Source organism: Janthinobacterium sp. FW305-128 (assembly GCF_020858135.1).
Taxonomy (GTDB): Bacteria; Pseudomonadota; Gammaproteobacteria; order Burkholderiales; family Burkholderiaceae_D; genus Janthinobacterium.
In genome coordinates this window covers 172,209-226,853 of record NZ_JACYMK010000003.1, presented here as the reverse complement: position 1 = coordinate 226,853, position 54,645 = coordinate 172,209, and the positions used below count along the sequence as shown (strand labels likewise).

60 protein-coding genes (2 of these 60 running past the window's edge) are annotated in these 54,645 nt (G+C 64.1%); 28 read left to right on the top strand and 32 right to left on the bottom strand.

The annotated features are described in order from the left end of the window. Positions 1-395, top strand: the end of a protein-coding gene (locus tag IGS60_RS08595; protein ID WP_230503739.1) for a hypothetical protein. The gene continues 685 nt to the left of window position 1, outside the view; 395 of the gene's 1,080 nt are visible here — the last part of the coding sequence; its start codon lies off the left edge, out of view; its stop codon occupies positions 393-395. Here IGS60_RS08595 and IGS60_RS08590 read toward each other — a convergent pair. Together IGS60_RS08590 and IGS60_RS08585 are read right to left on the bottom strand one after the other, a co-directional pair. Beyond that, positions 370-1,593: a D-amino acid dehydrogenase gene (locus tag IGS60_RS08590; RefSeq protein WP_230503737.1), complete on the bottom strand. Its 1,224-nt coding sequence runs from the start codon at positions 1,591-1,593 to the stop codon at positions 370-372. The two genes, IGS60_RS08595 and IGS60_RS08590, sit on opposite strands and share 26 nt — an antisense overlap. Next, entirely contained in the window at positions 1,590-2,042 is a 453-nt protein-coding gene (locus IGS60_RS08585) for a helix-turn-helix domain-containing protein (RefSeq protein ID WP_230503735.1), read from the bottom strand. The genes IGS60_RS08590 and IGS60_RS08585 overlap by 4 nt, the downstream gene beginning before the upstream one ends. A gap of 91 nt (positions 2,043-2,133) precedes the next feature. Here IGS60_RS08585 and IGS60_RS08580 point away from each other — a divergent pair, with 91 nt between their 5' ends. Then, entirely contained in the window at positions 2,134-3,324 is a 1,191-nt protein-coding gene (locus IGS60_RS08580; RefSeq protein WP_230503733.1) for an MFS transporter, read from the top strand. On the opposite strand, the gene IGS60_RS08575 is transcribed toward IGS60_RS08580, so the two are convergent. From IGS60_RS08575 to IGS60_RS08560, 4 genes are all read right to left on the bottom strand, one after another. Beyond that, complete coding sequence (locus IGS60_RS08575) at positions 3,321-4,019, bottom strand: Crp/Fnr family transcriptional regulator (RefSeq protein ID WP_070313712.1); 699 nt, start codon at positions 4,017-4,019, stop codon at positions 3,321-3,323. The two genes, IGS60_RS08580 and IGS60_RS08575, sit on opposite strands and share 4 nt — an antisense overlap. 166 nt (positions 4,020-4,185) lie before the next feature. Next, positions 4,186-4,833 carry a response regulator gene (locus IGS60_RS08570; RefSeq protein WP_175445255.1) on the bottom strand — a complete coding sequence of 216 codons (648 nt, stop codon included), beginning with the start codon at positions 4,831-4,833 and terminating at the stop codon, positions 4,186-4,188. A 53-nt stretch (positions 4,834-4,886) separates the two neighbouring features. Further along, positions 4,887-6,119, bottom strand: a complete 1,233-nt coding sequence (locus IGS60_RS08565; RefSeq protein WP_070221801.1) for a GAF domain-containing protein — start codon at positions 6,117-6,119, stop codon at positions 4,887-4,889. 64 nt (positions 6,120-6,183) lie between these two features. Next, complete coding sequence (locus IGS60_RS08560) at positions 6,184-6,765, bottom strand: DJ-1/PfpI family protein (RefSeq protein ID WP_070292103.1); 582 nt, start codon at positions 6,763-6,765, stop codon at positions 6,184-6,186. Between the two features lie 171 nt (positions 6,766-6,936). Between IGS60_RS08560 and IGS60_RS08555 the strand changes: the two genes are divergently transcribed. Beyond that, the gene (locus IGS60_RS08555; protein WP_230503732.1) at positions 6,937-7,371 is read left to right on the top strand and encodes a hypothetical protein; all 435 of its coding nucleotides are present in this window, start codon (positions 6,937-6,939) and stop codon (positions 7,369-7,371) included. Between the two features lie 66 nt (positions 7,372-7,437). Next, entirely contained in the window at positions 7,438-7,737 is a 300-nt protein-coding gene (locus tag IGS60_RS08550; protein WP_070221804.1) for an antibiotic biosynthesis monooxygenase, read from the top strand. Positions 7,738-7,918: 181 nt separating this feature from the next. Here IGS60_RS08550 and pncB read toward each other — a convergent pair whose 3' ends face one another. Next, positions 7,919-9,109 (bottom strand): nicotinate phosphoribosyltransferase, encoded by a 1,191-nt coding sequence (pncB, locus tag IGS60_RS08545; RefSeq protein ID WP_070221805.1) that lies wholly within the window; start codon positions 9,107-9,109, stop codon positions 7,919-7,921. Between the two features lie 79 nt (positions 9,110-9,188). Next, entirely contained in the window at positions 9,189-10,052 is an 864-nt protein-coding gene (locus IGS60_RS08540; protein ID WP_230503730.1) for a cysteine hydrolase, read from the bottom strand. 72 nt (positions 10,053-10,124) lie between these two features. Between IGS60_RS08540 and IGS60_RS08535 the strand changes: the two genes are divergently transcribed. Then, positions 10,125-10,364, top strand: coding sequence for a TIGR02450 family Trp-rich protein (locus IGS60_RS08535; protein WP_070221807.1), 240 nt, complete (start codon positions 10,125-10,127; stop codon positions 10,362-10,364). Here the strand turns inward: IGS60_RS08535 and IGS60_RS08530 are convergent. Continuing rightward, on the bottom strand, positions 10,346-10,600 hold the full coding sequence (locus IGS60_RS08530) for a hypothetical protein (protein ID WP_070221808.1): 255 nt from the start codon (positions 10,598-10,600) through the stop codon (positions 10,346-10,348). The genes IGS60_RS08535 and IGS60_RS08530 overlap by 19 nt on opposite strands. A gap of 137 nt (positions 10,601-10,737) precedes the next feature. On the opposite strand from IGS60_RS08530, the gene IGS60_RS08525 reads away from it, so the two are divergent. After that, positions 10,738-11,037 (top strand): hypothetical protein, encoded by a 300-nt coding sequence (locus tag IGS60_RS08525; protein WP_070221809.1) that lies wholly within the window; start codon positions 10,738-10,740, stop codon positions 11,035-11,037. A 17-nt stretch (positions 11,038-11,054) separates the two neighbouring features. On the opposite strand, the gene IGS60_RS08520 is transcribed toward IGS60_RS08525, so the two are convergent. Continuing rightward, positions 11,055-11,609, bottom strand: a complete 555-nt coding sequence (locus IGS60_RS08520; RefSeq protein WP_230503728.1) for a nuclear transport factor 2 family protein — start codon at positions 11,607-11,609, stop codon at positions 11,055-11,057. 114 nt (positions 11,610-11,723) lie between these two features. Continuing rightward, positions 11,724-12,329 carry an FMN-dependent NADH-azoreductase gene (locus IGS60_RS08515; RefSeq protein WP_230503726.1) on the bottom strand — a complete coding sequence of 202 codons (606 nt, stop codon included), beginning with the start codon at positions 12,327-12,329 and terminating at the stop codon, positions 11,724-11,726. A gap of 134 nt (positions 12,330-12,463) precedes the next feature. On the opposite strand from IGS60_RS08515, the gene IGS60_RS08510 reads away from it, so the two are divergent. Both IGS60_RS08510 and IGS60_RS08505 read left to right on the top strand, forming a co-directional pair. Further along, a complete protein-coding gene (locus tag IGS60_RS08510; protein WP_230503724.1) occupies positions 12,464-13,378 on the top strand; it encodes a LysR family transcriptional regulator in 915 nt (304 codons plus the stop codon). A gap of 143 nt (positions 13,379-13,521) precedes the next feature. Then, entirely contained in the window at positions 13,522-13,749 is a 228-nt protein-coding gene (locus tag IGS60_RS08505) for a hypothetical protein (RefSeq protein ID WP_070221813.1), read from the top strand. A 7-nt stretch (positions 13,750-13,756) separates the two neighbouring features. On the opposite strand, the gene IGS60_RS08500 is transcribed toward IGS60_RS08505, so the two are convergent. From IGS60_RS08500 to IGS60_RS08475, 6 genes are all read right to left on the bottom strand, one after another. Then, the gene (locus IGS60_RS08500) at positions 13,757-14,068 is read right to left on the bottom strand and encodes a MerR family transcriptional regulator (RefSeq protein WP_070292118.1); all 312 of its coding nucleotides are present in this window, start codon (positions 14,066-14,068) and stop codon (positions 13,757-13,759) included. A gap of 3 nt (positions 14,069-14,071) precedes the next feature. Further along, on the bottom strand, positions 14,072-14,992 hold the full coding sequence (locus IGS60_RS08495) for a DnaJ C-terminal domain-containing protein (RefSeq protein ID WP_070292121.1): 921 nt from the start codon (positions 14,990-14,992) through the stop codon (positions 14,072-14,074). Positions 14,993-15,088: 96 nt separating this feature from the next. Further along, positions 15,089-15,754: a beta/gamma crystallin-related protein gene (locus IGS60_RS08490; protein WP_070221816.1), complete on the bottom strand. Its 666-nt coding sequence runs from the start codon at positions 15,752-15,754 to the stop codon at positions 15,089-15,091. A gap of 160 nt (positions 15,755-15,914) precedes the next feature. Continuing rightward, positions 15,915-16,907 carry a beta/gamma crystallin-related protein gene (locus tag IGS60_RS08485; RefSeq protein ID WP_230503723.1) on the bottom strand — a complete coding sequence of 331 codons (993 nt, stop codon included), beginning with the start codon at positions 16,905-16,907 and terminating at the stop codon, positions 15,915-15,917. Positions 16,908-17,009: 102 nt separating this feature from the next. Then, entirely contained in the window at positions 17,010-17,882 is an 873-nt protein-coding gene (locus IGS60_RS08480; RefSeq protein ID WP_230503721.1) for a beta/gamma crystallin-related protein, read from the bottom strand. Between the two features lie 178 nt (positions 17,883-18,060). Next, positions 18,061-18,738: a beta/gamma crystallin family protein gene (locus tag IGS60_RS08475; RefSeq protein ID WP_083293754.1), complete on the bottom strand. Its 678-nt coding sequence runs from the start codon at positions 18,736-18,738 to the stop codon at positions 18,061-18,063. Between the two features lie 192 nt (positions 18,739-18,930). Between IGS60_RS08475 and IGS60_RS08470 the strand changes: the two genes are divergently transcribed. The 3 genes from IGS60_RS08470 to IGS60_RS08460 all read left to right on the top strand — a co-directional run bounded on the left by IGS60_RS08470 (position 18,931) and on the right by IGS60_RS08460 (position 23,596). Next, positions 18,931-20,322: an MATE family efflux transporter gene (locus IGS60_RS08470; protein WP_230503719.1), complete on the top strand. Its 1,392-nt coding sequence runs from the start codon at positions 18,931-18,933 to the stop codon at positions 20,320-20,322. A 33-nt stretch (positions 20,323-20,355) separates the two neighbouring features. Then, positions 20,356-21,195: a PhzF family phenazine biosynthesis protein gene (locus tag IGS60_RS08465; protein ID WP_230503717.1), complete on the top strand. Its 840-nt coding sequence runs from the start codon at positions 20,356-20,358 to the stop codon at positions 21,193-21,195. 190 nt (positions 21,196-21,385) lie between these two features. After that, positions 21,386-23,596 (top strand): S9 family peptidase, encoded by a 2,211-nt coding sequence (locus IGS60_RS08460; protein WP_230503715.1) that lies wholly within the window; start codon positions 21,386-21,388, stop codon positions 23,594-23,596. A 74-nt stretch (positions 23,597-23,670) separates the two neighbouring features. On the opposite strand, the gene IGS60_RS08455 is transcribed toward IGS60_RS08460, so the two are convergent. From IGS60_RS08455 to IGS60_RS08445, 3 genes are all read right to left on the bottom strand, one after another. Continuing rightward, positions 23,671-23,856: a CsbD family protein gene (locus IGS60_RS08455; RefSeq protein WP_034759763.1), complete on the bottom strand. Its 186-nt coding sequence runs from the start codon at positions 23,854-23,856 to the stop codon at positions 23,671-23,673. Between the two features lie 174 nt (positions 23,857-24,030). Beyond that, on the bottom strand, positions 24,031-24,666 hold the full coding sequence (locus IGS60_RS08450; RefSeq protein ID WP_070313705.1) for a bifunctional 2-polyprenyl-6-hydroxyphenol methylase/3-demethylubiquinol 3-O-methyltransferase UbiG: 636 nt from the start codon (positions 24,664-24,666) through the stop codon (positions 24,031-24,033). 67 nt (positions 24,667-24,733) lie between these two features. Then, positions 24,734-26,803: a M13 family metallopeptidase gene (locus IGS60_RS08445; RefSeq protein ID WP_230503714.1), complete on the bottom strand. Its 2,070-nt coding sequence runs from the start codon at positions 26,801-26,803 to the stop codon at positions 24,734-24,736. Between the two features lie 155 nt (positions 26,804-26,958). Here IGS60_RS08445 and IGS60_RS08440 point away from each other — a divergent pair, with 155 nt between their 5' ends. Beyond that, positions 26,959-27,786 (top strand): HDOD domain-containing protein, encoded by an 828-nt coding sequence (locus IGS60_RS08440; protein WP_070221822.1) that lies wholly within the window; start codon positions 26,959-26,961, stop codon positions 27,784-27,786. Between the two features lie 222 nt (positions 27,787-28,008). Continuing rightward, complete coding sequence (locus tag IGS60_RS08435) at positions 28,009-28,260, top strand: flagellar protein FliT (protein WP_306532587.1); 252 nt, start codon at positions 28,009-28,011, stop codon at positions 28,258-28,260. A gap of 430 nt (positions 28,261-28,690) precedes the next feature. Here the strand turns inward: IGS60_RS08435 and IGS60_RS08430 are convergent, their stop codons facing one another. Next, positions 28,691-29,809: a FimV family protein gene (locus IGS60_RS08430; protein WP_230503712.1), complete on the bottom strand. Its 1,119-nt coding sequence runs from the start codon at positions 29,807-29,809 to the stop codon at positions 28,691-28,693. 172 nt (positions 29,810-29,981) lie between these two features. On the opposite strand from IGS60_RS08430, the gene fumC reads away from it, so the two are divergent. The 3 genes from fumC to IGS60_RS08415 all read left to right on the top strand — a co-directional run bounded on the left by fumC (position 29,982) and on the right by IGS60_RS08415 (position 32,103). After that, positions 29,982-31,376, top strand: a complete 1,395-nt coding sequence (gene fumC, locus IGS60_RS08425; RefSeq protein WP_070221825.1) for a class II fumarate hydratase — start codon at positions 29,982-29,984, stop codon at positions 31,374-31,376. A 95-nt stretch (positions 31,377-31,471) separates the two neighbouring features. Beyond that, a complete protein-coding gene (locus tag IGS60_RS08420) occupies positions 31,472-31,693 on the top strand; it encodes an RNA-binding S4 domain-containing protein (protein ID WP_035825476.1) in 222 nt (73 codons plus the stop codon). Positions 31,694-31,818: 125 nt separating this feature from the next. Next, entirely contained in the window at positions 31,819-32,103 is a 285-nt protein-coding gene (locus tag IGS60_RS08415; protein ID WP_070221826.1) for a hypothetical protein, read from the top strand. Positions 32,104-32,107: 4 nt separating this feature from the next. On the opposite strand, the gene IGS60_RS08410 is transcribed toward IGS60_RS08415, so the two are convergent. The 8 genes from IGS60_RS08410 to IGS60_RS08375 form a co-directional block, all read right to left on the bottom strand. Continuing rightward, complete coding sequence (locus tag IGS60_RS08410; protein WP_230503710.1) at positions 32,108-33,733, bottom strand: DUF692 family multinuclear iron-containing protein; 1,626 nt, start codon at positions 33,731-33,733, stop codon at positions 32,108-32,110. Positions 33,734-33,750: 17 nt separating this feature from the next. After that, positions 33,751-34,053 carry a DUF2282 domain-containing protein gene (locus tag IGS60_RS08405; RefSeq protein WP_230503708.1) on the bottom strand — a complete coding sequence of 101 codons (303 nt, stop codon included), beginning with the start codon at positions 34,051-34,053 and terminating at the stop codon, positions 33,751-33,753. Positions 34,054-34,286: 233 nt separating this feature from the next. Further along, positions 34,287-34,487: a YjfB family protein gene (locus tag IGS60_RS08400; RefSeq protein ID WP_034781856.1), complete on the bottom strand. Its 201-nt coding sequence runs from the start codon at positions 34,485-34,487 to the stop codon at positions 34,287-34,289. 57 nt (positions 34,488-34,544) lie between these two features. Further along, a complete protein-coding gene (gene mobB, locus IGS60_RS08395; protein WP_230503706.1) occupies positions 34,545-35,069 on the bottom strand; it encodes a molybdopterin-guanine dinucleotide biosynthesis protein B in 525 nt (174 codons plus the stop codon). A gap of 94 nt (positions 35,070-35,163) precedes the next feature. Then, the gene (locus IGS60_RS08390) at positions 35,164-36,672 is read right to left on the bottom strand and encodes an alkaline phosphatase family protein (protein WP_230503704.1); all 1,509 of its coding nucleotides are present in this window, start codon (positions 36,670-36,672) and stop codon (positions 35,164-35,166) included. A 100-nt stretch (positions 36,673-36,772) separates the two neighbouring features. Next, positions 36,773-37,471 (bottom strand): general secretion pathway protein GspB, encoded by a 699-nt coding sequence (locus IGS60_RS08385; protein WP_230503702.1) that lies wholly within the window; start codon positions 37,469-37,471, stop codon positions 36,773-36,775. Between the two features lie 2 nt (positions 37,472-37,473). After that, the gene (locus tag IGS60_RS08380) at positions 37,474-39,105 is read right to left on the bottom strand and encodes an ExeA family protein (RefSeq protein WP_230503700.1); all 1,632 of its coding nucleotides are present in this window, start codon (positions 39,103-39,105) and stop codon (positions 37,474-37,476) included. 51 nt (positions 39,106-39,156) lie between these two features. After that, positions 39,157-39,681 carry a hypothetical protein gene (locus IGS60_RS08375; RefSeq protein ID WP_230503698.1) on the bottom strand — a complete coding sequence of 175 codons (525 nt, stop codon included), beginning with the start codon at positions 39,679-39,681 and terminating at the stop codon, positions 39,157-39,159. Between the two features lie 417 nt (positions 39,682-40,098). Between IGS60_RS08375 and IGS60_RS08370 the strand changes: the two genes are divergently transcribed. After that, the gene (locus tag IGS60_RS08370) at positions 40,099-40,377 is read left to right on the top strand and encodes a hypothetical protein (protein WP_139143662.1); all 279 of its coding nucleotides are present in this window, start codon (positions 40,099-40,101) and stop codon (positions 40,375-40,377) included. Positions 40,378-40,428: 51 nt separating this feature from the next. Here the strand turns inward: IGS60_RS08370 and IGS60_RS08365 are convergent, their stop codons facing one another. After that, positions 40,429-40,716 carry a hypothetical protein gene (locus IGS60_RS08365; protein ID WP_034759823.1) on the bottom strand — a complete coding sequence of 96 codons (288 nt, stop codon included), beginning with the start codon at positions 40,714-40,716 and terminating at the stop codon, positions 40,429-40,431. A 348-nt stretch (positions 40,717-41,064) separates the two neighbouring features. On the opposite strand from IGS60_RS08365, the gene IGS60_RS08360 reads away from it, so the two are divergent. The 11 genes from IGS60_RS08360 (at position 41,065) to IGS60_RS08310 (ending at position 53,126) form a co-directional block, all read left to right on the top strand. Beyond that, the gene (locus IGS60_RS08360) at positions 41,065-41,937 is read left to right on the top strand and encodes a BadF/BadG/BcrA/BcrD ATPase family protein (RefSeq protein WP_230503697.1); all 873 of its coding nucleotides are present in this window, start codon (positions 41,065-41,067) and stop codon (positions 41,935-41,937) included. Positions 41,938-41,939: 2 nt separating this feature from the next. Continuing rightward, a complete protein-coding gene (locus tag IGS60_RS08355; RefSeq protein WP_070221876.1) occupies positions 41,940-42,674 on the top strand; it encodes a GntR family transcriptional regulator in 735 nt (244 codons plus the stop codon). Continuing rightward, entirely contained in the window at positions 42,671-43,783 is a 1,113-nt protein-coding gene (gene nagA, locus IGS60_RS08350) for an N-acetylglucosamine-6-phosphate deacetylase (protein ID WP_230503695.1), read from the top strand. Before IGS60_RS08355 ends, nagA begins: the two co-directional genes overlap by 4 nt. Beyond that, positions 43,773-44,786: an SIS domain-containing protein gene (locus IGS60_RS08345; RefSeq protein ID WP_070221837.1), complete on the top strand. Its 1,014-nt coding sequence runs from the start codon at positions 43,773-43,775 to the stop codon at positions 44,784-44,786. Before nagA ends, IGS60_RS08345 begins: the two co-directional genes overlap by 11 nt. A gap of 88 nt (positions 44,787-44,874) precedes the next feature. Beyond that, on the top strand, positions 44,875-46,131 hold the full coding sequence (locus IGS60_RS08340) for an ABC transporter substrate-binding protein (protein ID WP_230503693.1): 1,257 nt from the start codon (positions 44,875-44,877) through the stop codon (positions 46,129-46,131). 7 nt (positions 46,132-46,138) lie between these two features. Beyond that, on the top strand, positions 46,139-47,008 hold the full coding sequence (locus IGS60_RS08335; RefSeq protein WP_230503691.1) for a carbohydrate ABC transporter permease: 870 nt from the start codon (positions 46,139-46,141) through the stop codon (positions 47,006-47,008). Between the two features lie 13 nt (positions 47,009-47,021). Then, positions 47,022-47,858 carry a carbohydrate ABC transporter permease gene (locus IGS60_RS08330; protein WP_230503689.1) on the top strand — a complete coding sequence of 279 codons (837 nt, stop codon included), beginning with the start codon at positions 47,022-47,024 and terminating at the stop codon, positions 47,856-47,858. Between the two features lie 26 nt (positions 47,859-47,884). Beyond that, positions 47,885-49,225: an MFS transporter gene (locus IGS60_RS08325; RefSeq protein WP_070313691.1), complete on the top strand. Its 1,341-nt coding sequence runs from the start codon at positions 47,885-47,887 to the stop codon at positions 49,223-49,225. Between the two features lie 14 nt (positions 49,226-49,239). After that, the gene (locus tag IGS60_RS08320) at positions 49,240-50,373 is read left to right on the top strand and encodes an ABC transporter ATP-binding protein (protein ID WP_230503687.1); all 1,134 of its coding nucleotides are present in this window, start codon (positions 49,240-49,242) and stop codon (positions 50,371-50,373) included. A 159-nt stretch (positions 50,374-50,532) separates the two neighbouring features. Continuing rightward, positions 50,533-51,849 carry a hypothetical protein gene (locus IGS60_RS08315; RefSeq protein ID WP_230503686.1) on the top strand — a complete coding sequence of 439 codons (1,317 nt, stop codon included), beginning with the start codon at positions 50,533-50,535 and terminating at the stop codon, positions 51,847-51,849. 83 nt (positions 51,850-51,932) lie between these two features. Then, the gene (locus IGS60_RS08310) at positions 51,933-53,126 is read left to right on the top strand and encodes a DUF5009 domain-containing protein (protein WP_230503684.1); all 1,194 of its coding nucleotides are present in this window, start codon (positions 51,933-51,935) and stop codon (positions 53,124-53,126) included. On the opposite strand, the gene IGS60_RS08305 is transcribed toward IGS60_RS08310, so the two are convergent. Together IGS60_RS08305 and IGS60_RS08300 are read right to left on the bottom strand one after the other, a co-directional pair. After that, positions 53,123-54,244, bottom strand: a complete 1,122-nt coding sequence (locus tag IGS60_RS08305) for an acyltransferase family protein (RefSeq protein WP_230503682.1) — start codon at positions 54,242-54,244, stop codon at positions 53,123-53,125. The genes IGS60_RS08310 and IGS60_RS08305 overlap by 4 nt on opposite strands. A gap of 64 nt (positions 54,245-54,308) precedes the next feature. Beyond that, positions 54,309-54,645: the 3' portion of a TonB-dependent receptor gene (locus IGS60_RS08300; RefSeq protein WP_230503680.1), read on the bottom strand. The gene runs 2,363 nt beyond the window's last position; the window shows 337 of its 2,700 coding nt (coding positions 2,364-2,700); the start codon falls outside the window, past its right edge; its stop codon occupies positions 54,309-54,311.

Here is a 54,645-nt window from a genome sequence, read left to right as displayed (position 1 = left end):
GGGTGACGGTCAAGTTCTACCGCTGGGCGGCCGGCTATGGCGCCAGCGGTATTTCCATCCGGTTCCGCACCTGGGACGTGAAGACGGGCCAGGAAACGGACGTGTGGAACTGGTTTGGCGCCAGCGCCAGCGATGGCGACGACAAGGCCGAACTGCCGGACCGATTGCGCCAGGCCCTGTTCAAGGGTGTGACAATCGACGCCGAATGCAAGGGCACGGATTACGACGGCCACGGCCGCTTCCACCTGTCCTTGAAGCCGGAAGGCGTATCGTTCTGGGAAGACTCGAACGGCAGCGGCTGCGAAAACGATTTTTTACTGCCCTACAGCAAGGTCGGCCCCTTCCTCACCGTCAAGGGCCGCGCCGCGCTCAGCGATCTGCTGCCGAAGAACTAGGCGCGACCGCCTCTGCCACCATCTCCGCCGTCGCGGCCGCCAGGGTCCAGCCCAGGTGGCCGTGGCCCGTGTTGTAATACACGCCCGGTGCCTTGCCTGGCCCCACTTTCGGCTGCATGGCCGGCAGCATGGGGCGCAAGCCCGCCCACGGCACGACCTTGCGCGTATTCACACCGGGAAAGCACTGCTCGACCCATTCCAATAGCGGGCGGATGCGGTCGGCGCGGATGTCGTAATTAACGCCATTGAATTCCGCCGTACCCGCCACTCTGAGCCGGTCCTCGCCCAGGCGGCTGCTGACCAGCTTGGTCGCATCGTCGAGCAGGCTGACGCACGGCGCCGCGGCGCGGCTGGCCCCGTCATCGAGCTGCACGGTAATCGAATAGCCTTTCACGGGATACACATTCACGTGGTCGCCCAGCATGGCCGCCATGGCGCGGCTGGCCGTGCCCGCGCAGATGACGACGGCGTCGAACACGGTGCTGTCCTCGCCCATGGAGACACGCACTTTGTCGTGCTCGCGCGCCAGCGCGGTGACCTGTGCACCATAGCGGCAGGCCACGCCCAGGCGCACGCAGGCGTCGGCCAGGCCGCTGGTGAATTTGTGGATGTCGCCCGTGGAATCGCTGTCCGTGTAGTAGCCGCCGTAAAAGTCACCGTGCAGGGCCGGTTCGATGGCGCGCATTTCCTGCCGCGTGACGGCGCGCCGCTCCAGCCCTGCCTGCGCCAGCAGGCGCGACACGCCGGCCGCCCGCTCGAAGCCGCGCTGGTCACGGTACACGTGCAGGATGCCGGCGCGGCGGTGATCGAACGCTATCTTCTCTTCTTCCGCCCAGGCAAACAGATGTGCGCGCGCGGCAATCGCCATGCGCGCCGTGGCGATGGTGTTGCGCTCGTAATCCGGCATGGCGGCGAGAAATTCCGCAAACCAGCTCAGCTTGTGCCAGCCGGGAGTCGGATTGAGCAGCAGCGGCGCATCGCGCCGCGTCATCCATTTCAGCGCGTTCCAGATCGTCGCCTTGTGGTTCCACACTTCCGCGTGCGAGGCCGACAATTGCCCGCCATTCGCATACGACGTTTCCATGGCGGCATAGCGGTGGCGCTCGATCAGGGTGACAGCGACGCCCCGTTTCGCCAGCGCGTACGCCGTGGTGACGCCCGTGATACCGCCGCCGATGACGGCCACCGTGCGGCTCATGGCGACCCTACCTTCTGCACGACGGTATCGCCCGCCTGCAGCACGCGGCCATCCTCGGCCAGCACGTCGATGCGGCGCACGGGCAAGCCTGAACCGCGCTGCAGCAGGGTGGAATGGGCCTCGCCAGGGTCGAACAATTGCGCCTCGCTCCACTGGCGCAAGCCGACGACGACGGGAAACAGGGCCAGGCCCTTGGGCGTGAGCACATATTCCTGGTAGGCCGTGCCGTCCGAGGCGGGCGCGACCGTAAAGATGCCCTCTTCCACCAGGGTATGCAGGCGGTCGGCCAGGATGTTCTTTGCCACGCCCAGGCTTTTCTGGAACTCCCCGAACCGGCGCATGCCGTCGAAGGCGTCGCGCACGATCAAGAGCGACCAGCGCTCGCCGATCGCGTCGAGCGCGCGCGCCACGGGACAGGGGTCAGTTTTCAGGCTCTTGCGCTTGGCCACGGAGTCTCTCCTTGATTGAGTGGTTGCATTTTAAAACTAATCACCGTAGACTCCAACTGGTTTTAATTTGCAACCACTTATAGGCAAGCCCATGCGCGACACGACCACCCCCATCACAGCAGCACTTCCTTCCCCTCTCGTCTGGCTGTTTGCTTGTGCGGCCGGCCTCAGCGTGGCCAATGTGTATTACGCCCAGCCTTTACTCGCCACCCTGGCGCACGAGTTCGGCATGACGGAAGCCGCCGGCGGCATGGTCATCACGGCCACGCAGCTCGGCTGCGCGCTGGCCCTGCTGCTGCTGGTTCCCTTGGGCGACATGCTGAACCGGCGCCGGCTGACCCTGTTCCAGCTGGGCTTGCTTGCCGTCTCGCTGGCGGCGCTGGGCTGCGCCCGTTCCACGGCAGCCTTGCTGGGCGGCATGCTGCTGGTGGGCTTGCTGGGCACGGCCATGACGCAAGGCCTGATCGCCTATGCGGCCAGCGCGGCGGCCAGCCATGAGCGGGGCAAGGTCGTCGGCATGGCGCAGGGCGGCGTGGTGATCGGCTTGCTGCTGGCGCGTACCCTGTCCGGCGTGGTGGCGGACCTGGCAGACTGGCGCGCCGTGTATTTTGTGTCGGCGGCCATCGCCTGCGCCCTGCTGATGCTGCTGTGGCGCAAGCTGCCGCCGGTGCAGCCATCCGATCACAAGCTGGCCTACGGCGCCCTGCTCGCCTCGATGGCGGACATGCTGCTGCACAACAAGGTGCTGCGCGTGCGCGGCATGCTGGCCCTGCTGATGTTTGCGGTCTTCAATATCTTCTGGAGCGCGCTCGTATTGCCCTTGACGGCGCAAGGCTATAGCCATGCGGCCATCGGCGCCTTCGGGTTAGTGGGCGTGATCGGTGCGCTGGGCGCGGCGCGTGCGGGGGCGCTGGCTGATGGCGGACGCGCGCAGTGGACGACGGGCGCGGCCCTGCTGTTGCTGCTGGCCGCATGGCTGCCGCTCAGTTTTGCCGGCGCGGCCCTGTGGCCCTGGATCGTCGGCATCATCGCGCTGGACCTGGCGGGCCAGGCCATCCACGTGACGAACCAGAGCCTGATTTTCAAGCAGGACAGCGACGCGCACAGCCGCCTGGTGGCGTGCTACATGCTGTTTTATGCGGTGGGAAGCGGACTCGGTGCGATTGCCGCCACCAGCGTGTATGCGCTGGCGGGCTGGCATGGGGTATGCGCGCTGGGCGCGGCGGTCAGCTTGCTCGCCCTGCTGTTCTGGCGGCTGACCTTGCCTGCTGAAAAAGCTTAGTTCAGCATGGCCGTGGCGGCGGAACCATGGCGGTACGTCTTCAGCGCATCGGGCTGGATCTGGATCAGCGAACCGCTGACTTTAATCAGGTGCAAGTCCGTCAGCTGGTGCAGCACGCGCGACAGGGTGGCGGGCGCCAGGTTCAAAAACGATGCCAATAAGCTCTTCTTCAGGTCCAGCTTGACTTCGTTCGAACGCTGCTGGTCCGATGCCTGCAACAGATACTCGACCACGCGCTGGGTGGCGTTCTGCACGGAGCAGCGTTCCACGTTGCGGATAAAACCCATCAGGTGATGCGACAGGCTGTTCATCATCTGACGCGCGATGCGGGGCGACTGGTCCAGCAGGCGCAGCAGCGCATGCGGCGGGATGCGCAGCAGCAGACAATGTTCGAGCGCTTCGGCGCAGAACGGGTATGGTTCATCGAGGAAAATCATGGCTTCGCCGAAGCTCTGACCCGGACGGATCAGTTCCAGGACCTTGTCCGTCCCTTCCATGGAAAACACGCTGAGCTTGACGAGGCCGAAGACCACCACGTAGGCGCCTTCCGCCACTTCGCCCTTGCGGAACAACACTTTGCCTTTTTCCACTTCGACACGCACGACATCCTGGCGCAATTGCTCTAATTGCGAAGGGGAAATATGGCGGAACAGAGCCTGGCTCGACAGCAAGCCATCGACGTTGACCTTATGCATGACACTCTCTTATTAGATTAGCGAATGACTAAGAGTGTAATGCGCTGGCACGGTCAAGGCCATACGTCAAAGGAACTAGGGTTGTCTAGGCCGGAACGCCATGCAGATCAAACAATCGCGCATTCCTTGTGGCTTTTTGGCACGGTATTTGCGCTTTGCTTGATCTTTATTTACCGAGTTCGCGCTCGACCGCATACACGGCGATCTGCACGCGGCTGCTGAGCTTAAGCTTTTTGAGGATGTTTTGCACGTGGATTTTCACCGTGCTTTCGGCCACGTCCAGCTGGCGCGCGATTTCCTTGTTGCTCAGCCCTTGCGCCAGGCAGGCCATGGCTTCGCGTTCGCGCGGCGTCAGTTTGTCGTAGTCGGCCTGGGGCGCGTTCTGCCCCGCGCGGAACTGCGACACAAGCTTGGCCGTCATGGCGTCGGCAATCACGGATTCGCCGGCGGCGGCGCGGCAGATGGCCTGCCCCAGCTGCTCGGCTTCTATATTTTTCAGCAAATAGCCACGCGCGCCCGCGCGCAGGGCCGCGCCCAGGTCGGCCGCGTTTTCCGACACGGTCAGCATCAGCACGACCATCTGCGGCATGTCCTGCAAGATCAGCTGCAGCGCCTCGACGCCCGTCACGCCGGGCATGTTCAAGTCCATCAGCACCACGTCGGGCTGCAGTTCGGCCGTCAGGCGCACGCCGTCGAGCCCGTTCGATGCCTCGCCCACCACCTGGAATTGAGGATTGCGCTGCAGCAGCAGCTTGACGCCGCTGCGCAGCAAGGTGTGGTCGTCGACCAGCAGGATTTTGATTGGTGCGTTCACTATGTTTGTTTCTTTAGCCTGATAAATAGCGGGAATAGATTCGGAATCATCTGTTACGCGGCCTGGCGCCGCGCCGCCGGCAAGGCCAGCGAGATCGTCGTGCCGCCGCCGGGCGTGCTGTCGATGGCAAATTGCGCACCGAGCCGCTCGGCCCGCTCCTGCATGATACGCAAGCCGATCTGCAATTCCGTTTTCTTGTCGCGCAGGTTGGCGGCAAAGCCTTCGCCATCGTCGCGCACCTGCAGCGCAAAATCGCGCCCGTTTTCCACGCGCAGCGCCACGTTGCTCGCCTGCGCGTGCTTGCGGATATTCGACAGCGCTTCCTGCACGATGAACAGGATCTGCAACTGCTGCTCTGGCGCCAGCGGCGCGCCATTGCCGCTCATCTCCAGGGTGCCGGCGACACCCGTCTGCAGCTCGAACTTGGCCAGCACTTCGCTGAGTTTGCTTTCGAGGTCGCTGCCATGCCAGCGCGTGCGGAAATTGACGAGCAATTCACGCACGTCCTGGTAGCTTTGTTCGACGCCCATGCGCATCAGCGGCAGCACTTCGGCCGCCTCGTCGAGCTGGCCCCGGCGCACGGAATCGTCGAGCATCTGCACTTGCAGGCTGATGAAGTTCAGGCTTTGCGCGATGCTGTCGTGCAAGCCCTCGGCCAGCAGGCTGCGTTCGCGCGCCACGGCAAATTCCTTTTCGCGCGCGATCAGGCGCTGGTTTTCGATGGCGATGCCCAGGCTCTGGCCCAGCGTCTCCAGCCAGCCCTGCTGCTGCGCCTGCACGGCTTGCGGCTGCGCAAAGTGCAGCGAAAAGCTGCCCACCACCTGGTCGCGCGCGAGGATGGGAAAGACGGCGATGGCGATAAAGCCTTCGTCCTGGCAACGGTAGCGCTGCAGCGCTTCGACCTGGCGGAAATCGCGGATCTGGATCACGCCCTGCGCCACGGCCGCGCCGCACAGGCAATCATTGTTGCGGATGCAATGTTCCTCTTCCACCATCGCGTCGGAAATGCCTTCGTGCACGATGATGTGCACGGTATCGTGCTGCGGATCGAGGATGCGCACGGTGCCGCCTTCGGCTTGCGCGAACTGCATCACGTGGCGCAGGAAGCCGCGGCACAGCGCATCAATGGCGTGCTGTCCCGCCAGCAAGGTGGAAATGTCATGCAGGGTGGCCAGCTGGCGCTCCTGCGCGGCGCTCAGGCCCGATGCGGCTTGCGCCAGGCGGCGCTGGCGCCAGCGCGACGCTGGAAGTTGTTTGCGGGAAGGTTGACTGCGCGGCGCATGCATGAAGAACTCGAATCTGAAAAGTGGTGCGCCCGGCGAACGCTGCGGCCTGCCGGGCAGGTAAAGGTTACAAACGGATCTCGGTACCGAGCAGCTTGACGAACTGCGCCAGCCACGCCGGATGGGCGGGCCAGGCGGGCGCGGTGACGAACTGGCCATCGGTGACGGCGTCCGTGACGGCGATGTCGGCATATGTGCCGCCCGCCAGTGTCACTTCCGGCGCGCAGGCGGGATAGGCGGAAATGCGCTTGCCGCGGATGACGTCGGCGGCGGCCAGCAATTGCGCGCCGTGGCAGACGGCGGCGACGGGCTTGCCCGCCTCGGCGAAATGGCGCACGGCGGCGATGACTTTGTCGTTCAGGCGCAGGTATTCGGGCGCGCGGCCGCCGGCGATCATCACGGCGTCATAGTCGGCAGGGTCGATCTCGTCGAAGCTGGCGTTCAAGGTGAACAGGTGGCCCGGCTTTTCCGTGTAGGTCTGGTCGCCCTCGAAATCGTGGATGGCCGTCTTGATCGTCTCGCCGCTCTTCTTGCCGGGACAGACGGCGTGCACGGCATGGCCGAGCATCAGCAGGGCCTGGAACGGCACCATCGTTTCATAATCTTCTGCAAAATCGCCGGTCAAAAACAGAATTTTCTTCGCTGCCATTTAGTTCTCCTATGAAAGATTGATTCCGCAAGACGTATCTTAGCGCGACTTGGTAGCCATACTGGATATTTATCAAACTTTTGCGCCTTGATCGAGGATTTTACAGGCTGAGGCAGAATTTTTTACAGGCTCGCCGGTCAAATCAGGTACACCTCCTTGAAAGGCCGGGCCATGGACAGCAGCACAAACAGCGGCGGCAGCACGCTGATACGTATCTTCGACCATTTCCCCGATGCGGAGCGCGCCCGCATCCGCTTGCTGGCCGAAGGCTTTCCTCCTCACGCCGTGCAACTGGACGCGGGCGACGACGAGGCCGGCCCCGTGCAGGGCAATTTTACGGTCGGCAACTGCGACACCATGACCAGCCGGCTGGAACGCGCGATCAACGCCCTGTTCGGCGGCGACAACCATATGTACCGGCGTAACTACGGCAAGACGGCGTTTCGCGGCATGGTGCGCCTCATTGTCGCCGTCCGCGATCCGCAGGAGCAGGAACGGGCGCACGCCATCGTGCAGGCATGCAATGGCTGCGACATCGAACAGCGCACGGCCAGCCACGCGGGCAGCCGGCGCGCCGATGCAGGCACACCGGCGCTGGCGGGCTGACGCCCTCCCCTGCACGGCGAAATTATGGCAAGATCACCGTTCCTTCATTCCACAGCGGAAATTGCCATGATTTTTGAAATTGCCCACATCCAGATCAAATCGGCCACGCATGAAGCCTTCGAAGCGGCTGTAGCGAAAGCCGTCCCCCTGTTCCAGCGCGCGCGCGGCTGCGAATCGATGCGCCTGGAGCGCTCGATCGAAAACGGCGACGCCTACCGCCTGGTGGTCGGCTGGACGACCCTGGAAGACCATACCGTGCATTTCCGCGGCAGCGACGACTTCCAGGCCTGGCGCGGCCTGGTGGGCGAATTCTTTGCCGCCCCGCCCCAGGTCGAGCACATGAACACGGTGGTGACGGGGTTTTAAGCCGGGGGTTGCACACGGCACGCCGTCTGCCCGCCCAGCTTGTCGGCGAGTTTGCCGGCGGACTTGGCCGCGAAGTTGTCCGCGCAGTTGTCCGCGCAATTGTTCGATTACGCGCGGCTTTGCCGCGCCTCGGCGGCCCCGCTAATCCGACCTACGCCACGCATAGGCGGCTGGGCGCAGCTTAGACGGCAGGATGATGGAACACCTGCCGCAGATACGCGAGGAAGGTTTCATCCTTGCACAGGGTCTTGCCCGGGGAATCCGACAATTTCGCCACGGACTGGCCATTGCAGCGCACCAGTTTCATGACGATGTTGAGCGGCGTCAAACCGACGTCGTTGGTGAGATTGGTACCGATGCCAAAGCCCGTCATGATGCGGTCGGCGAAGTGCTGGTACAGGGCAAACGCCTTGTCCAGGTCCAGGCCGTCGGAAAACACGAGGCGCTTAGTGTTGGCGTCGATGCGCAGGGCCGCATAGTGGGCCAACGCCTTCTCGCCCCACTCGACGGGGTCGCCCGAATCGTGGCGCAAGCCGTCGAACAGCTTGGCGAAATACAGGTCGAAGTCGGCCAAAAAGGCATCCATGCCGACCACGTCCGTCAGGGCGATGCCCAGGTCGCCGCGGTATTCCTGCACCCAGTCTTCCAGTGCCGCCTTTTGAAAGTCGCGCAGGCGCACGCCGAAGGACTGGAACGACTGCATGTATTCATGCGCCATGGTGCCGATCGGCACGATGCCGAGCTTTTTCGCCAGGTAGACATTCGACGTGCCCTTGAAGTATTCGGGCACTTCGCGCGCCAGCCGTTGCACCACCTCGTCATGCCAGGCACCGGAAAAACGCCGGCGCACGCCGAAATCGGAAAATTCAAACGGATGCTTGCGCCTCGGCAGCTTGCCGAATTCCTTGACGGCCGCCACTTTCAAGCCCAGGCGGTGGCGCCCTTCGCGCATGGCCGCATCGAGGTCGAAGCGGCGGAAATACAGTTCGTTGATGATGTACAGTACGAAAATCTCGAAACCCATCACGTGCACCTGCGGCCCGGCCGCATGCACGATCAGGGTGTCGCCGTCCGTGCTGACGTCGATGAATTTTCTCTGGAAGCGGAACACCGTCAAAAAATCGACGAAATCGCTCTTCATGAAACGCAAGGTGCGCAAATAGGCCAGCTCGTCGTCGGCAAACGACATCGAACACAGGTGGTCGAGCTGTTCTTCCAGCTCGCCCTTCAGTTCGGCCAGGGGAAAGGCAGTGGCGTTGCGGCAGACAAATTCGTATTCGGTATGGGTATTCGGATGACCGTGCAGCAAGGCTTGCCACATTGTAAATTTATACAGATCGGTTTCCAGCAAACTGCGCACTATCGGGGTCATGTGTGTTTTCTCCAACTTCCTGAAGCCAGAATAGTACGCCACCGCAAGCATTTCAGCAGGGTTCGCTTGCAGGAAAGCATCAATCGCCTGCGTTGGCCAGCAATTCAGGCACGACCTCGGTGGATGTGGCCAGCCGCGCGCCGCGCTCATGCATGGCGGCAAGGAAGTCGCGCTGCTGCGCGGCAAAGCCCGTGACGGGGCTCATGCAGTCCGTCAGCAAGACCAGGCGCGACAGGGCCGCCTTGCCTTGCTGCGCTTCCAGGTAATCGGCGATGTGCTCGGTGCTGGCTTTGACACAATGGCTGCCCGCTTCGCCGCAGATGTAGAGTTGCTGCGCCGGCAGCAAGGTGTCGAGGAATGCACGGTTGAGCTGGGTGGCTGCATCCTGCGCATCGGGCACTTCCGCCATGACGGCCGAGTAATGCTCGGTCCACGGATTGGAACCCTTGCTCAGCTTGGCCACCACTTGCAAGTTGGCCACTTCCCAGGCGTTGTAGGCGGTGCGCACGGCCGCGTGGATATTCTGGCCCCAGCTGCCGATCTCGCAGTGCACGGGCCACACCATCAGCTGGTAGCGTCCCGCCTGCTGCAAGGCATCGAGGTAAGCCAGCGCGCGCGGCAAGGCGCCGCTGGCGGCGGGCAAGAACAGGCGGTCGCGCACTTGCTGGGCGCTGATCTGCGTAAACGGCGGCACGGCGGCTCCATCGCCCGTGCGCCAGAAGGCGGGGTGGGCGATGTCGTAGCGGTGGTGGGCGTCAAGCGTTACGCTGATCTGCGTCAAACCGCCGCCCCCTTCACGGATCAGCTGCGCCACGCGCAGCATGTCGGCGTGGGCGCCGGGCACGGCCAGTGCAGGCGCCGCATCGGGCGGCAGCCAGGTGGCAGGCAAGTCGCAAAAATCGTTTTGCGGGTCGATGACGAGCAGGTGCAGCTGGCGTTTCATGGCGGTCCTCGTGCGTGGCAGGAAGTTGCATGATAATGGCAACATCGCCATCACGCCAATCCGGAGACCGCCATGCACCTTGTCAATCGCAATAACTTGCGTCCGAACAAGTTACTCAACAGCAAATGGACCGCCGTCACGCCCGTCAACAAGGAAAAACATTTTCTCGTCATCAAGCTGTGCGCCCCGGCCACGCCGGATGAACCGGCCACGCACGTGGAACTGGAAGCCGTGCATTCGGGCCGCGTGCACATCCTGCCCTGGCGCGCGCTGCAGGATACCGCGCAGTGGCATCAGGGGTGGAAGACATAGCGGCGCTGGCGCCGCTCGACCAGTTTGACGGCCGCCTCGCCCGCTTCCGCCATGGCATCGGCTTCCGTTGTAAACTGATGGTCGGCCGACACCCGGCGCTTTTTCACCAGGTTCACCCGGTGCATGGGGTTGGGCGAAGGGGCATAGATGGCGACGTACGCGCCCCATAGCTTGCAGCCCCGCAAGCGCTCTGCCGTGTAATTCACCTCATAAAAATCAACATACTTTATCGGCACGATGTGCGCTCCAAAAATGACATGGCCGGACAGCTTGTCTCTACGGACTGACGCGGTGAGGGTAAAACCATGCGCTCGCGATTGCTCAGGATACTCAATTCAGCTCTCTTTTTATCACGCGGCACAGGAGAAAAAGGATGAATGACTACATCATCTTCATGCATGACGACACGGAAACACCGATGGACGTCGCCACGTCCGCCTGGGAAGACTACTTCGCCATGCTCAGGGCCAGTGGCCGCTTCTGCGGTGGCAGCTCCATCGGGCCCGGCATCTGCGTGCACCGCTCAGGCCAGGCCAGAGCGGTCACGCCACACTTGTCAGGCTATCTACGTGTGCAAGCTGAAAGTATAGACGATGCAAAAAAATTGTTGATCGGAAACCCCGTACTGAACGCAGGGGGCACGGTGGAAATCCGCGCACTGCCGCGCGACTGAGGCGGCATGGCGGGCGGCTATTTTCCTGCCTCGGCGGCGGGATGCATGGACCAGACGACGCTGAGGATTTTCCAGTCGCCGTCGCGCTTGACCATCTGCCACGCTTCCGCGCCATAGTTAGACAATTTGCCGCCGACGAGGAATTCGTAGTCGAAGTTGACCCACGCCACATGGCGGTCCTGGGTGATCTTGACGTTGTAGAATTTTTCTTCCGTGCGCTGCGGTTCGCGCTTGATGAAGTTGGCGAAAGCGGCGTAGCCACCCGCCCCGACGCCGTCGAAGTGGACGTCCGTCGTGTCGCGCATGTTCTTGATGAAAGCATCGTCGGCCGGCGAGGCGAACAGGATATTCGTGTGCAGCATCAGCGACGACAGCAGCTTGACATCCTTGGCGATCAGGGCCGCCTGGAAGTCGGCGACGACTTGCTCGATGGCGCGGAGATCCTCGTGCGTGGAGGCGTGGCGGCCCACGTGGGGCGGCGCAGGCGGTGCAGCGGGCGCGGTCTGCGCCAGCGCCATGCCTGCCGAAAACAGGGAACAGCCGAACAGTATTGCGCTTGCCAACTTGTGCATGAGGGACTTTCATGGCGAACGGCTCGCCGGCCTGGCACGGGGCGTGCCGCCGGCAAGCTTATGTCAACCATGGCAGATTGGCAATCCCCCGTTGGAACTAGAGAAGAGCCAGACTCAGGCCGCCAGGGCCTCGATCGAGGCGCGGCCCTTGGCGATCGCGCTGGCGACGGCATCCTCGCCCATGGCCACGCCTTCCGCTTGCACGAACTCGATGTCGGTGATGCCGATGAAGCCCAGCGCCGTGCGCAGATAGGTGCTCAGGTAGTCATACGCGGCGCCCGGGCCTTCGCTGTAGACACCGCCGCTGGCCGTAAAAATATATGCTTTCTTGCCCGTGGCCAGGCCGACGGGGCCCGTTGCCGTGTACTGGAAAGTGCGGCCTGCGCGCGCCACGTGGTCGATCCACGCCTTCAGGGTCGATGGCACGGAAAAATTGTACATGGGCGCGGCCAGCACCAGCACGTCGGCGGCCAGCAATTCATCGACCAGGGTATCGGACAACTGCACGGCCGCTGCCGCCTGGGCGCTGCGCTGGTCGGCCGGCGTGAAGAAGGCGCCCATCACCTCTTCCGTCAGGTGCGGCACCGGTTGCGCGGACAGGTCGCGCTCGACGACACTGGCGCCTTGCGCGGCCAGTTTCGCGACGAATTCGCCGGACAATTGACGCGACAGGGAACCGCTGTTGCGCACGCTGCTATTGATGTACAAGACCTTGCTCATGAAGTGCTCCTGGGAAAACGGGTGACGGGATGGGCCGCATCGCAGCCCTTGCATACAGCATAGTTCGGGTCTACCATCGAGAAAACCATGTAAATATAAATGGTTAGCATCGAATTTTTAGATAGGAAATCATCATGAGAGAACCAGGCCAGCCTTCGCTCGACCAGTTGCGCGTGTTCGTCGCCGTCATCGATGCCGGCGGCTTCGCCCACGCGGCGCGCCAGCTGCACCGCACACAGTCGGTGATCAGCTACACCATCGCCAACCTGGAAGAACAACTGAATGTGGTGCTGCTCGACCGCGGCAAGCGCAAGCCCACGCTGACGGACGCGGGCCGCGCCCTGCTGGCCGACGCGCGCGCCGTGGCCCTGAAGGTCGACGGCATGCGCGCGCGCGCCAAGGCGCTGGCCGGCGGGCTGGAGGCGGAAGTATCGGTGGTGGTCGACGTGATGTTCCCCACCTGCGTGCTGGTGCGCGTGCTCGAGGCGTTCCAGGCACAGTTCCCTACCGTCGCCCTGCGCCTGCGCATCGAAGCCATGGGCGCCGTGGCGCAGCTGGTGATGGATGGCAGCTGCCACATCGGCCTGGGCGGCTGGATGACGGCCACGGCCAGCGTCTTCGAGCGCCTGGCCGTCGGCCACGTGCGTCTGATTCCCGTGGCTGCGCCCAGCCACGCGCTGGCGCAGCTGGCCGGCCCGATTCCTTCCGGCGTGGCGCGCGAACACGTGCAGCTGGTGCTCAGCGACCGCAGCGTGCTGACGGAGGGCCAGGATTTCGGCGTGCTGGGATTGCGCAACTGGCGCCTGGGCGACCTGGGGTCAAAACACGCGCTGCTGCGCGCCGGCCTGGGCTGGGGCAACATGCCCGAAGCGATGGTGCGCGAGGATTTGACGGAAGGACGGCTGGTGCACCTGCCGCTGGCCGTCGACAATGGCGAGAATTATCCGATTTACCTGATCCAGCGCGCCGACACGCCGCCGGGCCAGGCGGGCAAGTGGCTGACGGAGCGGTTTGCGGAGCAGCTACCGCTGCTGGTGCAGGGCTTCTAGAAGAACGCGCGGACGGGTATCATGCGGGGGCAAGCCCTAAACAACTGCTGGGGTCAGACCCTCAACACCGCCAACGCAAAGCTCAGTGCCAACGTGTCCGGGGGTCTGACCCCGATTTCAGACACAACCTTGAAGAGATTCACATGGCCGGCATCGACGACTTCGTCAACAAGCAAAAACCAGGCGCGCGCTTCGTCATCACGGCGCAGATGCTGCGCATGACGCCGCAGCAGTTCGACTCGCTGGCCCAGGAGTGGATGGAAGACGGCGGTCCCGGCTTCGACGTGGCCGGCATCCCGCACCGGGTCGTCGTCGATGGGCAGTTTTATATCGGCAGGATCACCGTGCAGCGGCACGGCGAGCCTGAGTAAATAAAAGCTACTCGACGCCCAGCACGTGCAGGCGGCGGCGCAGGCGCGCCACTTCTTCCGATAAATCGACCACCAGCGCGGCCAGGTCCGCGTTCGCGTCGAACACGGATTCGATTTCGTGCAGGCGGCGCGCGCGCACCAGGTCCAGGCTGGTGAAGCGCCAGGCCGTCAGCTGGCCAGCCGGCGGGCCGTCCTGCAGCAGCACGCCGGTCTGCACATGCTGTACCACCCAATCCGGTTCCACCGCGCAGGCGCGCGCCAGTTCTTCCAGGCTCAGGGCACGATCTTCGAGCAATTCGCCAATTACCTTGTTTGTCATGATTTATCCTCCCAGCTTCTGGCGCGGATTGAAAGCCATCTCGCGCGCCATGGTTGCATACAGTTCGCGCGCCTTGTCATCGTTCGCCGGCGGCAGCACCACTTCCAGCAGCAGATACAGGTCGCCCGGCTGGGCGGCGGGAATGCCGCGCCCCTTCAGACGCAGCTTGCGCCCCGTCTGCGAATTGGGCGGCACGGTGACGGTCACGGTGCCCGATGGCGTGGGCACGTCGATCTCGCCGCCCAGCGCCGCTTCCCACGGCGTAACGGGCACCGTCTCGAACACGTCGCGCCCTTCCACCTTGTAGCGCGCGTCGGGCCGGAAGCGGATTTCCAGGTACAAGTCGCCGGCGGGCGCGCCGCCGCTGCCGGGATTGCCCTGCCCCTTCATGCGCAGCTGCTGTCCTTCCGTGACGCCTTTCGGTATCGTCACTTCCAGGGTGCGCTCGCGCGTCACCACGTGGCCCTGCGCATCCGCTTCGGGCACGCGCATGACGATGTGGCGCTTGGCGCCCTGGTAGCTGTCCTGCAAGTCGATGGTGATGGCGGCGTGGCTGTCTTCGCCCTGCATCTGGAAACTGCCGCCGGCGCGGCGGCGCCCGCCCACGTGGGCGAACAGGTCGGCAAAGAAGTCGCTGTCGTCGGTGCCCGATGATTCGTAGCCCGAACCCCAGTCCGGCGGCGGCCGGAAGGGCTGGCCCTGCGCACCCTGGTTACGGCCCAGTTCATCGTAGGCGGCGCGCTTTTCCGCGTCGCCCAGCACGCCGTAGGCCTCGTTGAGGGCCTTGGTGCGCTTGTCGGCGTCCGGTTCCTTGCTCACGTCGGGATGGTATTTGCGTACCAGCTTGCGGTACGCCTTCTTGATCTCGGCCTCGGACGCCGTCTTTTCGACGCCCAGTTCCTTGTAGTAGTCCTTGTATTCCACCGTGCCTGCTCCCCATGGTTGAACTGCCTGATGGAAGAGTACACGAATTAGTCGCTGGGCAGCGTGTGCACGATACAACGCCGCCCGGCAGCGGGATCAGCGCACGCGGCGCACCGAGGAAATGCGGCGGTCGAGGCCACCGTGCAGGCGGCCATAGCTGCCCGGTCCCATCACCACGCAGCGGCCGCGGAAGTTGGCATCGACGCAGAATTCCCAGCGGCCGTAATTGACGACGACCGATTCGGCGCGGTCATTGAAGCCATAGCGGCTCAAATCGCGCACTTCGCGGTCCAGGCGCACGGGCCGCCCGCGCATGCCCGCGTCGGGGAACAGCAGCACGGCGCCATTCATGTCGGGACGGTGGCCGCCGCCGTGGCCGGGATAGCCGGGGTGAGGACGCTCCGGACGCGGCGGGTAAGGCCGGTGGTCGCCGCCGCCATGGCCAGGACGGCCCACTTCGCGCACGGAGGAAACGGCGTCGTTCATGCCCGGCATGCTGCCGTAGCGGCCAGGTCCGAAGGTACGGCAATTGCCACGGTAATTGGCGTCCTTGCACACTTCCCAGGTGCCCGAGCGCACGATGATGCTCGAGGTCTTGTCGTTAAAGCCCATGCGCGACAGGTCGCCCGTGTCGGAACGCAGGGTCACGGGGCGGCCGCGGAAACCGGCATCTTCGAACAGGGTGATTTCGCCCGCGGATGCGGCAAGGGGGGCGAGGAAGGTGGCGGCGCACAACAGCGCGGGCCGGAAAGATCGAACCATGACAACTCCAATACTGATGACATTTTCGCCAGTGTAGACCAGGCGGCAGGCGGCGAGTGTAACAAAGGGCAAGCAAATGTCAGCGCACTGCAGCGAATGTAAAAACCGCCTGGCGGGATCAACCCGGCAGGCGGTCTGTCAGCACGACGTCAGGACGGGATCAGCGTACGCGGCGCAGCGAGGAAATCTGGTTTTCCATGCTGTTCAGGCGGCCATATTCGCCCGGCCCGATCACTTCGCAGCGGCCATGGAAGTTCGAATCGCTGCACACTTCCCACTGGCCCTCGTTGACGACGATGGACGAGGCGCGGTCGTTGAAGTTGTAGCGCACCAGGTCTTCCGCATTGCGGTCCAGCGCCAGCGGTTCGCCGCGCATGCCCGCTTCGGGGAACAGCAGGACGGCGCCGCGCTGCTGGTATTGCGGCTGCTGGTATTGCGGATACTGGGGCTGGTCGTACTGCGGCCGCTGGTACTGATTATCGTACTGCTGCTGGCGGCGCGCCTCGCGCTCGTCAACCATGCGCGCCGACGAGACGCGCCCATCGAGGCCGCGTCCCAGGTCGTCGTGGCGGCCAGGGCCGAAGATGCGGCACACACCGTTGTAGTTCGAATCGCTGCACAGCTGCCAGTAACCGTTATAGACGACGATGCTGGTGGTGCGGTCGTTGAAACCGATATTGACGAAATCGTCCGTGTCGCGGTTCAGGCGCGCCGAGCCGCCATTCTGGCCCGCGCCCGAATACACTTCCAGGGTGCCGCCACGACCATAGCCGCCATGGCCCCGGTCGGGATCGCGTCCCGGGCGTCCCGAATTGTTGCCATCGCCGCGCCCCGACTCGCGTACCGAACTGATGGCGTCGTTCATGCCCGGCATCGAACGGTATTCGCCCGGTCCCAGGGTACGGCAATTGCCGCGAAAACCGGCATCGGTACACACATCCCACGTGCCCGAACGCACCAGGATGCTCGACACCTTGTCGTTGAACCCAAAGCGCGACAAATCGTCCGTCGTCTCGCGCAGGTTCACTGCGCGGCCACGCAGATCAACGTCTTCGAACAAGGTGATATCGCCTGCATGGGCGGCCGCATGGGCCCCCAGCGAGAGCAGCAAGGTCGCCGCGCATGCCAGCGTGTGTTTGAAAGGGCCCGTCATGATTAACTCCATTCTTCATTCTTTGGTGATGATTTGCCTGGCGGTTGCGCCAGGATGCTAGTGTAACAAATACAAGGCCATGCGGAAGGCCCGGTCATGCGTTCAGTACAGCCGGCGCAGCGAGGAAATACGCTTGTCGAGCGTCGTGTTCAGCACTTCATACTTGCCCGGCCCCATGCGCTCGCAGCTACCGTTGAACTGCGAGTCCGTGCAGACTTCCCAGGTACCCTCGTTGATGGCGAGGGATGCGGCCTGGTCGTTGAAGTTCAGGCGCACCAGGTCGCTGACGTCGCGGTTCACCTGCAGCCCTGGTCCCTTCAGGAAAGCGCGGCCATATAGCACCACCAGGCCCTCGTCATTTTGCGGACGATTCTCTTCGCGCGGATCGACCAGGCGCGCCGACGACACGCGTCCATTCAGGCTGCCCAGGTCATCGTGGCTGCCAGGCCCGAACACGCGGCAGCTGCCACGGTAGTTGGAATCGCTGCACAACTGCCAGTAGCCATATTCGACACGCGCGCTGCTGGCGCGGTCGTTGAAGCTGATGTCGACCAGGTCGTCGCGGTCCGAGTTCACGCCGGCCGACGCGCCGCGCTGGCCGCCGTCGGCGAACAACTCCAGCGCCGCGCGGCGTCCACCGCCGCTGCCGCTGCCCTGCCCGGCGCCGGTTTCCCGCACAGACGAGATTTTATCGTTCATGCCCGGCATCGAGTGGTAGTCGCCCCGTTCCAGCGTCTTGCAATCGCCCTTGAAATCGGCATGCGTGCACACTTCCCAGCTGCCCGAATCGACCTGGATGCTCGAGACAGTGTCATTGAAATTAACGCGCGACAAGTCGTCCGTCGTATCGCGCAAGACGACTACGCGCCCCTTGAAATTGTCATCGGTGTACAGGCGGATCTCGCCGGCCTGCGCCGCGAGGTGGACAAACAGCGAACTGGCACACAGCAGAGCAAAGGCGAACGGGCGATTCATGGGGCGGTCTCCGGTGGCGGCAAAAGTAAGTGATCGACATGACAACTGATGTCAGTGTAGCCATCCACAGAAAAAACGGTGTAACAAAGTATGGGAAAAGCACAATAAATTGTTACCAAAAGCAATAACAGGCCCCTGCGGGCCTGTTATTGCCACTTCGCGTACTGCCTGCCCCGCGTCAGCGCACTTCGCGCACCGACGAGATGCGGTTGCTCATGCGTTCAAGGCTCGCGTACTCGCCCGGCGCCAAGGTGCGGCAGCGGCCGCGGAAGCCCACGTCTTCGCACACTTCCCAATAGCCGGAGCGCACGCGCACGCTTTGCACCGTGTCATTGAAATCGCGCTCGCGCAAATCGGCGGAAGCGTTGCTCACGCTCAAGCTGCGGCCGGCAAAATCGTCGCGCGTATAAAAGGTCAGCTCGCCGCCCAGCGAGCGCCCGGGCAAATGGCCGCGCTCGCGGTCACGGTCACGGCGGCCGTCCCAGTCGCGTCCCCGGTCGCGCTCACCGTCACGGTCGCGGCCCCGATGGCCGTCCCAGCCGCCGCGCACTTCGCGCAGCGACGTGATCTTGTTGGCCTGGCCATCCAGTGACGGATACTCGCCCGTCTCGAGCAGGAAGCAGGCGCCGCGGAAATCGGCGTCCTCGCACGCTTCCCAGCGGCCCGAGCGCACGCGGATGCTTTGTGTCGTGTCGTTGAAACGCAGATCTTCAAGGTCGGCGACGGCGTCGCGCACGGTCTGCGAGCGGCCGTGATAATCGTCGCGCGAATACAGGGTCAGTTCGCCGGCGCCGGCCAGTTCGGCCGTCATGGCGGCGCCCAGCAACAGGGCGCAGTTCAGGGTATGTCTCAGCATGGTCTTGCTCCATAGTCAGGGTACTGCGGTTGACTATTTGGTCATTTTGCCAAATAGAGCGCGCAGTCTATCCGCGACTGGCCCACTTAGCTGTAACAAATGATTACCGTGCCGGTCCGGCCGCCGGGGCGCCCCGGCGGACAAGCACGGCGAATGCCGGTAGAATCTTGTGTTTAGTCAAGCTTGCCGCCCATGCCACACACTACCTCGTTCACCCTGCCCGCCATCCGCAATGAAGTCTCGTCGCTGTGGAAGCTGGCCTGGCCCATCCTGATCGGCCAGCTGGCCACCGTCGGCATGGGCGCGGCCGACGTGGCGATGACGGGGCATACGAATCCCGAGGAACTGGCGGCCGTGTCGCTGGGCGCGGCCATCTGGTCCATCGTGCTCGTCACCGTGAGCGGCATCATGATGGCGATCAATACCCTGGTGGCGCATGAAATCGGCGCCGCGCGCCACGACCGGGTGCCGCACATCGTGCGCCAGTCGCTGTGGAAGGCGCTGCTGGTCGGTCTGGTCGCTTGCCTGCTGACGAACATGGCGGCGCTGGTGTTCGACCACCTGATGCTGGAGCCAAACGTGGCGTCCAAGGCCAAGCTGTTCGTGCACATCATCAGCTGCGCGCTGCCGCCGTTCGCCGCCTACCGCGCGCTGTACGGCTACAGCACCAGCATCAACCAGACCAAGCCCGTGATGGTCATCGCGCTGGCCGCGCTGGCGCTGAATATTTTCGTCAACTACCTGCTGATCTACGGCCACTGGGGCATGCCGAAACTGGGCGGCGTGGGCTGCGCCGTGGCCACCACCTGCTGCGTGTGGATGATGCTGCTGGCCATGCTGGCGTGGATCCGGATCGCGCCCGCCTACCACGCCACGTATCCGTTCACGCACTGGGAATGGCCGCAACTGTCGTCGATCGGTCCCATGCTGCGCCTGGGCCTGCCCATCGGCGTCACGTATTTTGCCGAAGTGAGCGCCTTTGGCGTCATCAGCCTGCTGGTGGCGCGCTTCGGCGTGATCCAGGTGTCGGCGCACCAGATCGCCCTCAATTTCTCGTCCGTCGTCTTCATGGTGCCGCTCACCTTCGGCATCGCGCTGGTCACGCGCGTGGGCCATGCCGTGGGCGAAGCCAATCTGCGCAAGGCCCGCTTCATTTCGTGGGTGGGCGTGGCCATGTCGCTGACGGCGGCCATCGTCTCGGCCACCCTGATCACCGTCTTCCGCCACCAGATCGCGCAAGCCTACACGTCCGACCCGCAAGTGCAGGAACTGTGCGCGCAGCTGCTGCTGTTCGCCGCCCTGTTCCAGCTGTCCGACGCGACGCAGGTGGCCACTTCCTGCGCCATCCGCGGCTACAAGGTAACGCGCCAGCCGATGCTGATCCAGCTGCTGGCCTTCTGGGGCTTCTCGCTGCCGATCGGCTATGTGCTGGGCCTGGCGCCGCAAGGCTTCATCTGGTCGCCGGCCGAACCGATGGCCGCCGCCGGCTTCTGGATCGGTCTGGTCACGGGCTTGACGGTGGCCGCCGTGCTGCTGACCTGGTATCTGAACCGCCTGTCGCTGCAGCGCCTGCGCGCAGCCTGAGACAAGGAGCACCCCATGCACAAGGAGCACACCATGCCGCAACCACGCCCCTTCAGGCAAGTCGACGTCTTCAGCACCACGCCCTTCTCCGGCAATCCGCTGGCCGTGGTACTGGACGCGAATGGCCTCGACGCCGCGCAGATGCAGGCCATCGCGCGCTGGACGGGCCTGTCGGAAACCACCTTCGTGCTGGCGCCGCGCGACCCGGCCGCCGATTACCGCGTGCGGATTTTTTCGCCCGAGATGGAATTCCCGTTCGCCGGCCACCCGACGCTGGGCACGGCGCACGCCCTGCTTGATGCGGGCATGCAGCCGAAAGGCGCGCGCATCGTGCAGGAATGCGGCGTCGGCCTGGTGCAGATAGAACGGGGCGCAGGCGGCGTGCTGGCGTTCCAGGCGCCGCCCTGCGCCACGCGCGCGCTCGATCCCGCGCTGCTGCCGCTGCTGCAAACGGCGCTGGGCGGAGAACCGGCCGCCGGCGGCACCGTCGCCGACATGGGCATCCGCTGGCTGTGCGTGCCGCTGGCCAGCGCCGCGGCCTGCCTGGCCGTGCGCGCCGACATCGCCGCGCTGACGCCATTGCTGGCCGCCGCCGGCGCCGACGGCCTGGCGCTGTATGGCCCGCACGACGCCGGCGGGCCGGCCGACTACGAAGTGCGCGCGCTGCTCAGCGAGCATGGCGCGCTGGTCGAAGACCCCGTCACGGGCAGCGCCAACGCCTGCATCGCGCACCTGCTGGCGGGCGCCGACTACACGGTCCGCCAGGGCACGTGCCTGCAGCGCGACGGCCGCGTGTCCGTGACTTTCCGCGATGGCCACGCCTGGATAGGCGGCGCATGCCTGACGGTAATCGAAGGCACGATATTGGCCTGAACGGGGCAAAGCGCCATGGAATGGGCGGCTGCTGGACATTTTTGACGAAGTAAATACGGCCATGAACGGTTTATTCCGTGGCTGGCGCTATCGCATAAACAGGCACGCTCTGGTATCGTCTTACGCTTAGGCAACGCTCAAGCTCGCCTGTACATGCAGTGCCCTTCTTCTTCCAACTACCGAGACATCCATGCGTTTTATTCTTTGTTTCCTGGCCGCGATGGCCAGCGTTCCCGCATCGGCTGAAAAGCTGACCCTGGAACGCATCCACGCCGATCCGGCGCTGGCCGGCCCCGGCGTGCGCAACCTGAAGGTCTCGCCCGACGGCGAGCGCGTCACGTTCCTGCGCGGCCGCGCCGACAACCAGTTCCAGCTCGACCTGTGGGAATTCAAGCTCAAGGACAAGAGCACGCACCGCCTGGTCGACTCGAAGGCGCTGGTGCCGAATGAAACGATTTCGCCCGAAGAGCAGGCGCGCCGCGAACGCGAGCGCACGGCCAGCCTGAACGGCATTCTCAGCTACAGCTGGTCGCCCGATGGCAAACAGCTGCTGGTGCCGCTGGCCGGCAATCTGTACCTGGTCGACGCGGCCCACCCGGACAAGGCGCGCCTGGTCGCCAAGGGCAATGTGCTCGATCCGAAAATCTCGCCGAAAGGCCGCTACGTATCGTTCGTGCGCGACCAGAACATCCATGTGATCGACCTCAAGACGGACAAGGAACGCCAGCTGACGACCGACGGCAAGGGCACGATCCGCAACGGCGAAGCCGAATTCGTGGCGCAGGAAGAAATGGGCCAGCGCACCGGCTACTACTGGGCACCCGACGATTCCGCCATCGCCTATAAACGCTATGACGAAGCGCCCGTGCCCGTCGTGCGCCGCTTCGAAATCTTCGCCGACCGCACGGACGTCGTGGAACAGCGCTACCCGGCCGCCGGCGACCCGAACGTGCTGGTGCAACTGCTGATCGTCTCGCCGGAAACGGGCGTGCAGCGCCAGGTGGACCTGGGCACGAACCCGGACATCTACCTGGTGCGCGCCGACTGGAGCGCGGAAGGCAAATCGCTCGTCTACCAGCGCCAGTCGCGCGACCAGAAGACGCTGGACCTGGTCGCCGTCGACGCGGCTACCCTGGCGCAGCGCACCCTGCTGACGGAAACATCGACAACCTGGGTCAGCATCCATGACGACCTGCGCTTCCTGTCGAACGGCACCTTCCTGTGGTCGTCCGAGCGGACGGGCCGCAACCATCTGTACCTGTACGACATGAGCGGCAAGCTGCTGCACCCGGTCACTTCCGGCGAGTGGGGCATCGACAGCGTGCTGGCCGTGAACCAGAAGACCGGTAAAGTGTTCGTGTCGTCGAACCGCGACGCCGTCATCGACAAGCAGACCTACGCCCTGGCCCTCGACGGCAGCACGGCCGACAAGCCGCAGCGCGTGACGAAAGCGGACGGCTGGCACGACACGACGTTCTCGCGCAATGGCGAAGTCTTCGTCGACACGTATTCCGACCCGGCCACGCCGCCGCAGGTCAGCATCCGCCGCCCGGACGGCGCCATGGTGGGCTGGCTGGAAGAAAACGCGCTCAACGCCAGCCACCCCTACTTCAAGTACAAGGCCGACCACCTGCCGACGGAATACGGCACCCTGAAGGCCAACGATGGCCAGACCCTGCACTATTCGATCGTCAAGCCATCGAACTTCGATGCGGGCAAACGCTATCCCGTCTACCTGTCGACGTACGGCGGCCCGCACTCGCAGCACGTGACGCGCCGCTGGGGCAACAACTTCGACCAGTACATGGCGCAGCAGGGCTTTGTCGTCTTCCGCCTCGATAACCGGGGCTCGTCGCGCCGCGAGCGCGCGTTCACGGACGCCATCTATCACAACCTGGGCGCGGCCGAAGTAGCGGACCAGCTGGTGGGTATCGACTGGCTGGGCAAGCAAAGCTTCGTCGATCCTAAACGCATCGGCGTGTTCGGCTGGAGCTACGGCGGCTTCATGACCCTGCGCCTGCTGTCGGCCGCGTCGGACAAGATCGCCATGGGCGTGTCGGTGGCGCCCGTGACCGACTGGTCGCTGTACGACACCCACTACACGGAACAATTCCTCGGCATGCCGAAGGAAAACGTGGACGGCTACAAGGCCAGCACCGTGTTCGCCCACCTCGACGGCCTGAAGTCGCCGCTGCTGCTGGTGCATGGCATGGCCGACGATAACGTCTTGTTCAGCAACAGCACGCGCCTGATCGACGCGCTGGTCAACCGCGGCGTGCAATTCGACCTGATGACGTATCCGGGTGCCAAGCACGGCATCTCGTCGCGCGCGGGCCAGCGCCACGTGTACAAGAAAATCGAGCTGTTCTTCAAGCAGAACCTGATGCAGCCAGCACAGTAAGCTTGCGCTGCATCAAATAAAAAACCGCCGCCTGTCTTGCGACAGGCGGCGGGTTTTTTATGCTGGAGCAGAAATTATGGCTTGCGGGTCACAGTTTCGACTGCATCCTTGACGTCGCCAACTTTCTTCTGCACTTTGCCTTCGACCTGGTTTGCCAGGCCCTTGGCTTGCTGTTCTTCGCTGCCGACGACTTTGCCAGCGGCTTCCTGGATTTTACCGCCGACTTCCTTCAGTTTACCTTCGACTTGATCTTTGTTCATGATAAATCCTCACTGTAGTTGGTACATCTGTTGTCCAGCCCAAAGGGCCGGTACTGCGGCTCACACGCCGTTGCAAACTGCTTGCTGCGTGTCGATGTATCCATAGTACGCCCGAGGCCGCAAAAACTATGTACGGTTCCTAACACATGCCCAAATTCATACAAAATGCGTCCATCAGGCTGGCTTACGCCACACGGTGGCCAGCCACGGCTGCTGTTCGCGCGGCAAGCCGGGCGGACGGTAGTATTGCTCGACGAGGGTAAAACCGGCCGCCTGCACGTAGGCGGCCCATGTCGCTTCGTCGTGGTAGCTGCCGTAGCGCGCGCCATTCCAGCCTTCCTCGTTCTGCCCGCGCGGGTTCGAGCTGAACAGCACGCCGCCCGGTTTCAGGCACGCGTACAAAGCGCGCAGCACGCCGGGCAAGGCGGCGCTGGGCACGTGGAACAGTACGGCATTCGCGAACACGCCGTCGAAGTGTGCGGCGGGCAGGTCGAGGTCGACGAAATCCTGCTGCCACACGGTACAGCCGCTGTAGGCGCGCGCCATCCCGACGAAACGGGGGCAGCCGTCGACGCCCGTCGCGTGGTGCCCCAGGGCCGTGAACGCCTTCAGGTCGCGGCCGGGGCCGCAACCGAGGTCGAGGATGGCCAGCGGCGCGGGCTTGCCGATGGCGTTCAGCAGTGCGGCGATGTTCTGGCTGACGTCGTGATCGCGCGTGCCTTCGAAAAACTGCTCGGCGCTGGCGTCGTAATGGGCCAGGGTGCGGCCCGTGATGGCGTGGATGGGATCTTGCGGTGGGGTCGGCTTCATGGCGCTCCAATCAGTAATCACGCCATTTTACGGTGCCGGCGCGCTGCGCGTCCGGCACCGTCAATGACTACCAGACGCGCACGCGCTGTTCCGGCGCCAGGTACAGCTGCTGCCCCGGCTTGACGTCGAAGGCCGGATACCAGGCGTCGAGATTGCGCACGGTGGCGGCGCGGTATTGCGCCGGCGCATGGCCATCCGTGAGGATTTGCTGGCGCGCCGCCGCTTCGCGCGCCTTGCTGCGCCAGCTGACGCCGTAGCCGATGAAGAATTCGCGGTCCGCCCCCGGCTGCGCCGGCTTGCCCTGCTGCGACAGGGTGAACGCGTCATAGGCCGCTGCCACGCCGGCCAGGTCGGCCAGGTTTTCGCTCAGGGTCAGCTGGCCATTCACGGCCAGGTCGGGGAACGGTTTGTAGGCGGCGAATTGTTCCACCAATTGCTTGGATGCCGCCTGGAAATGCGCCAGGTCCGCTGGCGTCCACCAGTCGCGCAGCTTGCCCTGGGCGTCGAACTGCGCGCCCTGATCGTCGAAGCTGTGGCTGATTTCGTGGCCGATGGTCGCGCCGATGCCGCCATAGTTGGCCGCATCGGATGCTTGCGGGTCGAAGAACGGCGGCTGCAGGATGGCGGCGGGGAAATTGAGCGCATTTTGCAGCGGCAAGTTGACGGCATTGACCAGCTGCGCCGGCATGGCCCAGGCCTTGCGGTCGGGCGACTGGCCCAGCTTGGCCAGCTCCTGCCGGTAATGGAACTGCTCCGCCCGCTGCACATTGCCCAGCGCATCGCCGCGCACCACGCGCAAGCCCGCATAGCTTTCCCACTGTTCGGGGTAGCCCACGCCCACGTACAGAGTCTTGAGTTTTTCCTGCGCCTGCGCCTTGGTGGCCGGCGCCATCCAGTCCAGCTTGTCGATGCGGCGCGAGAAGGCGGCGACGATATTCGTCACCATATCTTGCACACGGGCTTTCGATTCAGGCGGGAAATAGCGTTCCACGTACAGCTTGCCGACGGCGTCGCTCAGGGCCGCATTCGTCGCGGCCAGCGCCCGCTTGCTGCGCAGCGACTGCTGCGGCGTGCCGCTCAGGGCGCTGCCATAGAAGGCGAAGCGCTGTTCGGCCGCCGCCTTCGGCAAGACCGTGCTGAAGTGATTGATCGCGTGGAAGGCGAGGAAATCCTTCCACGTGACCAGCGGCACGCTCGCCACCAGCGCGGCGCTGCCCGTCATGGCCGTCGGATGCCAGACGATGAAATCCGTCTGCTGGCCCAGCCCTGCCGCCTGGAAGAAGGCTTTCCAGTCGAGTCCCGGCGCCTTGCTGGCGAAGTCGGCGGCGCGCCACGCATTGTTGCCCTTGGCCACATCGGCCGAATCCTCGCGGCTGGCGTGACTGGCGGCAATTTGCTGTTCCAGCGCAAACACGCGCGCGGCGCGGGCCGGCGCATCGCGGTAGCCGGCCTGCTTGAGCATGGCTGCAATATGCGCCTGGTAGCCCGCGCGCAAGCCCTGCATGCGCGCGCTGTCGCTCTGGTAGAACGCGCGGTCGGGCAAGCCCAGTCCGCCCTGCAGCAGGTAGGCCACATTGCGCGTGGTGTCGTTCAAGTCTTGCGCGACCCACAGGCCGAACAGGTTTTCCGTATAAAAATTGGTGGCGTTGAGCGGGTCGACGTCGGCGCGCAGGCTCTCGCCCAGCGCGCGGGCCAGCCCTGCCTGGTCGCGTATGCCGTCGATCTTCTTGAGCAGCGGCTTGATCGGCGCCCAGCCTTTCGCTTCGATAGCCGCTTCATCCATCCAGGAACGGTAAAAATCGCTGACCTGGCGCGCCGATGCATCGGCCTGCGGCGCCGCCGCCAGACCTTCGACGAGGCCGATGATGCGCTCGTTGGTGGCGTTGGCGAGGATGGCGAACGAGCCCCAGCTGCTGCGGTCGGCGGGAATTTCCGTGCTGCGCAGCCAGTCCCCATTCACGTAATCGTAGAAATCGTCACCGGGCAAGGCCTTCGCGGCAGCGGGGGCGGCGGCCCTGGCGGCCCCTTGCTGGCCATGCGCCCGGGCGGGCAAACCGGTCAGCGAAACGCCGGCCAGGGCGAGGATGATGGCGGCCTGGACTGGCGTCCGGGACCAGGAAAAACGCAAACCGTGCATGGCGATCCTTTCGATGTAATAGCCAAAATCATAACCTGAAAATCCTGCCTTTTTGGGGCGAAAAAGCATCCCCTAACTTTTTTGCATGCGGACAAAAAATCGGCATATAGTGGCACGACCGCATCCCGTACCGCACGAACGCCAAGGAGATTGCCATGCAACTGGAAGCGCTGTTCCAGCATCCCCACGCCCTGCCTGCCGCCCCGAAGATCGTCGATGAACTGGTGCGCAGTTTCGACAACCCCGCCATCGCCACCGAAGACATCGCGCGCAAGCTGGGAGCGGACCCGGCCTTGAGCGCCAAGCTGCTGCGGCTGGCCAACTCGGCCTATTACCATGTGTCGCGCAGCATCGGCACGGTGGAAGATGCCGTGCTGATGCTCGGTTTTGTGACCGTGCGCACCCTCGTCATCAGCTCGGGCCTCGTCAGCGGTTTCAAAGCCGTGCCGGGCCTGAATTTGCCGCAGTTCTGGCGCTACAGCCTGCACAGCGCCGTATCTGCCCGCTGGATCGCGAAGCAGACGGGCGACAACCAGGATCTGGCTTTCACCATCGGCATGATGCATGCGATCGGACAACTGGTGATCCATGCCGCCATGCCCGAGCAAGCCATGCAGCTCGACAAGATCGCCCCGCCGCTCGACGCGCGCCGGCTCGACGCGGAGCGGGTGTCGCTGGGCTACGATTATGCGCAGGTGGGCGCCGAACTGGCGCGCCGCTGGAAGTTTCCGCCCGCCTTTGCCGAGGCTATCGCCGCCTTCCCCGCTCCGCTGGCCAAGCCACCATTGAACCGCCTGGCCGCCATCATCCACCTGGCCGCCTGGCGCGCGCGCATCGATGAAAACCAGCTGAGCAATGAAGAAATCATCGCCTGCTATCCCAACGCGGTAGCCGAAGCGCTCGGTTTGCCGCCCTCCGTGCTGGTCGACAGGATGCCGCCGCTTGCCGAACTGAGCGCGGGCCTGGAAGAACTCGTCAAGTAAGCTGGCCGTTGCCCGCATCGCCAACCGAGCAGGCATGCGGGTTTGCGGGCATGCCGGCTGCCCGCAAAAAACATCCAAATTATTTTCACTTTTTTTTCAAAAACACCCTCAAGTTCCCGTTGGACCCGCCGTTAATCTAGACAAGCGGTAATCCATTCACTAGTTACGGGTGTGCTCATGACCTCCAACGACGTTCTCTCGATGTATGAAAATATTGCAGGAATGACCAATCAAATGGTCGTGGCCGCACGTTCGAGCGACTGGGATGGCTTGGATACCCTGGAAAACCAGTGCGCCAGCGCCGCCAGCGCGACCATGACGGGCAAGGCGCCTGCCCTGGCCGGCGCCTCGCGCCTGCGCAAGATCGACTTGCTCAAGCAAATCCTGGCCAATGACCGCGAAATCCGCGCCATCACGGAACCGTGGATGACCCAGCTGTCGAACGCCATGCCAGGTTCGCGCGCCCGCATGTAAGAAGCTTGCCGCGCCAGAAACGACAAAAGCACCCGCGGGTGCTTTTTTTACGTCTGCCGCCATGGGAGAGAGCGCCATCTGCGGCGCTCAAAAAGGCAAGGCGGGGGAATTTGGAAGGCGAGCCCCAGGTATCTCCTGGCGTCGCCTCGCTGCCGGTTGCATCCGGCGTTCGCGAGCACATCGTCGGCATCGCGAACCGCTTCCAGACCCAGGCGTTTATGCAACGCTACACCTGGTTTGCCGCGCCACACTATCGTTGGTGACTGCGCCAGGCTGGGGCTGTTTTGTCGTAGAGCAAGTCCACTGAATTCATCATAGCACCATCTTTAAGAAACAGGCAACGTGCTTGGCAAGCGTTTCCATGTATTTTTTCAATATCTTTTTTTATATCAAATTGTGGGCGGCCTTGCGGTAGCGCCTTGCGGCAGCATTAACGCGAGAACGGCTCCGGCTCCGGTTCCGGTTCGGCCGCCGCCCCTTCTTCCACCGCTTCCGTCAAGACGGGCACATCCTTCTTCCTGCGGCCGAACGGCTTGCGCAGCAAGACCCAGTATTTCGACGGTGCGCCCGGCCCCGCCGCTTGCCTGCGCTTGCGCACGATGTACACGATGAGCGCCGTCAGCAGCAGGAAGACCAGGGTGCCGATACCGAGCCACAGCATGCCGCCCGATTTTTTTTCCTTGTCGGCTGCCGGCGCCGCGTGCAGGGGCGTCGGTTTCGCATGGGGCGCTTCCGCCACGGCCGGCGCGGCGGCGGGCGGCACGGCGGCTGCAGGAAAGGCCAGCGTCTTTTGCAAGACGCCGATCTTGCCTTCCAGTTCGCCCAGCTTTTCAGTCAGGGCCGTGTTTTTCTCGTCCAGCCCCACGCACGCTGCCGCCTGCCCCGTCTCCGCCTGCGGCGCGCAGGCGGCCACGGGCGCCGTGGCACGGCGCGGCAGCGCGGGGGCGGCCAGTTTGGGTGCGGCGGGCGGCGGCACGAACACGCGCGCCGGACGCACGAGGCCCTCGGCCCGCGCGCGGGCCGCCAGCGCGGCGGCGTCGGGCGACGGCGCGACGGATACGGCGCGTGGCAACGGCACAGGCGTGGAGACCGGCGCGGGCAACGGAATAGCTGGCCGGACTGGCGCACTGGCGGGTACGGCGGCGGGCGGCGCCGGCGTCAGCCACAAGGTGCCCAGGCGCACGACGGCGCCACTGCCATTGCCCAGCAATAAATACAGGTGCACATGCCCCGCCTGGATCGCTTGCCGCGTGGCCACGCGCACATAATGGCGTCCACCGCGCTCAAACGGACTGATCGTCAAGGTTTGCAGGGCAGGATCCATGCCGATGCCGCCACCGCGGTACACATCGGGCGAAGCCAGGCGCACGGTCACGCCATTGGCCTCCTCGGGCGCCAGGGCCGTCAGTTCGAGCTCGGCCAGCAAAGGCTGGCCCACGTGCGACAGGACGGCCATGTCGCCCAGTTCGGCCGCCATGACGGGCGGCAAGGCCAGGCTGGCGGCGGCGCACGCGATCAAAGACCAACGGGGAAGGATGCTGCTCTGCATGGACTGATCGCTTTGATAACAGGATAAATAATGGGGGCTCGCCTGCCTTTAACGGCAGGAAATCACAAAAATATAGATGGGTCAGGGTAAAAATGATGCAATACAGCATCATCCTGTGCCTTTTTGACGTCTGGAGTACACTCGATCCACCTCCATCGATGAAAGGGATGTCATGAGTAGCAGAATCGAACGCGACAGTTTCGGCCCGATCGACGTACCCGCCGACCGGCTTTGGGGAGCGCAAACGCAGCGCTCGCTCGAGCATTTCCATATCTCCACGGAAAAGATGCCGCCCGAACTGATCGCCGCCCTGGCCACCGTCAAGCGCGCGGCCGCCCACGTCAACCTGGACCTGGGATTATTGGATGGCAAGAAAGCCATCGCCATCACGCAGGCGGCCGACGAAGTGCTGGCTGGCAAGCATGACGCAGAATTCCCGCTGGCCGTCTGGCAGACGGGGTCCGGCACGCAAAGCAATATGAACATGAACGAAGTGCTGGCCAACCGCGGTTCCGAGCTGATCGGCGGCTTGCGGGGCGCCGAGCGCCTGCTGCACCCGAACGACGACGTCAACCTGGGCCAGTCCTCGAACGACATTTTCCCCACCGCCATCCACGTGGCCGCCGCGCTGGCCGTCGCCAACACGGTCTTGCCGCCGCTGCGCCAGCTGCGCGCCACCCTGGACGCGAAAGCCACGGAGTTTGCCGACATCGTCAAGATCGGCCGCACGCATTTGCAGGACGCGACGCCGCTGACCCTGGGCCAGGAATTTTCCGGCTACGTGGCGCAGCTGGACTTTGCCGAGCACATCATTACGGCAGCGTTGCCGCCGCTGCTGCAGCTGGCCGCCGGCGGCACGGCCGTGGGCACGGGATTGAATGCCCATGTGGAATTTGCCGGCCGCATCGCCGCCGAACTGGCACGCCTGACGGGCCAGCCGTTCGAAACGGCCAGCAACAAGTTTGCCGCCCTGGCCGCCCACGATGCCTTGGTCGCCGCCCATGGCGCTTTCAAAACCCTGGCCACGGCCTTGATGAAAATCGCCAACGACGTGCGCTGGATGGCGTCCGGCCCCCGCTCCGGCCTCGGCGAAATCACGATCCCCGAAAACGAGCCGGGCAGCTCCATCATGCCGGGCAAGGTCAATCCCACCCAGTGCGAAGCGCTGACCATGCTGTGCTGCCAGGTCTTCGGCAACGATGTGGCCATCACGGTGGGCGGCGCCTCGGGCAATTTCGAGTTGAACGTCTTCAAGCCCTTGATTGCACACAACTTCCTGCAAAGCGCGCGCCTGCTCGGCGACGGCATGCGCAGCTTCGACGAGCATTGCGCCCACGGCATCGCGCCGAACCGCGCACGCATCGCCGAACTGATGGAACGCTCCTTGATGCTGGTCACGGCGCTGGCGCCGCACATCGGCTATGACAAGGCGGCGCAAATCGCCAAGCAGGCCCAGCACGAAGGCACGACCTTGAAGGAAGCGGCGCTGGCCCTGGGCTTTGTGACGGAAGAGCAATTCGGCGCATGGATCGTGCCGCTGGAGATGACGCGGCCCAACAAAAGCTGACTTACACCCTGCATTGCTGGCGGCTTCAGGTAAACTATGGATTAGTTGAGGTCGTCATCAAGTGTTGAAAACACATCATTGCAATAAGGGATACAATGCAAAAAGTAAGCTTTGATTTAACATCCGAGTTCGTCGAGCTGAACCAGCTGCTCAAGCTGGTCGGCTTGTGCGACAGCGGTGGCGCAGGCAAGGTCATGGTCGATAGCGGCGTGGTAAAGGTCGATGGCAAGAAGGAATTGCGCAAGACCGCCAAGATCCGCGCCGGCCAGGTCGTCAGCGTGGGCGATATCCGTATCACGGTCGTCGCTCCTGTCTGACCCCGGCATGGGGCGCGAAAGCGGCCCCATGCGTACAGCCAGCACTCCTGCCAGCCCGGCTGCCCAAGTCAAGCTGCGACACGTCGTTATTGTCAGATAAATATCGATTGCAGAAGGGAAGCGCCATGGACCATCCCGAACAAGGTACGCGCAGCCAGGAACGCCTGATCGGCGACTTGCGCCAGGTAATAGAAAACGCGGAAGAATTACTGCGTAACACAGACAAATACACCAGCAGCCTGTACCAGAGCGCGCGCGCCAGGCTGCAACTGGCCCTCGTCGCGGCCACGGCCGAACTGGCCCGCTTTGAAGAAGAGCAAGTCACGCGCATGATGGATGCCACCCTGGCCGCGAATGCCCTGTATCGCGATCAGACGGGCGAAGCGCGCCTGCTGCGCGCCTTCGAATAAACCGTCACGCTGCCAGGACCGCATGCGCCAGCCACTGGCGCAGGTGCGCGGTCAGGTCGAAGGCCGGGTCCAGCTCGAACGCCGCATCGAGCGCGGCGCCGAACGTTTGCCCCTGCTGCAAGGCTTGCAAGGCGGCATGCGCAGCCGCATCGAGCACCAGCACCTGCACCTTCCAGCGCGGCCGGCAGACCAGCGCCCAGCTCGCCACCTGCAGATCTTGCGGAAACATCCCCGAACCGTCCTCCTCCTGATGCGCCTGCCACAAGGCCGCCACCTGCCAGTCGGACGCGAGCAAGGTGCAAGCGGGATGCAAGGTAAAACGCCGCGCTTCCAGCTGATCGGGATGCAGGGCAGCCAGCGACTCGGGCGCCAGCGCTTGCGCATCGGCCGCGTAATGGGCCAGGTGCAAGGCCCATTCCAGGCGCGCCATGTCCGGCAGGTAGGGCAATGCGGCCACAGGCGGGAAAGCCGTCAGAAAATCGGCGAAACGGGCGCCAAACTGGTTCAAATCTGCGCTATGGGATGGCATCTGCCGGCCATACGCGCGCGCCAGGCCGCCAAAGAAATCCTCGCCCACCAGCGCCAGCACGACGGGATAGGCGTGGCCCAGGGTACGGCGCCAGGTGGCGCTCAAGTTGCCGCGGTACAGCGCGAAACGCTGCGGCACCGCCTCGCCCGCGAACGATGGCAATGTTGCCCCGGTATCGAGCAAGGCTATGGCAAATGCCTGCTGGCCAGCGGCCAGCGCGTCAAGCGACGCGGGTAGCGGCGGGGATGGCGGCGACGCTGCCTGCCATGATGGCGTTTGCGGCGCATGGCGCGCCAGCATGGCTTGCGCCTTGTCCGCTTCGCCCAGCAGGATATCGAGCGGCGGCAAATCCGTGTCCCATTCGACGAGGGTGGGAATGGCGCCAAAGCGCTGCAAGGCGGCCGCATATAGCTCCCAGACGGGATCGGCCACGGCGGCGCCATGGTGGTCGATCACGGCGTGCGGCGTCAGCAGATGGCCGCCCAGGTGCAGTTCCCCCACGCTGCCCGGCGCGATGGCTTGCATCGCAAGCATGGCGTCCTCGCCGTGGTTGCACTGGTTCACATACAGGTTATTGATATCGAGCAGCAGCCCGCAACCGCTGCGGCGCGCCAGTTCCGCCAGGAATTGCGCCTCGCTCATGGCATCGTCGGCAAAACGCAGGCAAGTGGAGACATTCTCCAGCAAGATCGGCCTTTTCAGCACATCCTGCACCCTCCCCACTCTTGCACATAGTAAATCGAGGGCCGCGCCATTCAAGGCCAGCGGCAACAGATCGTTGAGTTGCTGCTGTGCCACGGCGCCCCAGCACAAGTGCTCCGACACGAGGGCTGGCTCGATGCGCTCGACCACGGTGCGCACGCGCTGCAAATGGGTCTCGGAAAAGCCCTGCGCGGAACCCAGGCAAAGGCCCACCCCATGCAGGCTGATGGGGTAATCCTGACGCAGAGTCTGCAGCACATGGTTATCCCAGCCCGACGGCTGCAGATAATTTTCAGTGTGCACTTCCAGCCAGCCGACCTGGGGCCGGCGCGCCAGAAAGTCGCGGTAGTGCGCGGCGCGCAGGCCGACGCCGGCAAGCGCCTGAATGGGCGGCGGCATGGGCAGGCGGCGGACGCTTACGGTTGCGTGGCCGGTTTTGCCGCCTTGCCGGCCTTGATGGGCTTGACGGAACCGCCCGCCTGTTCGCACGTCCCCTTGGCAACATACACCCATTCCGTGGGCAGGTTGTCCGCCTCCGCCTGGCCCGCGCAGGAATGCGCGCCGTCGGACGAAGCGCAATCGTTCTGCCCGGCCTTGGCCACGCCATAGCATTTTTCCTTGTCGCCTGGGGCGGGACCATCGTGGGCGGCCGCATTGACGGAAGTACCGGCACAGAGGCCCGCGAGGGCGGCGGCGATGAGAGCTTGACGTTTGTTCATGGGGAATCCTCTTGCATGGGTCAAAGTAAAGTGGGCACGCCCCGGGCTGCACGATGGACAACGCGAGGTGGTGGACGTCATTCTACTGAATCGGCCGGGTCATGGCGAACGGAGACGGGAGGAAGGCGAAAAGGACGGCGAAAAGACAGACAAAAACGCCCACTCGCCACCGTCGATGACGGTGGTGTGGGCGTATCTATGGCGAGCGCCGGACTGGCGCCGCGGGACCGCGCTCAGGCTGTCGTGTTGATGCGGTTACCGAGATGAGCCGGCAGACTTGGCGCCGATTGTACCGGCGGCAACGCTGCCAACAAGGCGGTGGCGGTCGAGCTTTGGATATCCTGGGCTTTTTTCAGGACAGTCAAGCCAACGGCTTGCCGCGTGCCTGTCTCCGCCATCGTGGTTGACAGTTGAGCAATGCTTCCGACGTCCATACGTTTCTCCAATGAGGTTCTACTCTTGTTAACGGATGCCGCCGGCAAACCTTTAGCTTATTTTTCCAGCCTGTGCAGCAACCAGGCCAGCAAGTGCTCGCGGGCATTCAAGTCCAGCCATTGCACGCCCTCGCGCAAGTCGGCCGGCGCCGGACTGTCGGAGGCGACGGCGATCACATGCGGGTCATGCGGATACAGGGGCGCCTGCCCTACTTCCGGACGGAACACTTCCAGCTTGGGAATGGGGTCCGTCTTGAAACCCTCGACCAGGGTCAGGTCTGCCGGCCCCATGCGGGCCAATTGCTGCGCCAGGCTCGGCTCAGGAGCCCCGCGCAGCTCATGCACGATGGCAAACCGATACGGCGACGCCACCAGCACCTCCGCCGCCCCCGCCATGCGCAGGCGGGCGCTGTCTTTTTGCGGCGGTTCCAGCGCCAGGTCATGGTGGCTGTGCTTGACCAGGTTGACGCGCAAGCCGCGCGCCGCCAATTCCTTCACCACAAATTCCAGCAGGGTCGTCTTGCCGCTGCCGGAACGGCCGATCACACCGAGTACCGGGTGTGGGGGCATCGCATCGTGCATGGTCACTCCTTGATTGAGAAGGAATGATTATACGCAGCCCCACGGGCGCGACCGCCGGCGCAGACCCGGCGCATCGTCCAGCTCTTCATCCAAGTCACGCGACTCCAGGTTTTTCCCCATTCCCGTCGGCAAGAGGCGCCGGCTTGCCGCCCTGCCGACGGCGCCGGCCCGACGACTTCGGCGCTGCCGCGCCCGCCGTTTTACCCGCAGCTTTGCCCGCTGTTTTGCCCGCTGCTTTGCCCGCTGCTTTGCCATTTAGCGCATGTGCATTCCTGGCCGTGCGCGCCAATTGCCGGTGGGCGGCGATCGCGCCCGCCTCGGCATCGGACTGGAAGGGGACGGCGGCAGCGGAGGCCAGCTCGCCATCAGACTGGCAAGCGGGCGTCGGGGGGGCGAAATCCTGCGCCCGCACATCGGCCTCCCAGGCGGCGCGCTGCGCCACTACGGCGGCGGGCACGGCGGGTGCAGCGCGGGCTTGCGCCAGGGTCAGCACGGCGCCCAGGCCGCTGGCGGCCGCCACGCGCGCGCCCATCTGGGGCAAGCTGCCATCGGCGGCGCGGCAAAAACGCTGCAGGATGGTTTTGATGATCGACGTGTGATCGTATACCTCGTGGCTGACGCTGCCCGGCGCGATCAGCGGCGACACCAGCAGCATGGGCACGCGTACGCCGTACTGACGAAACGCAGGGTCGTCGTCGACGGCGGGGCCAGGCGGCACATGGTCGAAAAAGCCGCCGTGCTCGTCATAACTGAGGATCAGCAAGGTGCGCGCCCAGGCGGGGCCGCGCGACAGGGCCTGGTAGACCTGCGCCACCAGCGCCTGGCCGGCGCGGATGTCGGCCGGCGGGTGGTCGTCGTTTTCAAAGAAATGCGGATCGATCCAGCTGACCGAGGGCAAGGCGCCCGCCAGCGCATCGCCGATGAAGCCATAGCGGCGCGCGCTCGATCCGAACGGTTCGTACAGCTCGGACGAACGGTAATGGTCGTCCGTCAGCGCCAGGCTCCAGGGCTTCCAGGCGGAATAAAATTTCCAGCTGACCTGGGCGCGGTCCAGGTGGCGCACGAAGGATTTGTTCGTGTACAGGGGCACGCGCTTGCTGTCGCGGCTGCCGGCCGCCTTGCCGCTGATCGCATACAGGCGGTTGGGCCAGGTGGCGCCAGGAACGGAGCTGTAGCAGCGGTCGCAAACGCAGAACTGCTGCGCCAGAAAATCGTACATGGGCAAGTCGGCCCCATTGTAATAGCCCATTACCAGGTCGATGTCGGGGTCGCCCGGATGCGTTTGCGCATAGTCGTCGACAAAGCCGCCATTATTATTTTGCAATTGCTGCGCCACCGACGTGCCCGTATGCGACGGGTCTTGCTGCGGGCCAAAGGCCGTGCGCCGCAAATGGTGCACGGGATAGCTGACGCCCGCATGCACGTTGGCATGGCTGGCCTGCAAGCCATCGATATCGGCGCGCCCGCCTTCGAGGCTCAGGTAGCCAAGCATGTGATCAAAGGAACGGTTTTCCATCATCAGCACGACGATATGGTCGATGCGCGCCAGGTTACCCAGGCCATGCGCATCAAAAGCACCCTCACCAGCTGCGGCAGCAATCATCGGAACTCCCCGGCCGCGCACACGGTCGCAGCGACCCTGGTTCGACCAGGCCAAACCAGTATGGTTCAGCTATGGGGGCCCGGCCTTGATGCACAACAACTCAATACGGCACGCGGTAGCGGTAACCCTTGAAACTGAAGATGGCCGCTTTCGGCTGCAATTTTTCCAGTACCAGGCCGGGCGCCAGTTCCTCGCCTTCGTGGCGCAGGACCTTGTCGATCAGCAACAGGCGGTCCGCCGGATTCTTCGAATAGATATAGCCGCCGATGGCGACCGGGGGGATTTGCCGCTGTATCGGCTCGGGCAGGTCGCGCATGCCGGGCACGGCATCTTCGGCTGCCGGCGGCGGCACGGCCGGAGCCGGAGCCGGGACGACGGGAAGCGCCTGGCCTGGCGTTTCCTGCTTCGGTTCCGCCACAGGCCTGGCATGGTGCACGGGTGCGGCCGCTGGCGGCACGGGCGTGACTTGCGTGACGGGGGCCGGCGCGGATACAGGGACAGGTACAGGGACAGGGACTGCCGGCGGGACGATTGCCGGCAGCGGCGCGGGCACAGCCTGGGCCAGCACGGCAGGAGCGGCCGCAGGTGCAGCCGTGCCTGCCTGCCAGGGCTGCCAGAACAGCAGGGCGGCGGCCACGGCCACCGTCACGCCGCCCAGCGCCAGCCAGACGGGCGCGCGCCGCCCAGCGCCGGACGCGGCCGCATCGTGCAGCTGCACTTGCGGTGCGTGGATCGAGGGCAACTCGCCCAGTTGGCGCTCGGCCTGCGATTTTTTCAGTGCTTCAAGTATGTAGGACATCTTTATTTCCCCGCCACCATCGCCGTCGCAGCGGGCGCCGCCACGGCAGGAGCCGCGCTGCTCAGGCGCGGCTCCGCATTGTCACCCAGCTGCATCAGGCGTATATATGTTTTCGGACCCGCCAGGCCATCGGCCCGCAGGCTCTGGCTTTGCTGGAAAGCGCGCAGCTGGCTTTGCATCTCGGCATCGAGCGGCAGATTGGCGGCCGGCGCCGGCAAGCCCCGCTGTTGCGCCAGCCGCTGCGCCAGCCAATCCACGTCGGCGCCGCGCGCGCCCAGCGGCACTTCGTCGCGCCAGCTGCGCGGGGCGCGCCAGAAGGTCGTGAAACTGCCATCGCTGCGCTGCGCGAGCTGGGCCAGCGGCAGACTTTGCTGTTTGCCATCAAGCATCAAGGTGGCGGTGTCATCCTGCAGACGCGTCAACAGCGCCAGCTGTTCCGTGCCACCCGCATCGCGCAAGGCCAGCATGGCGGGACGGTCCAGCACGCGCAGCTCGGCGATGCCGCCCCGGCTGTGCAGGCAGCGCAGGCCGGCGCGGGCGCCCGCCTGGCAAGCGTCGCCGACCGGCAACTGCTCGCCCCACAGGCTGGCCAGCTGGCGCAGCACGGCGTTGCGGTCCGGCACGCTGGCGGTCGCGGGCGCGGGAACAGGTGCGGCAGCGGGCACCGCCGGCGCCACCACGACGGGTGCTTTCGCCACGGCCACTGTGGCAGGCGTGCGTGGCATGAAATGCCAGGCCAGCGCGGCCGTGACCACGGCCCCGGCCAGCACGCCGCCGGCCACGTGCGGCCAGCGCAGGCCCCGTCCGGCAGCCGGCTTGCCCTCTTCCGCAAACACTTCCTCGGCGGCACGGCGCAATATCTGGCGCGTCACCTGCGGCTGGTTTTCCACGTAGGCGCCCAACAGCGCGCGGTCGCACAGCAGGTTGATGCGGCGCGGCACCCCCTTGCTCAAGGCATGGATGGGCGCCATCAAACGGGGCGCGAACGGCGTCTGCGCAGTGCTGCCCGCCACGGCCAGGCGGTGGCGGACATAGCTGGCCGTCTCTTCCTCCGTCAGCGAACCGAGGTGATAACGGGCGATCACGCGCTGCGCCAGCTGCTCCAGCTCTGGCCGGGCCAGCATGGCGCGCAATTCCGGCTGGCCGATCAGGATGATCTGCAGCAGCTTGCGCTCGCTCGTCTCCAGGTTCGTCAGCAAACGTAATTGTTCGAGCACGGCGGCGGACAGGTTTTGCGCTTCATCGATGATCAGCACATTGTTCTTGCCCTGCGCATGGCTGGCCAGCAGGTGCGCATTGATGGCGTCGACATAGCCTTTCACGCTGGCCACGCCGGGCGCCACGGCGATGCGGAATTCCTCGCAGATCGACAGCAGCAATTCCTCGACAGACAGTTTCGGATTGAAGATATACGCGAGCTGGCAGTTTTCCGGAATCTGTTCCATGAAGCAGCGGCACACGGTCGTCTTGCCGGCGCCGATTTCGCCCGTCAGCAGCACGAAGCCGCCGCCGCTGCCCACGCCATACAGCAAATGCGCCAGCGCTTCGCGGTGGCGTTCGCTCATGAACAGGTAGCGCGGATCGGGCGCGATCGAAAACGGCGATTGCTTGAGCTGGAAATAATGCGTGTACATGGAGACCCTGCGGATGAAACGATCAAAATGCGCGGCAGCAAGCCGAGACCCTCAGCGGGTGCGGGCGGGCGGCAACGGCTTGTATTTGGCGCAATAGACTTTCGCCTTGCTACGGAAGTAGACGATTTTACTGCCAGGCAATGAACCACGGACAGGAAAGGCGGAATTGTCGAGTTTATTGAAGCGCAGGCCCGAGGCGCCGCGGATGGCCGGCTCCAGCTTTTCCGGCGTCGCGTCCGCCACCACGCCCATGAAGACGAGGGGACTGGTGTCGTCGCTGACGATCACGTCGGTAATCGGCGCGCCCCACAAGGTGGCGTCCGTGCGGAACCAGTAGGCGCCCCCTTCATGCTTGTAGGCGGGGCCGAAGGCCGTCAGCAAATACGCATAAAAAGCTTTGTTGTCGATCTGGTCGATGCACAGCACGGCATTGCCCACCACCTGCCCGAACGTGGACGGCGCCGGCTTTTGCTGCGCCAGCACGCCGGACACGGGCAGGCCAACGGCCAGCAGGGCGAACGCCGCCAGCAGGGCCGGCGCACGCCACGGGCGCGTCAATGAACGGCGCACGCGCATGATCAGCGCTTGCGCTCTTCTTTCTTGACCTTCTTGGCTTCCTTCTTTTCCTTCATGGTCTTGGCCGGTTCTTTCTTGGCTTCTTTCTTGCTGTCCTGTGCCTTGCTCATCATCTACTCCATGCCTGGGCGGAAATGCCTGGGCCATTATGACACTCCCCCATGAAAATGCCACGTCATTTCCCCTATGCAACAGACAGACCGCACCCGGCAAGCACAGGCAGCGCATGCACTTATTTGCAAAAAGACGTTTGCATTTTTGTTTTATTATGTTTTAATACACGAAATTTATAAATAGATATCATTCCGGTGCACTATAAGCAACGCCGGAAAGCATACAAACTGGGGACAGGACATGGGCCGGCATACGGCGGGACCATGTGTAATCGATTGACAGCCCTCGGCGGAAATAAAGAATATGATGAGAACAATGATCTTGCTGGGCGCGGCCCTGTCGCTCTGGACCGCTGGAAGCACGCATGCGGCGGGCACGGCGCCGGTTCAGAAGGCCAGCTACCAGGCGGCACCCGCCACCCTGGCCACGCGCCTGGCCAGTTTCCAGTCGCAAGACGCCAGCCTGCACGCCCCCGCTTCGCATGAACCGGGCACACATTCGCTGCTGCTGGTCACCATCGTGCTGCTGAGCCTGCGCATGCGCGCCAGGGCCACCACGAGCAGCGAAAAATTCAGTAACTGACGTGAAAACGGCCGCGCAAGGCGGCCGTTCCAGTCACACGTCAGCGCACGATCAGTGCAGGCACAGACGGCGGCGCGTCTTTTCGATCAGCGCCGCATCGTAGGGATACAGGTTCTCGATAAAGAACAATTCCGTTTCCGCCTCATCTTCCAGGCACATTTCGATCATGACCGGGCCATCGCTTTCGCGGCCCAGGAAATCCTTCGGCCAGCGGTTCTTGCGGTGCGTGCGCATCATTTCCATGCCCAGCGCGGCCAGCGGCGCCGACACACCGGCGGCCAGCGCCTCTTGCTGCCAGTCGTCCCAGTACTCGCTCTTTGCTGCCTTGTCGTTCATCATGCTCTTCCAACTCAGGTGTAAAAGCCGGACTTTACTCTTCATGGCGCCCCTTGCCAAGCATGCATGCAAGCAATACCGCATCGCCAACAACAGACCAGTTGGAAAAAATTGGCATTAAACAAGGCCAATTTCAATACCATTCACGAAACACAAAAACTCCTTTATTAACAATCGCTTGCAATCACACCCTCGGGCATGGCGCGTCATCGCGCAACGCATTTTTTAATACCACTTAAATACCTGTTGACAAGCCATCGGGGCGACAATATAGTGCCTTCAGCTTTTTCGCCGCCCGACAAATAAAAGAACCGAGACAGGCGCACTCAACCAAATGCGGGACTGCACAACATGATCGAATACATAATCGGCGTCGACGGCGGGGGAAGCGGTACCCGCGTACGCCTGGCGCGCCTCGACGGCCAGGAACTGGCACAGGGTCAAAGCGGCCCATCCGGCCTGGGACTGGGCATCGAACGGGCGTGGACCTCCGTGGCGCATGCCGTCACCCTGGCCTTCCGCACGGCCGGCCTGGAACAACCCTCCTTGCAGCGCATGGCCATCGGCCTGGGCCTGGCCGGCGTGCACAACAAGCAGTGGGCCGCCAGCTTCGTCGAACACAATCCCGGCTATGCCGCAGTCGCACTCGAATCGGATGCCCTGACCACACTGCTGGGCGCGCATGCGGGCCAGCCGGGCGCCATCGTTGCCATCGGCACCGGCAGCGTGGGCGAAGTGCTGCACGCGGACGGCAGCCGCCATGAAGTGGGCGGCTGGGGCTTCCCTTCCGGCGACGAAGCCGGCGGCGCCTGGATCGGCATGCGCGCCATCAACCATGCGCAGCAAGTGGTCGACGGCCGCGTGCCCGGCAGCGCCTTCGCCACGGCCGTCATCGACGCCTGCGGCGGCCAGCGCGACGCCATGCAAGTATGGCTGGCGGCCGCCAGCCAGACCAATTTCGCGCAACTGGCGCGCCTGGTGCTCGAACACGCGGCCAGCAATGCCGTGGCGCGCAGCATCCTGACCGACGCGGGCCAGCAGATCGCCCTCATCGCCAGGGCACTCGACCCGGCCGGCGCCTTGCCCGTGGCCCTGTGCGGCGGCCTGGCGGCGCCCTTGTCGAGCTACCTGCCGGCGGCACTGTTGCAACTGGTCGTGCCGGCACAGGGCGACTCGGCCGCAGGCGGTCTGCGCCTGATACGCAAGCACTTGCAGGAGCAATGACCATGCTGGCCAAACTGTCCGCCTTCAAACCGAATCCCGCCAGCGACACGCCGCTCTATATGCAGCTGGCGAACATGCTGTCGGACGGCATCGCCAGCGGCGACTGGCGCGCCAACCAGGCCTTGCCTTCCGAGCGCGTGCTGTCGGAGCTCCTCGAAATTTCGCGCGTGACGGCGCGCAAGGCCATCGACATGCTGTGCGACCGGGGCATGCTGACACGCAAGCGCGGCTCGGGCACCTACATCACGCCCAAGCTGGAGCAGCCGCTGTCGCGCCTGACGAGCTTTTCGGAAGAATTGCGCCAGCGGGGCTTCACGGCCGGCTCGCGCTGGCTGCAGCGCGACATCGGCTCGGCCGCGCCGCTGGAACTGCTGTCGCTGGGCCTGTCGCCGCACATGCCGGTGGCGCGTTTGCGCCGCCTGCGCACGGCCGACGAAGTGGTGATGGCGATCGAGACGACCACTATCCCCGCGCTGTACATGCCGGACCCGCAGCAGGTGACCGATTCGCTGTACGGCTACCTGGAGTCGCGCGGCACCATCCCGATGCGCGCGCTGCAGCATATCCGCGCCGTCAACGCCACGGCGGAACAGGCCAAGCTGGCCAATATCAAGACGGGTGAAGCCATGCTGCACATCACCCGTGTCAGTTATCTCGACAACGGCGCAGCGGTGGAACTGACCCACTCGTATTGCCGCAGTGATTATTATGAATTCGTAGCGGAGTCGCGCAGATGAGCAGCACTATCAAAGGCAATATCCTTACCCCCGGCGGCTGGATCCACGGCGCCATCGCCTTCGGCGAAAAAGTCGACAGCATCACCGGCGATTCCGTCCACCCGTCGGCCAACAACGACGACTATATTCTGCCCGGCTTCATCGACCTGCACGTGCACGGCGGCGCCGGCAAGGACATCATGGAAGGCGGCGAAGCCGTCTACACCATCGCGGCCATCCATGCGCGCCACGGCACCACCAGCCTGCTGGCCACCACCATGACGGCGCCGCCGGAAGACATCGACATGGCCTTGACGGCCATCGGCATCGCCGCCAGGCACCGCCGCCCGAACACGGCGCGCGTGCTGGGCGCCCACCTGGAAGGCCCGTACATCAATTCCGGCAAGCTCGGGGCGCAGCCGAACTACGCGCGCGCCGCCACGCTGACGGAAATCGAGCGCCTGCAAACCCTGGCCAAGCTGCGCGTCATCACCGTGGCGCCGGAAATCGCCGGCCACCTGGAGCTGGTGCGCGCCCTGGCCGACGCCGGCGTACGCGTGCAGATCGGCCACACGCTGGGCTCCTATGAAGACGGCGTGGCCGCGCTGGAACACGGCGCCATGGGTTTTACGCACCTGTTCAACGCCATGAGCGGCCTGCATCACCGCGAGCCGGGCATGGTCGGCGCCGCCCTGGCGCACGCCGAATACGCGGAACTGATCCCCGACCTGCTGCACGTGCATCCGGGCGCCATCAAGGTGGCCCTGCGCGCCATCCCGCGCCTGTACTGCGTCACCGATTCGACCGCCGCCACCGGCATGCCGGACGGCGAATACATGCTGGGCCGCCACGCCGTGCAGAAATGCATGGGCGGCGTGCGCCTGCCCGACGGCACGCTGGCGGGCAGCACCCTGACCCTGGACCAGGCGCTGCGCAACCTGGTGGGACTGGGACTGGACCTGGCCGACGCATCCAAGCGCGTGTCGACCAACGCCGCCGATTACCTGGGCCTGGAAGAACGCGGCCGGCTGGCCCCCGGCACTTACGCCGATCTGGTGGTACTCGATCGCGATCTCAAACTCAAAGCTGTGTATATAGAAGGAGAAATCTGTGACCTCAATGATGCTTAAAGAAGCCGTTTCCGCCGCCGAATGCGTCGCCCTGCAACTGGCCAGCGACACGGAACGCTACGCGGAACTGGGCCGCAAATTGAGGAGCACCTCGTTCTCGACCGCGCTGACCATCGCGCGCGGCAGCTCCGACCACGCCTGCAATTACGTCGCCTACCTGATCATGGCGCGCCTGGGCCGCGTCGTGGCATCCCTGCCGATGTCGCTCGTGACCCTGAACAAATCGCCGCTGGTGACGCGCGATACCCTGGCCATCTCGATCTCGCAATCGGGCCAGAGTCCGGACGTGGTCGAACCGATCCGCTACTTCCGCGATGGCGGCGCCACCACCGTGGCCCTCGTCAACGACATCGATTCGCCGCTGGCGCACGCCGCCGAATGGGCCATGCCCCTGCGCGCCGGCAAGGAACAAAGCGTCGCCGCCACCAAGAGCTTCATCACCAGCCTGGTCGCCGGTGCGCGCATGGTGGCCCAGTGGCAGAACGATCCCGAGCTGCTGGGAGGGCTGGAAGCGCTGCCCGAAGCGCTGCTCGAAGCGACCCGCGTCGACTGGTCGCCCGCCATCGACGTGCTGGCGCCGGCGCGCAACATCATGGTCGTCGGACGCGGCATCAGCTTCCCCGTGGCGCTGGAGTCGGCCCTGAAATTCAAGGAAACCTCGGCCCTGCAGGCCGAAGCCTTCAGCGGCGCCGAAATCAAGCACGGCCCGATGGCCCTGATCGAAGACGGCTACCCGCTGCTGATTTTCGCCACACGCGGCCCGACCCAGGCCGGCCTGCTGCAGCTGGCCACGGAAATGCGCGGCCGCGGCGCCAAGGTCTTGCTGGCGGCACCCGCCGACGTGGCCGAACGCGACCTGACCCTGCCCGTGGCGGCCACGCCGGATCTCGACCCGATCGTCGCCATCCAGTCCTTCTATGTGATGGCGGCAAAACTGTCGGCCGCGCGCGGCATGGACCCGGATGCGCCGCGTCACTTGAGCAAGGTAACAAAAACAAACTAAGCAATACCCAACCCGAAAGCGAAGACTGGGGTCGGACCCTGAGGGTCCGACCCCGGCACTTGCGGGGCCACTGGCAGGGATAATAATAATGATCAAGAGACTGTTGGCAGTGTTTGCCTGCGCGGGCCTGCTCGCGCCGCAGGCATGGGCTGCCGAGAAAATCGAATTCTGGACCTTCAGCATGAAGCCCAAGTTCACGCCGTATTTCGATGCGGTGGTGGCGCGCTATGAGGCGCAGAATCCCGGTGTCAAAATCGAATGGATCGACTTCCCGTGGGACGTCATCCAGACCAAGCTGGTCACGCGCATCGTGGCCGGCACGCCGCCCGCCCTGGTCAGCCTGAACGTGCCCTGGGCCGACGAATTTGCGCGCGACGGCTTGCTCACACCCGTCGATGGCCTGATCAAGGAAGCGCGCGCCAGCTACATTCCCAGCGCCCTGGACGACTTGCGCTTCAAGGGCCGCACCTACGGTTTTCCCATGTACAGCAATGTCGCGGTGATCGCCTTCAATACCGTCATTTTCAAACAGGCCGGGCTCACGCGCGGCCCCGCCAGCCTCGACGAGCAGCTGGCGTTCGCGCGCCAGATCGCGCAACGCACGGGCAAGGCCGGCATCGCCCCCGCCCTCTCGAAGATCGACGGCCTGTTCATGCAGCAGGGCCTGGCCGTCATCACGGACAACCGCGCCGTCTTCAATTCGCCGCAGCACGTGACGCTGGTGCAGAAACTGGCCGACACCTACAAGGTCGGCGGCCTGCTGAAGGAAAGCCTGTTCGCCGAAGACAATTTCCCGGCCGTGATCGACGCCTACAAGGGCGGCCGCCTGGGCATGCTGCTGGCGCCGCCCACGGCCATGCAGCGCATCCGCGGCGACGCGAAAGATATCTACGCCATCACCGACGTGGCGCCTGCGCCGCTGGGCCCCACCGGCATCGCCGATGGCGGCTGGCTCGTGCACTTCGCCATCCCGAAAGGCGTGCCGGCGCGCCAGCTGCCCTCGGTGGGCAAGTTCGCGCGCTTCCTGACGAACGACGAAAACCAGCTGGCCTTCGCGCGCCAGGCCAGCGTCTTCCCCACCACCGTCAAGGCGGCGGCCGACCCGTTTTTTCTGTCCACGCCGCAAAACGCGGGCGCGGCCGAAAAAGCGGTGGCCGCCGGCGCCCTGTCGATGGGCCACTCGCGCACGCTGTACGTAGCCGGCATCGACGACTACGACGAGCTGCGCCGCTCGCTGGTGAAGGCCGTCGAGGCGGGCGTGACGGGCAAGCAGGACGTGAAGCAGGCGCTGGACCAGGCCGTCGCCATCTGGAACCGCAAGCTGGCCACCCTGCCGCGCCACTGAGGACACCATGAAACTCGCCCACCGCCATACCGTGCAAGCCTGGTTGTTCCTCGCCCCGGCCCTGCTGCTGCTGGCCGCCTTTTCCTTCTGGCCCGTCGGCTACGGCTCCGTGCTGGCCTTCACCGACTACAGCCTGATACGCGAGACGCGCTTCGTCGGCCTCGATAACTTCCGCTACATTTTCAACAACGAGATGTTCGTCTCGGGCCTGAAAAACTCGCTGATGTTTTTGCTGATGGTGCCTTTCGTGCAGGTGGGCGCCATCACGCTGGCCGTGCTGGTGAACAACCGCCTGCCCGGCATCCGTTTATTCCGCGCCACCTTCTACGTGCCCGTGGTGACGACCGTGTCCGTGGTCGGCATCATGTGGGGCTTCATGTTCCACGAACAGGGCGCGCTCAATTACGTGATGATGACGTTAAAACTGGTGAACGCGCCCGTGGGCTGGCTGACGAACGACAGCCTGGCCCTGTTTGCCGTGATGTTCGTCACCCTGTGGCGCGGCCTGGGCTGGTACATGGTGATGTACCTGGCGGCCCTGCAATCGATACCGTCGGACATGCAGGAAGCGGCCATGCTCGACGGCGCCAGCCGCTGGCAGCGCTTCTGGAAGATCACGGTGCCGATGCTGCGCCCGACCATCATGCTGTGCTCCATCCTGTCCGTGCTGGCGGCCCTGAAGGCGTACCAGGAAGTCGACGTGCTGACCCAGGGCGGCCCGATGAATTCCACTTTCACGGCGCTGTATTACGCGTATGACCAGGGCTTGAAGCACTTGAAACTGCCGCGCGCGCTGGCGGCCAGCTTAGTCGTCTCGCTGTTTTGCATCGCCATCGCCCTGCTGTGCCTGCGCTATCTGAAACCGAAGCACCGCTGACAGGGCAATGACCATGACAACCCGTTCCCGCCCCCTGAAAAAGCGCCTGCACATACTGGGCCACTATGCCGTGCTGTGCGCGATCGCCCTCGTCTGCGTCTTCCCGTTCTGGTGGACCCTGGTGACGGCCATTTCCACGCAAGGCAATATCTTCGCCTTCCCGCCCACCTTCTGGCCGCAGGCGCCGTCTTTGGACAACTTCATCGAAGTGTTCAACGCGATTCCCATCTGGTCGTTCTTCAAGAACTCCGTGCTGATCGCCGTGTTGACCGTGTTCTGGAAACTGCTGCTGTGTTCCCTGGCCGCGTATCCGCTGGCGCGCCTGAAATTCCGTGGCCGCAAGCTGGTGTTCGGCCTGATCCTCGCCACCCTGGTGCTGCCGTCGGAGGTGAACTTTCTCGTCAACTTCATCACCATCACGCAAATGAGCCTGGTCGACACCTACACGGGCGTGATCCTGCCCAACGTGGTGACGGCCGTGGCCATCTTGCTGCTCAAGCAGGCGTTCGAGGAAGTGCCGCAAGACCTGATCGACGCGGCGAGGGTCGATGGCGCGTCCGAGTGGGTCATCTTCAGCCGCATCATGCTGCCGCTGATTACGCCATGGCTGGCCACCGTCGGCATCCTGACGGCCGTCGAATCGTGGAACGAGTACATCTGGCCTTCCATCGTCATGAGCAAGCCCGATGAATTCCCGCTGTCGGTGGGCGTGCTGTATTTGCGCGGCACCTTCGGCAGCAGCACGCGCGTGATCGCGGCCGGCACATTGATCACCATCGTGCCGACCCTGCTCGCCTTCCTGTTTACCCAACGCTTCTTCATGCGCGGCATGGACGGCGCAGTCAAATGAAAACGTCTCTCGATAAGGAAGCCTCCATGCACGACACGCGCATCAGCACCAACATCAACATCAACAAAAAAGTACGCAGCCCGATCAGCTGGGTGCCGACCTTGTACTTCGCCCAGGGCTTGCCGTTCTACGCCGTGGCCCTGGTGGCCGGCCTGATGTTCAAGAGCATGGGCGTGCCGAACGACCAGATCGCCCGCTGGACTGGCCTGATCGGCTTTGCCTGGGTCTTCAAGTCGCTGTGGAGCCCCTTCCTGGAACTGGCGTCGAGCAAGAAGACCATGGTGGTGCTGTTCCAGTTCCTCGGCGGCCTGAGCCTGGGCCTGATCGCGCTGGCGCTGCAGACGCCGATGTGGTTTGCCGCCTGCATCGCCGTGCTGTTCGTCGCAGCGCTGGCCTCGTCCACGCACGACATCGTCTGCGACGGCCTGTATATCGCCAGCCTGTCGGACAAGCAGCAGGCGGCCTACGCGGGCTGGCAAGGCGCCTTCTTCAACGCGGGCAAATTCATCTCGCTGGGCGGCCTGGTGATCCTGGCCGGCTACCTGGAGAAAAAAATCGGCATCCAGCCGGCATGGTCGGTCATCTTCCTGATCATCGGCGCCATGATGCTGTCGCTGGCAGCCTATCACCTGTGGGCGCTGCCGCAGGTGCGCAACGCGGCCGTGGCCGACAAGAGCGTGGCCGGCATCAGCCGCACCTTGTGGGACGTGCTGGTGGACTTCCTGAAAAAGCCCGGCATCTGGGGCATGATCGCCTTCATCATCCTGTTCCGCGCGGGCGAGGCGCAAGTGCAGACCATCGGCCCGCTGTTCCTGCGTGAAGCGCGCGAGCTGGGCGGCCTGGGCCTGTCGACGACGGAAGTGGGCGCCGTGTACGGCACGGCCGGCACCGTGGCCTTTTTGCTGGGCAGCATAGGCGGCGGCTACTTCACGTCGTGGCTGGGCCTCAAGCGCGCCATGTTTTTCCTGATCCTGGCCATGAACTTGCCGAACCTGGTGTTCTACTACCTGAGCCACAGCATGCCGACCGACCTGACCCTGATCACGGCCGCGCTCAGCGTGGAAATGTTCGGCTATGGCTTCGGCTTCGTCGGCCTGATCCTGTTCATGATGCAGGTGGTTTCTGTCGGCAAGTACCAGACGGCCCACTATGCGTTCGCCACCGGCGTGATGCAGCTGGGCTTCGTGCTGTTCAAGATGATCAGCGGCGACATCCAGACGGCGCTCGGCTACAAGACCTTTTTCCTGTGGGTGCTGGTGTCGGCCGTGCCCGTATTGATCCTGTCGCGCTTCATGCGCATCGGCCCGAAGGATACCTCCGACCCGTCTGACGCCGGCGCCACGTCCGCGCCGGCCAGCGCCAGCTAGGAATCGCACAATCCATGGCACACATCGCTTTAAAGAATATCGTCAAGCTGTACGACGACAAGCACCCCGTCATCCACGGCATCGACCTCGATATCCGCGACGGTGAATTCGTCGTCTTCGTGGGGCCGTCCGGCTGCGGCAAATCGACCCTGCTGCGCATGATCGCCGGGCTGGAAGACATCACGGACGGCGAGCTGCATATCGGCGGCCAGCTGGCCAACGATATCGCGCCGGCCGAGCGGGGCCTGGCCATGGTGTTCCAGAGCTACGCCCTGTATCCGCACATGACGGTGTACGAGAACATGGCCTTCGCCCTCTCCCTGGCCGGACATAAAAAGGCCGAGGTGCGCGCCGCCGTCGAGCGCGCGGCCGACATCCTGCAGATCACGCCACTGTTGAAACGCAAGCCGAAGGACCTGTCGGGCGGCCAGCGCCAGCGCGTGGCCATCGGCCGCGCCATCGTGCGCAAGCCCAAGGTCTTCCTGTTCGACGAACCGCTGTCGAACCTCGATGCCTCGCTGCGCGTGCAGATGCGCGTGGAAATTTCGCGCCTGCACCAGGAATTGAAGACGACCATGATCTACGTCACGCACGACCAGGTCGAAGCCATGACCCTGGGCGAGCGCATCGTCGTCTTCAACGGCGGGCGCATCGAGCAGGTGGGCAGCCCGCACGCGCTGTACAACAATCCCGGCAACCTGTTCGTCGCCGGCTTCCTCGGCGCGCCGAAGATGAACTTCATCGCCTGCGAGGCCGTCGCCTGCGGCCCCGGCTCGGTGGCCGTGCGTCTGCCTGGCGGCGCCGTGATCGACATCGAGGCGCAAGGTGACGCTGTGGCGCCGGGCAACCAGCTGACCCTGGGCGTGCGGGCCGAGCATGTCAGCCTGCAGGATGGGGCGACGGCGAACAACAACGTCGTCGACGCCACCGTCAGCCATGTCGAATACCTGGGCGACGTGGCCATCGTTTACGCCAGCATGCGGGGCGTGACCGAGATGCTGGCCGTCAAGCTGCCGGCCGAGGAAGGCTTGCGCCAGGCGGGCGACGCCATGCGCCTGCATCTGCCGCCGCAGCGCTGCCTGCTGTTCGATGCCAAAGGGCAAGCCCTGGCGCGCACGTTTGGCGCTCCAGCCCAGCCGTTTATGTGACAATAGCCGTTGTTTACCATGCTGCCGCCCTTTGACTTGTGCGGTCAGGATGGCAGAATACGTGTTTTTTTAGATTCCCTGCCCCCGGCAAATGCCGCCGCACCCTGTTGCGGCAACCAGTACCGGAGCGTATTTTTGTTATTGATTGAAGGATAACCCATGTCCCAATTCCGTCTTGCCCGTCTTAGCTTGCTCCTGGCCGCCATCGGCCTCAATGTCCTGCCAGCCCTGTCGCACGCGCAGGATGCCAAGCCGGCCGCAGCCGCCGGTGCGCCTGTCGCCGCCCCGGCCGACACGGTGCGCCCAGAAGTGTTCAAGCTGCTCGATCCGGACGCCGTGAAGGCATCGATGGATGCGAAAAACTACGCCGACGTACAAAGCCGCATCGACCAGGCTGCCGCCATTCCCGCCCTGACGCCGTATGAAACGTTCGTGCTGAACCGCCTGCGCGTGGCGCTGGCGTCGACCACCAACAATGCACCGATGGCCATGACGGCGCTGGAAGCGGTCATCGAATCAGGCAAGCTGGACAAGAAAGCCCAGGGCGACTTCATCCAGGCGCTGGCCAACTACCACTACAACGCCAAGGATTATCCGAACGCCATCAAGTGGTTCACCCGTTACCAAACGGAAACAGGCGACGTGACCACCATGCGCCCGTACATCATCCGCGCCTACTACTTCAGCAATGATTTCGCGCGCGCGAAACAGGAACTGATGGCCGACCTGACAGCCAAGCAGCAAGCGGGCAAGACGCCGACCATCGAAGAATTGCAATTGCTGGCCAACACGGGTTCGAAAAGCAAGGACCCGGCCACCTACCTGGTCGCCATGGAAAACCTGGTGCGCTACTACCCGTCGGATGACTACTGGAGCGATCTGCTGAGCCGCACGCAAGGCAAGGCCGGCTATTCCGACCGCTTCGCGCTCGACGTGCTGCGCCTGCAATTCAAGGCCGTGGGCACCATGCCGCCGCAAGATTACAGCGACATGGCTGAAATCGCTCTGCAGAACGCCTTCCCGACGGAAGCGAAAAAAGTGCTGGACGCCGGCTTTGCCAAAGGCGTACTGGGCACGGGAGCAAATGCCGCCAAGCACAAGAAACTGCGCGACCAGGCCAACAAGGCTGCCGCCGACGATGCGAAGAACATCGCCAGCGGCGAAGCGTCGGCCATGAAGAGCAAGGATGGCACGGGCTTGATCAACCTCGGCTACGCCTTCGTGACGATGGACCAGTTCGACAAAGGTATCGACCTGATCCAGAAAGGCATCGCCAAGGGCGGCCTGAAGCGTCCTGAAGACGCCAAGCTGCGCCTCGGTTATTCCTACGCCATGGCTGGCAAGAAAGATGACGCCATCAAGGTCCTGGAAACGGTCAAGGGCGGCGACGGCGTGGGCGACCTGGCCCGCTACTGGATCCTGTGGCTGAACCGTCCTGCCACGGCAGCGGCGGCACCGGCAGCAGCGGCACAGTAATTCCTGTTCCCGCCAGCATGCGCAAGGCAGTTCCCGGCTCACGCCGGGGCTGCTTTTTTTTCGACCTTTTTTCATTCACACCCATGCCGCCAGCCACCGCTCCCGCACCTGAACGATTGACCAGCCTGGACGCGTTCCGCGGCTGCGTGATCGTCGTCATGATCTGGGTCAACTATCTGGCCGGCATGCCCGGCATCGCCTGGTGGCTCGAGCATGCGGGTCCTCGCGCCGACGGCATCACCTTGCCCGACCTGGTCTTTCCCGGCTTCCTGTTCATGGTCGGCATGGCCATACCGCTGGCCTTGCAGCGCCATTGCGGCCACGTCACGCCCGCCCTGCTGGGACGCCTGCTGTGGCGCTCCGCCAGCCTGATGCTGGCCGGCGTGGTACTGGCGAATGCCTACCGCTACGATGCGCAGGCGGCGCCGCTGCCGCACGCCCTGTATTTCCTGCTGTTTTACGTGGCCATGATGCTGCTGTGGCGCCAGGGCGCGGGCAAGCTGGCGCTGGCCGTGGGCGGCGCGCTGATGCTGTTCCTGCTGGCGACGTTCCGCGGAGAGCTGAACAGCGAATTTTCCAGCACCTGGCTGCAGCCGTCCTGGTGGGGCATCCTCGGCATGATAGGCTGGTCCTACCTGCTGTGCAGCCTGCTGTACCTGGCGTGCCGGGGCAGCGGCACGGCCCTGATGGGCATGTTCGCCCTGCTGCTCATGCTGTACATGGGCGGTATGGCGGGCAGCCTCGATTTCCTGCCGGCAGGCGTCAACGCCTTCGTCAACGTACCGCAGGTGCTCGGTTCGACGGCCGCCAATGTACTGGCCGGCACCGTGGTGGGCCAGCTGTTCCTGCGCGGCGCGGCCCTGCGCCATGGGCAGCGCATCCGCTTCATGGCGTGGTTCGCGCTGGGCATGTTCGCGGCCGGCATGCTGCTGCGGCCGTATCACCACATCAACAAGATCGCGGCGACGGAATCCTACACGCTCGTGTGCAGCGCCCTCATCCTGGCCTTGTTCCTCGTGTTTTACATCGTCATCGACGTGTGGCGCTGGCGCGCCTGGGCCGTGGTGCTCGTGCCGGCCGGCACCAATGCCCTGTTCGCCTACATCGTGCCCGACCTGTGGCAGCAGCTGGCGGCCGTGCTGCACCTGCCGCCTTTCTGGTGGCCGTATCTGGCAACGGGCGGCGCGGCCGGCCTGTGGAATGCCGCCGCCGTCACCGCCCTGATGCTGTTCTTCACTGCCCTGGCCACGCGTTACGGGCTGAAATTAAAATTTTAGACCTTGATGTAGATCTTGCGCTTGTCCATGGCGTAGGCAATCAGCCAGCACAGCAGCATGAAGCTGACGGCAAACAGCAGCGAGCCCACGCGCGCCGGCGCCCAGCCCGTAAACCAGTGCTGGTACAGCCACTGGTACAGGTTGCCGCCGCCGATGCGCACGGTAAACGCGATGATCACCAGCACTTCCGACACCAGGTAGATGAACAGGGTGTTCTTGCCGAAGACTTCAAAGAAGTAGGTCCAGCCCGTCATTTGACGCACGTCAATGATGAACATCAGCAGCGCCAGCAGCAGCAAGTCCAGGCCGATACCGAGCATCACATAAGAGCTGGTCCACAGCTTCTTGTTGATCGGAAAAACTTCGTTCCAGCACAGGGCCACGGCTACGCAGATGACGCCGGCCACGGCCAGCCGAACCAGGCTGGAACGCCATTGCGCCGGCGCCGCCTGGCGCACGAAGCTGCCCGCCAGGTAGCCGGCAATCACATTGACGATGGACGGCAAGGTGCCCAGCACGCCCTCCGGGTCGAAGGCGATGCCTTCGCCGTGGTACAAATGGCTGTCGCCCAGCAGGAACAGGTCGAGCTTGGCCGGCGCATTGCCGTGCAGGCTGTAGTCGCCAAAACAGGCCAGGATGGCCCAGTAGCCGAGCAAGGCGCAGGCGCTGAAGACGAGTGCGCCGCGCGTCTTCCCGTAATGGAGGATCAGGGCGGCGGCCAGATAGCACACGGCGATGCGCTGCAGCACACCGGGAATACGCGTGTGCGACAGCGGCGACCAGGCGAACTGGCCCGCGTCGTCAATCTTGAAGAAGGGAAACCAGTACAGCAAAAAGCCCAATAGAAATATCAGCGCGCTGCGCTTGCACAGCCGGGCCAGCACGGCGCCGTGTCCCAGGTGTTCATACTTGCCCAGCGCAAACGCCAACGCATTGCCGACGACAAACAAAAAGCTGGGAAAGACCAGGTCCGTGAGGGTAAATCCATGCCATTCGGCATGCAGGAATGGCGCATACACGGCGCCCCAGTCGCCAGGGGTATTGACGACGATCATCAGGGCGACGGTCAGGCCGCGCAGGACGTCGAGGGCGAGGTAGCGTTGAGAAGCAATAGTCATGGTCAAACAATTCAAAAAGATAAAAACCAGCTTCCCGCTTGTGGCGGAAAGCCGGTAAAAAAAACTACAACTTGGCGCGCAGGCCAAAGTAAAACTGGCGGCCATTCGAATACAGGGCCGTCGGCTGGTCCTGGTTGGCGCCGTAATACTTGAGCACCGGATTGTTCAGGTTCAGCACATCGAAGGTCAGCGAATAGCGCTCGTCGATCTTGTAGTTGAGCGATGCGGCCAGGTTGCCCACGCCATGCACATACTGGGGCGAGCTGCTGAACAGGCCGGCCAGGAAGCTGGAGCGGTAGGTATAGGCCAGGCGCGCGCTCAGCCGCTCGTCCTCGTAATAGCCTTCCAGGTTGTAGGTGCCGCGCGAGCTGCCGACCACGGCGGCGCCATCGTCGGCCTTG

Excerpts from the sequence above, each read along its gene's own strand:
- IGS60_RS08460 (WP_230503715.1), top strand. The coding sequence starts at position 21,386 with ATGCGTTTTATTCTTTGTTTCCTGGCCGCGATGGCCAGCGTTCCCGCA.
- IGS60_RS08560 (WP_070292103.1), bottom strand. The coding sequence starts at position 6,765 with ATGGCAGCGAAGAAAATTCTGTTTTTGACCGGCGATTTTGCAGAAGAT.
- IGS60_RS08375 (WP_230503698.1), bottom strand. The coding sequence starts at position 39,681 with ATGCGCGTGCGCCGTTCATTGACGCGCCCGTGGCGTGCGCCGGCCCTG.
- pncB (WP_070221805.1), bottom strand. The coding sequence starts at position 9,109 with ATGACCCCGATAGTGCGCAGTTTGCTGGAAACCGATCTGTATAAATTT.
- IGS60_RS08520 (WP_230503728.1), bottom strand. The coding sequence starts at position 11,609 with ATGCACAAGTTGGCAAGCGCAATACTGTTCGGCTGTTCCCTGTTTTCG.
- IGS60_RS08515 (WP_230503726.1), bottom strand. The coding sequence starts at position 12,329 with ATGAGCAAGGTCTTGTACATCAATAGCAGCGTGCGCAACAGCGGTTCC.
- IGS60_RS08435 (WP_306532587.1), top strand. The coding sequence starts at position 28,009 with ATGACCAATCAAATGGTCGTGGCCGCACGTTCGAGCGACTGGGATGGC.
- IGS60_RS08360 (WP_230503697.1), top strand. The coding sequence starts at position 41,065 with ATGATCGAATACATAATCGGCGTCGACGGCGGGGGAAGCGGTACCCGC.
- IGS60_RS08415 (WP_070221826.1), top strand. The coding sequence starts at position 31,819 with ATGGACCATCCCGAACAAGGTACGCGCAGCCAGGAACGCCTGATCGGC.
- IGS60_RS08505 (WP_070221813.1), top strand. The coding sequence starts at position 13,522 with ATGGCCGGCATCGACGACTTCGTCAACAAGCAAAAACCAGGCGCGCGC.
- IGS60_RS08430 (WP_230503712.1), bottom strand. The coding sequence starts at position 29,809 with ATGCAGAGCAGCATCCTTCCCCGTTGGTCTTTGATCGCGTGCGCCGCC.
- IGS60_RS08475 (WP_083293754.1), bottom strand. The coding sequence starts at position 18,738 with ATGCTGAGACATACCCTGAACTGCGCCCTGTTGCTGGGCGCCGCCATG.
- IGS60_RS08370 (WP_139143662.1), top strand. The coding sequence starts at position 40,099 with ATGATGAGAACAATGATCTTGCTGGGCGCGGCCCTGTCGCTCTGGACC.
- IGS60_RS08575 (WP_070313712.1), bottom strand. The coding sequence starts at position 4,019 with ATGCATAAGGTCAACGTCGATGGCTTGCTGTCGAGCCAGGCTCTGTTC.
- IGS60_RS08325 (WP_070313691.1), top strand. The coding sequence starts at position 47,885 with ATGCACGACACGCGCATCAGCACCAACATCAACATCAACAAAAAAGTA.
- IGS60_RS08450 (WP_070313705.1), bottom strand. The coding sequence starts at position 24,666 with ATGAAGCCGACCCCACCGCAAGATCCCATCCACGCCATCACGGGCCGC.
- IGS60_RS08310 (WP_230503684.1), top strand. The coding sequence starts at position 51,933 with ATGCCGCCAGCCACCGCTCCCGCACCTGAACGATTGACCAGCCTGGAC.
- IGS60_RS08385 (WP_230503702.1), bottom strand. The coding sequence starts at position 37,471 with ATGTCCTACATACTTGAAGCACTGAAAAAATCGCAGGCCGAGCGCCAA.
- IGS60_RS08440 (WP_070221822.1), top strand. The coding sequence starts at position 26,959 with ATGCAACTGGAAGCGCTGTTCCAGCATCCCCACGCCCTGCCTGCCGCC.
- IGS60_RS08410 (WP_230503710.1), bottom strand. The coding sequence starts at position 33,733 with ATGCCGCCGCCCATTCAGGCGCTTGCCGGCGTCGGCCTGCGCGCCGCG.
- IGS60_RS08535 (WP_070221807.1), top strand. The coding sequence starts at position 10,125 with ATGCACCTTGTCAATCGCAATAACTTGCGTCCGAACAAGTTACTCAAC.
- IGS60_RS08490 (WP_070221816.1), bottom strand. The coding sequence starts at position 15,754 with ATGGTTCGATCTTTCCGGCCCGCGCTGTTGTGCGCCGCCACCTTCCTC.
- IGS60_RS08550 (WP_070221804.1), top strand. The coding sequence starts at position 7,438 with ATGATTTTTGAAATTGCCCACATCCAGATCAAATCGGCCACGCATGAA.
- IGS60_RS08400 (WP_034781856.1), bottom strand. The coding sequence starts at position 34,487 with ATGGACGTCGGAAGCATTGCTCAACTGTCAACCACGATGGCGGAGACA.
- IGS60_RS08590 (WP_230503737.1), bottom strand. The coding sequence starts at position 1,593 with ATGAGCCGCACGGTGGCCGTCATCGGCGGCGGTATCACGGGCGTCACC.
- IGS60_RS08340 (WP_230503693.1), top strand. The coding sequence starts at position 44,875 with ATGATCAAGAGACTGTTGGCAGTGTTTGCCTGCGCGGGCCTGCTCGCG.
- IGS60_RS08420 (WP_035825476.1), top strand. The coding sequence starts at position 31,472 with ATGCAAAAAGTAAGCTTTGATTTAACATCCGAGTTCGTCGAGCTGAAC.
- IGS60_RS08500 (WP_070292118.1), bottom strand. The coding sequence starts at position 14,068 with ATGACAAACAAGGTAATTGGCGAATTGCTCGAAGATCGTGCCCTGAGC.
- mobB (WP_230503706.1), bottom strand. The coding sequence starts at position 35,069 with ATGCACGATGCGATGCCCCCACACCCGGTACTCGGTGTGATCGGCCGT.
- IGS60_RS08555 (WP_230503732.1), top strand. The coding sequence starts at position 6,937 with ATGGACAGCAGCACAAACAGCGGCGGCAGCACGCTGATACGTATCTTC.
- IGS60_RS08405 (WP_230503708.1), bottom strand. The coding sequence starts at position 34,053 with ATGAACAAACGTCAAGCTCTCATCGCCGCCGCCCTCGCGGGCCTCTGT.
- IGS60_RS08355 (WP_070221876.1), top strand. The coding sequence starts at position 41,940 with ATGCTGGCCAAACTGTCCGCCTTCAAACCGAATCCCGCCAGCGACACG.
- nagA (WP_230503695.1), top strand. The coding sequence starts at position 42,671 with ATGAGCAGCACTATCAAAGGCAATATCCTTACCCCCGGCGGCTGGATC.
- IGS60_RS08455 (WP_034759763.1), bottom strand. The coding sequence starts at position 23,856 with ATGAACAAAGATCAAGTCGAAGGTAAACTGAAGGAAGTCGGCGGTAAA.
- IGS60_RS08480 (WP_230503721.1), bottom strand. The coding sequence starts at position 17,882 with ATGAATCGCCCGTTCGCCTTTGCTCTGCTGTGTGCCAGTTCGCTGTTT.
- IGS60_RS08510 (WP_230503724.1), top strand. The coding sequence starts at position 12,464 with ATGAGAGAACCAGGCCAGCCTTCGCTCGACCAGTTGCGCGTGTTCGTC.
- IGS60_RS08565 (WP_070221801.1), bottom strand. The coding sequence starts at position 6,119 with ATGCATGCGCCGCGCAGTCAACCTTCCCGCAAACAACTTCCAGCGTCG.
- IGS60_RS08320 (WP_230503687.1), top strand. The coding sequence starts at position 49,240 with ATGGCACACATCGCTTTAAAGAATATCGTCAAGCTGTACGACGACAAG.
- IGS60_RS08580 (WP_230503733.1), top strand. The coding sequence starts at position 2,134 with ATGCGCGACACGACCACCCCCATCACAGCAGCACTTCCTTCCCCTCTC.
- IGS60_RS08465 (WP_230503717.1), top strand. The coding sequence starts at position 20,356 with ATGCCGCAACCACGCCCCTTCAGGCAAGTCGACGTCTTCAGCACCACG.
- IGS60_RS08315 (WP_230503686.1), top strand. The coding sequence starts at position 50,533 with ATGTCCCAATTCCGTCTTGCCCGTCTTAGCTTGCTCCTGGCCGCCATC.
- IGS60_RS08445 (WP_230503714.1), bottom strand. The coding sequence starts at position 26,803 with ATGCACGGTTTGCGTTTTTCCTGGTCCCGGACGCCAGTCCAGGCCGCC.
- IGS60_RS08470 (WP_230503719.1), top strand. The coding sequence starts at position 18,931 with ATGCCACACACTACCTCGTTCACCCTGCCCGCCATCCGCAATGAAGTC.
- IGS60_RS08365 (WP_034759823.1), bottom strand. The coding sequence starts at position 40,716 with ATGATGAACGACAAGGCAGCAAAGAGCGAGTACTGGGACGACTGGCAG.
- IGS60_RS08540 (WP_230503730.1), bottom strand. The coding sequence starts at position 10,052 with ATGAAACGCCAGCTGCACCTGCTCGTCATCGACCCGCAAAACGATTTT.
- IGS60_RS08525 (WP_070221809.1), top strand. The coding sequence starts at position 10,738 with ATGAATGACTACATCATCTTCATGCATGACGACACGGAAACACCGATG.
- IGS60_RS08305 (WP_230503682.1), bottom strand. The coding sequence starts at position 54,244 with ATGACTATTGCTTCTCAACGCTACCTCGCCCTCGACGTCCTGCGCGGC.
- IGS60_RS08485 (WP_230503723.1), bottom strand. The coding sequence starts at position 16,907 with ATGACGGGCCCTTTCAAACACACGCTGGCATGCGCGGCGACCTTGCTG.
- fumC (WP_070221825.1), top strand. The coding sequence starts at position 29,982 with ATGAGTAGCAGAATCGAACGCGACAGTTTCGGCCCGATCGACGTACCC.
- IGS60_RS08345 (WP_070221837.1), top strand. The coding sequence starts at position 43,773 with ATGATGCTTAAAGAAGCCGTTTCCGCCGCCGAATGCGTCGCCCTGCAA.
- IGS60_RS08335 (WP_230503691.1), top strand. The coding sequence starts at position 46,139 with ATGAAACTCGCCCACCGCCATACCGTGCAAGCCTGGTTGTTCCTCGCC.
- IGS60_RS08380 (WP_230503700.1), bottom strand. The coding sequence starts at position 39,105 with ATGTACACGCATTATTTCCAGCTCAAGCAATCGCCGTTTTCGATCGCG.
- IGS60_RS08390 (WP_230503704.1), bottom strand. The coding sequence starts at position 36,672 with ATGATTGCTGCCGCAGCTGGTGAGGGTGCTTTTGATGCGCATGGCCTG.
- IGS60_RS08330 (WP_230503689.1), top strand. The coding sequence starts at position 47,022 with ATGACAACCCGTTCCCGCCCCCTGAAAAAGCGCCTGCACATACTGGGC.